Raw genomic sequence first — 57,671 nt, 5'->3', positions numbered from 1 at the left:
GACCGATACGCGGGCGGTGCTGTTCGGGCACGAGGGGGCGGCGCACGTGTTCGGTCCGCAGAAGGGTGCCTCGGCCGCGGACATCGAGGTGCTCGACGAGGCGCTGGAGCGGTGGGCCGGGTTGCTCGCCGACGCGGGGTTGGTGGCCGACCCGTCGATGCCGGGGACCGGCGCTGCCGGCGGAACCGGGTTCGGGCTGTGCGCGCTGGGGGCGCGGGTGTCCGGTGGGGCGGAGCGGGTGTCGGAGCTGACGGGTCTCGCGGCCGCGGTGCCGACGGCTGACCTGGTGGTGACGGGGGAGGGGAAGTTCGATCGGACGTCGTTGACGGGGAAGCTCGTCGGGCATGTTGTGCAGCTGTGTTCGGACGCGTCCGTTCCGGTCGCGGTGGTGGCGGGAGCGGTGGACTCGGACGTCGAGGTGCGGACGGTGTCGTTGACCGAGCTCGCGGGGAGCGGGGAGGCGGCGATGGGGGATCCGCGGCGGTGGTTGGTGGAGGCGGGGAAGCGGTTGGCGGCAAAGGGATGCGAGCCGGCTCCCTGTGTGGCCAACTAGCAAATTTGCGATCCAATCGTTCGCCGGGTGAGTGCAACCGCACCACTGGGGAGTCGTACAGCTGAGAGCGGTCCGAAGCCGGTACGCGATGCGCTTGTGCATGTACTATTTCGATGACGGTAATCATGCAACAAAAGGTGAAGCTTTGAGTATTCGATCGACCGGGTTCAGGCGCAACCCGTCCACTCAGTCAGCTAGTTGGATACTAGACTTGAATGATGCCGGTAAACTCGATTTGAACCCACCATATCAGCGTAAAAGTGTCTGGAATACGCCGTATCGTCAATTTTTTATCGATTCAGTTGTCAGGAATTTTCCAACTCAAGCCATTTTTCTCGACCTCACCGTTGACCCAGAGAGGCCGTCACAGTATCACGTGTTGGACGGCAAACAAAGATTAACTACTTTGATCGAGTTCGTAGAAGATAAGTTCGTCGCTCCCGATGGTCTCGAGGATCTGGGTCTTGCCGGCAAGTATTACTCGGAATTTGATCGCGAGAGCAAGCTTGCTATTTTGAACTACTTGTTTACGGTAGAAATCGTTTCCGAAACATCCAACTCGGAGCTGAATGAGGCATTCGACCGCCTGAACCGAAATGTTAAGCAGCTCAACAAGCAAGAACTCCGGCACGCGCAGTATTCCGGAAAGTTCATTACTAAGATGGAGGCGTTGTCCACGTCCGAGTCTTGGAGAAAGCTTGGAATCTCGACCGAAAGCCGTGTGCGCCGTATGCAGGATGTCGAGTACATTTCGGAATTCTATATCGCCGGAATTCATGGAGTGCAAGACGGCAAAGAATACTTGGATCGGTACTACGCTCTTTACGACGAAGAAATTGTTGCAGAGACGGCTGCGGACCAACTTTTTGAGCAAGCGCTTTCTTACATTATGGACGTAGACTCGCGCTACCCGTTGAAGCCCTCGAGGTTCTCGAATATCGCTGACTTTTACTCTCTGTGGTCGGCTGTGACGCAGATTTGCAGACTGCAAAGATCGACACTTTTAGATCCCGAGGAAGCTGCAAATAATTTGGAGAATTTCGCCTCCGAGATTGAGAACGAGTCAACAGCAGAGGCTGTGCGCTACTTGGCCGTAGCGATACAAGGGTCGAACAAGAAACCAAACCGACAGCTTCGCGCAGATATTATTGCGGAACTGATTAGCAGGGGTTGAAGTCTTGGAATCCCGGACAGGGCGGAGTGCCGTGAGCGTTCCGTCGGGCGTACTTCAGTATTTTGGTCAAATCAGCCCGCATCTCGAAGTGCTAAAGAATTTTATGGAAAACAAGATAAGGTCGGAGTTGACTGAATTATCTCCTCTAGTTGTTCGAGGTCGACTGAAAGCTCCGGTGAGTGTGTATGAAAAGCTACAAACAGGTAAGTACGCATCTGTTTCTGACTTAGGTGATCTTGTCGGGTTTGTTGTGGTTCTGCGCACGCGAAGCGCAATCGCGCTTGCGGCGAAAGCGTTGCACCAGTCGAGTCTTATTGCTTCCGACCTTGAGCGACCCGTGGACATTGACCCGAACGATTTCAGCTACCGCGAGCCGAAGCTGAGCGTGATACCACCGCGGAGGTTTCTGGAAAGTCACCCCGAGCTCGTGAACATTCGCACTGAGGTTCAATTTACAACCGCCTTGCAGTATGCGTTGGACAACGCCACGCATGATTTCGACTATAAAGCATCCGAATACAAATGGTCGAGATTTCGTTCGGTTTCCCAACTGAGGGCAATGCTGGAACTTGCTGACACGATGATAGACGACATGGAGAAAGGTAATCAGCCAACTTCAAATATTGTCAGCTTGAGTTCGGGTTTGCACGAAGAGGAGGTGATGTGGAGAATTTTGCAGGCAAAGTACGGAGACGTGGCGCTCGCTTCAGACCATCGCCGGTTAGTTGACACAATTCTGCGTTGGCAATCTGCTGCAGAACTCAGCATTTCCGACTTTGAGCGCTTGTTAGAGGCCGCCCCGTCTTCCGGGCAGCAGTCAGTTTCTGTTTCGACTGCGGAGAAAGTCTTGAGCGTTCTGATGGCGTCGCATTCTAACGAACTACTGCGAAACTACACCGGCAAGTTCGTCGTAAGTGCGGAAGCAGTACAAATCTTACCGAGCTTGGGGCTGGTGCCCGGAGACCGCCGTGTTGTTGTCATGTCAACAGCATGAGCAACAAACGAAGCGTCGAGCCGACAGTATGTCTCCCGCCACATCGGCCGCGTCCGACCACCGCCGCCACAACACAGGCCGAGGCGACTAAAGTTGTCCCCGAGCCCACAAGGACGACGACGTCTAGCAGACGGAAAACGAGGCAACACCTGACATGAGTGACCAACAGCCGACCATCATCTACACCCTCACCGATGAAGCACCGATGCTCGCCACCCACGCGTTCCTGCCGGTCATCCGCACCTTCGCCAGCGCAGCCGGGGTCAACGTCGAGTCGACCGACATCTCGGTGGCCAGCCGTATCCTGGCGGAGTTCCCCGACTACCTCTCCGAGGATCAGCGGGTGCCGGACAACTTGGCCGAGCTGGGTCGGCTGACGCAACTGCCCGAGACCAACATCATCAAGCTCCCCAACATCAGCGCCTCGGTCCCGCAGCTCGAAGCGGCCATCAAGGAACTGCAGGACAAGGGCTACGCGATCCCCGATCTTCCGGGCAACCCGAAGACGGACGACGAGCGCGAGATCCGCGACCGGTACACCAAGTGCCTTGGTTCCGCCGTGAACCCCGTTCTGCGCGAGGGCAACTCGGACCGTCGGGCCCCGAAGGCCGTCAAGGAGTTCGCCCGCAAGCACCCGCACAGCATGACCGAGTGGTCGCCGGCGTCGCGGACGCACGTGGCCCATATGCGCGAGGGCGATTTCTACCACGGTGAGAAGTCGATGACCGTCTCCGGCGACCGCGAGGTCAAGATGGAGCTCGAGACGAAGAGCGGCAAGACCGTCGTCCTCAAGCCCAAGGTCTCGCTCACCGACGGCGACGTCATCGACAGCATGTTCATGAGCGCCAAGGCCCTCGACGCGTTCTACGAAGAGCAGATGCAGGACGCGTACGAGACCGGCGTCATGTTCTCCCTGCACGTCAAGGCCACGATGATGCGCGTCTCGCACCCCATCGTCTTCGGTCACGCCGTCCGCGTCTTCTACAAGGACGCCTTCGCCAAGCACGGCGACCTGTTCGAAGAGCTCGGCGTCAACGTCAACAACGGCCTGTCCGATCTGTACAGCAAGATCGACACCCTGCCGGCGTCGAAGCGCGACGAGATCGTCGAAGACCTGCACAAATGCCATGAGCACCGCCCCGAGCTGGCCATGGTCGACTCGGCCCGCGGCATCTCGAACTTCCACTCGCCGTCAGACGTCATCGTCGACGCCTCCATGCCCGCGATGATCCGCGCCGGTGGCAAGATGTGGGGAGCCGACGGTCGTCCCAAGGACACCAAGGCCGTGAACCCGGAGTCGACTTTCTCCCGCATCTACCAGGAGATGGTCAACTTCTGCAAGACCAACGGTCAGTTCGACCCGACCACCATGGGCACCGTCCCCAACGTCGGTCTGATGGCGCAGAAGGCCGAGGAGTACGGCTCGCACGACAAGACCTTCGAGATCGAAGAAGACGCCGTCGCGAACATCGTCGACCTCGCCACCGGTGAGGTCATGCTGACGCAGAACGTGGAGAAGGGCGACATCTGGCGCCTGTGCATCGTCAAGGACGCGCCGATCCAGGACTGGGTGAAGCTCGCCGTGACGCGCGCCCGCGACTCGGGGATGCCCGTCCTCTTCTGGCTCGACCCGTACCGCCCCCACGAGAACGAGCTCATCAAGAAGGTGCGCACGTACCTGAAGGACCACGACACCGAGGGTCTGGACATCCAGATCATGTCGCAGGTCCGCGCAATGCGGTACACGCTCGAGCGCGTTGCTCGCGGCTTGGACACCATCTCCGCGACCGGCAACATCCTGCGTGACTACCTCACCGACCTGTTCCCGATCCTCGAACTCGGCACCAGCGCCAAGATGCTGTCCATCGTTCCGCTGATGGCCGGCGGCGGTCTGTACGAGACGGGTGCCGGCGGCTCCGCCCCGAAGCACGTCAAGCAGCTCATCGAGGAGAACCACCTGCGTTGGGATTCGCTCGGCGAGTTCCTCGCGTTGGCTGTCAGCCTCGACGACTTGGGCAAGAAGACCGGCGGCAAGGCCACCATCCTGGGCACCACCCTCGACGCTGCCACCGGCAAGTTGCTCGAGAACAGCAAGGGCCCGTCGCGGGCGGCCGGCGAACTCGACAACCGCGGAAGTCAGTTCTATCTCGCGCTGTACTGGGCGCAGGAACTGGCCGCGCAGACCGAGGACGAAGAGCTCGCGAAGCACTTCGCGCCGTTGGCAAAGACGTTGGCCGAGAACGAAGAAGCCATCGTCAAGGAGATGAACGACGCGCAGGGTGAGCCCGCCGACATCGGCGGGTACTACTACCCGGATCCCGAGAAGGCGACGAGCGTGATGCGTCCGAGCAAGACCTTCAACGACGCGTTGACGAGCGCGACGTAGTAGGAGTTTCACCGAGAGCGGCCCACCCGAGCGAGCGTGCTCGGGTGGGCCGTTTTCGTGACCGAGCCTTTTGATTCAATCGCGGAGAGCGACTCGGGCATTAACCGCAAATTGGCGTATGGAGCGCAGCGCGACGTGAGAAAGGATTTGAACATGGATCCGAAGAAGAGCTTCTTCGTCCTCTGGAATGGTACTGACCAGGGACTCAACCCAGACAAGCGCAGCGAGATGATCGATCGAACTTCCCAGGGAATTCCGTTCCACGGTCAATGGAGTTTCGGACTCGGACATGGAAATCCGCTGACCGGTGATCGTGTGTACATGCTGCGAACCGGAAAGAACCGCGGGGTGGTGGCCAGCGGCGAACTCGGCGCCGACGGCGCGCATCCCGGTGAGCACTGGGATGGGGGTGGAGGAACTTCTACGTACGTCGACGTCACATGGGAGGTGATGCTGGACGACGACGATCGGCTGTTCATCGAAGACGTCGAGCGCTCTCTGACCGAGTTCAAGTTCCACGTGCAAAATTCCGGGCGTCTGATCCCAGAACCATCGGCATCTGTTCTCTCGAAGTTGTGGTCGGGCCACCTCGATAACCTCCGGCGCACAACCCGGAACCCGTGGCTCGGCGGAGGCGGGAAAGCCGGTGGTGAGCGAGCAGCCCGGCGTATCCCATTGGAAGTGAACCGCACCAAGGAGTACTACGTCGATTCGTTCGCGTCCTATCGGGCACTGCGCGCAGAAAGCGCAATGGTCCATCGCTATGCGGAAGTGCTGAAATCGGACGGTGCGGACGTAAGCGGTCTTCAAATTCCCGTGAAGAACCTACCGCGGACGCTGATGGCTGACTTGTTCGACGCCACCAACGATGTTCTGTACGAAGCCAAGGCGTCGAGCTCACGTGAGGCGGTGCGAATGGCGCTGGGACAGCTGCTCGACTACCGAAGGCACATCGAATCGAGACCGGCGGTTTCGGTGTTGTTGCCCGCGAGGCCGACCGACGATCTGTTCGATCTGTTGAATGAGCATGGAGTCGGGTGTGTGTACGAAGACGCAGGAAAGTTCGTCGTAGAGCTCGTGGCGAGGAGATAACGGCGAACCGTGGGAAACTACGACAAGTGGCCTACTGCTCAACACGAGGAGCGTTGATGAACACCACCGAATCGCGCCGGGCCTGGACCCCCGAGCAACGCCGGAAGGTCCGCGCTGCGGCCGCGGGAGCCTCCATCAAGCTCCGGGAGTACGACAACGATCCCGTCCCGCAGAAGCTGCGCGACATCGCGGACGGGAAAGACGGAGCGCCGCGCTCTGATTGAGGACCTCGATAACCCCTGATCGTCAACTGCAAACGCGGACCATCACGAGCGTCGTTCGCTCACCGATCCGGTGCGAGAACGATGTTAAATGCGACTCTGCACCAGGTGTTGTCGCCCAAGTCGCGGCCGTCCGGAGCGGGGGTACCCACGGGTTGTTCGACGAAGTCCTTGATCAACGAGTCCTTGACCCCGAACACCGAATCGCGGTCGAGGAGCTCGTCACCGCGAACGAAGATGTGAGTGATCAGCGTCCGCATCCCCTCGGCAGCCACCATGAAGTGCAGGTGAGATGCCCGCATCGGCGAACGGCCGGCGGCGTCGAGCATCCGCCCTACGGGGCCGTCGAACGGAATCGGGTAGGGGGTCGGGGTGAGCCCCCAGAACGAAAAGCGGCCGTCGCTGTCCGAATACAGGTGGCCGCGGGCGGCGACTCGTCCGTCGGAGTACTGAACGTCGTAGAAGCCGTCGTCGTCGGCTTCCCACACCTCGATGCGTGCGTTCGCAACGGGTGCGCCCGCGATATCGGTGACCGTCCCCTCCACCCAACACGGCTGGCCGGGCGCTCCCTGCGAGATGTCACCGCCGTGCTCGACGGCAGGTGCATCATCGACGAAGAACGGACCGAACACCGTCGCCTCGGTTTCGTCGGCGACCGCTTCGTTGTTGACCGTCACCGTTTGCATCGAGGCGCCGAAAACGTCGGACAGGAGGATGAACTCCTGCCGCCTGTCGTCGGTTATGTGGCCGACCTCGGTAAGGAACTCGATGGCCCGGTTCCACTCGTCCTGCGTCAGACGCACTTCGCGGATGAACGCGTGGAGATGTTCGGTCAATCCCGTGAGCACGTCCCGGAGCCGAGGATCGGCGGCTCCCGCGAAACTGGCGACGACCTTGTCGGTCAGCGCACGTTCGCGTTCGCTCTGTTCGGCGGAGACGTCGGTGCGGTTGTCGATACCCATGTCAGTGGCCCTCGGTGTCCGGTGTCGTTCCTGCCCAGGCGTGGCGAAGCAGGGTTGTCAGTGATTCGGCGTCGACCGGCCGTGGATTGGAGGCAGGCGCCGCGTCGAGAACCAGTGCCGCCGCCTCGTCGATGTCGGATTCCTTCAAACCGTAGTCGCGCAGCGCGGTGGGCGCGTCGAGTTCGGTTCGTAGTGCCGACAACCCCTCCACTGCGGAAGGACTACCGAAAGCTGCCGCAATGCGTTTCTCGGCGGACGGCGCGTAGGGAGCGTTGTACCCGAGGACGTGTGGAAGCACGACCGCGTGGGTCTGCGCGTGAGGCAGGTTGTATGCGCCGCCGAGCACATGACAGATCTTGTGGTGCAAGGCCGACCCTGCGGACGCAAAGGCCACGGCGGACAGATAAGCGCCGTACAGCGTCTGCTCGTGGCCGGTCTGACTCGACGAGTCCTGCTTGATGTCCCGAAGTCCCGTGGACAACGCGGTGATGGCCTCGACGGCCAGCGTGGAGTTGATGGGATCTGCGCGCGGTGCCCACATCGAATCGACCGAATGCGCCAGCGCATTGAGACCCGATGCCACGCTCAGCTCGACAGGAAGAGTGACCAGCGTGAGCACGTCGTAGATGACGGTAATGGGCAGGACCCGCGAATCGACGCCGGTCGTTTTGCGCGAGGCCTCGGTCAGTCCCCAGACATTGGTCGCTTCCGATCCCGCGTATGTGGTGGGAATCGCGACGATGGGTATGCCGCTGGTGAGGGCGACTGCCTTCGCCAGACCGGTCGTCGAGCCACCACCCACACTGACCAGTAGGTCCACGCCATGTTCCCGCGCTGCGGCGCGCGCCTTCTCGGCTGTCTCGATCGGAACATGGGGCGCCACATCGGAATACATCAACCGGGGGTCGATGTCACGGCATATCGTCGTCGCCAGTTCGGCTTCGGCGGGGCCGGCTATGACCATGACGGACCGTGCGCCGAGCCGGGCGACTTCGGCAGCGAGGTTCGACGCGGCTCGACCGGCGCCGAACAGGACCCGTTGAGCGAGTGAATCGTGCTCGAATTCGAGCATCCGTGCCTCCGCTGTATCTGTGAACCGAGAGTGGGGGTGAACCGGCTGTGAGCGGGTCACGACCGGGGGCCGCGGAAGTGCTACGGGCGCGGGGTCGGCTGGTACGCGAGGAACAGCCAGACGTCGTTCTCTTTGACCCACACCGCAATCGAGTTGTTCACCAACTCCTTGTCCTTGCCGTTGGCGGTGATGCTGGCGTTCATCTCTCCGACGACCACGGCGGTGTTTCCCACCACGAGAATGCTGTCGGTGGGGTGTTCGATGCGGTGGTAGACGTAGAAACCGGATCGCACCTTGTCCAGGTAGGAAGCGATGGAATCGCGACTGCCGTCGGAGTGGGTGTACACGAGGTCCGGATGGCAGCAGCTCTCGAAGGCATCGAGGTCACCGTCGACGATCGCCGTGTAGCGCTTGTTCTCCAGCTCGGAGATCGTGACCTTGATTGCCTCGGTATCGAGTTCCTGCGCACGCGTCATGGGATTCTCCTGAGAAGTCGAGCGGCCGCAGACGGGCCGGTACGTGACGACGGTAGGCAGCGACGGTGCGAGTGTCAACTGTCACAGAACACCTGTGGCTGGCGGCTTTCCGCCACACGCGTGGTCGCCGACGCTCGTGTGGAGACCGTGGACGCTCTGTTTGCGCTGCTACAGACTGTCGGATCGACGCGGGAGTGGTCCACAACATTGGACGCTTGACAAAGTGACCCACTGCACAGTTGAATCAGGACAGGACATTCCATGCAGCAGTGGTGCACATTCTGGTGTGCTGGTTGTGCGCAGGTCGACGACATCGTCCACTGCGCTCGAATCCTCCGCCGGCTCGACCACCTTCATCGCCCGATCAACGGAGAACTCTCGTGACATCAGACGGTCAATCGGTTCGAGGAGCCGCGTCCTCGACGGGCGCCGGACCTACCTCCGGGAACGAACGAGCACCAGCAGACGTGATGCGTGGAGCTCTGAGCGGACGAGCCAGAGGCGCCATCGCCATCGGGATCGCCACCATCGTGCTCTTCCTGATCAGCGCCGTCCTTGCGCCACAGAGCGTGAGCAGCGGGGCCATATCGGCCATGCTGCCGTTCGCGGCCATCCTCGCGGTCGTTGCGATCGGACAGACCCTGGTGGTGCAGCAGGGCGGTATCGACCTGTCGGTACCGGGAGCGTTCTCGCTGTCCGTCGTCGTGGTCACCAAACTCGCGAGCAGTGGCACGCCCGGTGCCATCGTCATGGCCGTCGCGGCCGCACTGCTCATCTCGGCCGGGGCGGGAGCGGTGTCGGGATTCGTCGTCGCGCGGTTGAACGTCGCACCCATCGTCGCGACCCTGGGCATGAACGCCCTGCTCATCGGGGCCACCTGGGCGGTATCCGAAGGGGCCGCGCGTCGGACTCCGACCGGCCTGTCCGACGTCATCGCTTCCACTGTGCTCGGGATCCCGGTCACCGTGGTCGTCGCAGTCGTCCTCACCGCCGTCGTGGGGGTCGTGATCCGTCTGACGCCGTCGGGACGCATCTTCGAGGCAGTCGGTGCCAACCCGCGGGTCGCCGTCGCAGCCGGTATCGCACCGCTGCGCTACACGATGGCCGCGTACTCCGTTGCCGCACTGCTCTACGCCGTCGCCGGCATCCTGCTGACCGGCATCGTCAACACACCGGGAATCAGCGAGGGCAACACCTACCTCTTGCCGTCGGTTGCGGCCGTGGTTCTCGGAGGTACGTCGTTGCTCGGCGGTAAGGGCAGTGTGCTGGCTTCCCTGATCGCTGCGGTGTTCTTCACCCAAGTCGACCGTCTGGCATCGACGCTCGGGCTCGCCTACGGCTGGCAGATCCTCATCCAGGCCCTGGCGTTGGGCCTCGGTGTGGCCTTCCACAGCGGCTTTCTTTCCGGGAAGGGTTCGAGAATCGGATCGAAACGCCGCGCGGCACCTGCCGGGGACCGTCGAGAGTCGGTCGAGGCCTCATGACATTCCGGTCGTCACGCACACCCGGGCACGACTTCCGTTCCCTCCCCGCGATTCGAGGACTCCACCGATGACACTCAAGACATTCACCCTGCGGATGCTGACCCTGCTCCCCGTGACCGCCCTCCTCGCCGGTTGCTCGGTGGGCGGCTTCGAGACCGTATCGAGCAGTGAGCCCCGCCCGGAATGGTGCGGCCCCACCGAAGCGGTCATCGGATTCGCCGACGGTAGCGGCGGAAACAGCTGGAAGCGAACCAATTTGGCCGAACTGCAAGAGGAGCTGGCGAAGTGTTCGTCGGTGACGGACTTCATCACCACCGACGCCCAGGGTGATACTCAGAAAGCGATCGCCGACATCAAGAGTCTCGGAGCTCAGGGCGTCGACGGGATGCTCGTGTTCCCCGATGCCGGACAGGCGATTCTTCCTGCGCTGCGCTACGAGTACAAGGCGGGCGTCGCCGTCGTGCCGTACCGCATTTCACCGGGTGGGTCCGAAGGGTCGGAGTACACCACGTTCGTGGCCGCGGACTTCGGTGCCATCGGCCGTCTCTACGCCGAGTGGCTCGTGAATTCCCTTCCCAACGGCGAGGGCAACGTGCTGTTCCTCGGCGGACCACCCGCGAACTCCCAGGATCTCGCGGAGTACGCGGGCATGCAGGAGGTCTTCGCCGACAACCCGGGCATCAACCTGATCGGAGACCAACCGTTCACGGTCACCAACTGGACGCCGGCGGAGACCCAACAGGCCACGTCGACCATGCTCTCGCGTTATCCCCAGATCGACGCGGTCATGACCGACTTCGCCGCCACCAGCATCATGACCGCATTCCAACAGGCCGGGCGTCCGCTACCCCTGATCGCGTCGGCCGATTCCAACGGATTGTCCTGCCAGTACGAGCAGATCAAGGACGCCAATCCCGGTTTCGAGTTGTTCACGGTCACCTCGCAGACCTACATGGTCCGCCTCGCCGTCCAGCACGTCGTGGCCGAAGCCACCGGCGGCATCGCGCCCGAGTCCAAGGTCGATGTGCCGGTCGCGTTCGAGGATTCGATCAGCGCCACCCCGAGTGCACCGATCTGCGACCCGGCTCTTCCCGAGGATGCGCTCCTGTCGAGCACCCTCGATCCGCAACGTATCGGAGAGGTTCTGCAATGACACGTCCGATCACACCGCAGCCGATCACACCGCAGCCAGTGCTGTCAGGAGCTTCGATGAACGAAAGAACCACGTCCACCGCCACACTCGCCGAGCCGTACCTCCAGGTTCGCGGCATCGGTATGACCTTCGGCCCCGTCACCGCGCTGTCGGGGGTGGACATCGACATCAGGCCCGGTCAGGTCCACGCACTGCTGGGTGAAAACGGCGCAGGCAAGTCGACGCTGATGTCGATCATCTCGGGGACCCAGAAGCCGACGTCGGGATCGGTCGTCGTCGACGGAGTCGAGCGGACCGCGCTGACGCCGGCCGATGCCTTGGCTCTCGGCATTTCCATCGTCCACCAGACTCCGGCCCTGTTGCCGGACTTGACGGTTGCCGAGAACCTGGTGCTCGCCATTCCTCGGACCATGCGGCCCTCCGTGTTCGAGATGGGACCGTGGGTGACCGAGAAGTTGGCGGTGGTGGGCTGCACGGTGCATCCCGACACCAAGTGCGGCGACCTGCCGATCGCCGAGCGTCAACTCATCGAGATCGCCAAGGCACTCGCCACCGACACCAAGGTGCTCATCCTCGACGAGCCCACCGCACCGCTGGTTCAGGACAAGGTGGACCTGCTCTTCGAACAGGTTCGACGCTTCGCCGCAGCCGGAGTGGCCGTCGTCTACATTACCCACCGGATCCCCGAAGTCAGGGAACTGGCGGACACGATGACCATCCTGCGCGACGGAAAGGTACGCGGCTCCTACGATCCGCAGGAACTGACCGACGACGAGATCATCACCCTCATCGCGGGCCGCGACGTCGACGCCGTGTTCCCGCCCAAGGGAACCGGTCCGAGCGCCGACGGCCTCGTGGTCGAGAAGCTGTCGAGCGCCGACTTCGACGACGTCTCGTTCACGGTCGGTGCAGGCGAGATCGTCGGACTCGCCGGTGTCGCGGGCAACGGCCAGGTCGCTCTCCTCCGGGCACTGGCCGGCCTGGGCGAATCCACCGGAACCATTCGGTTGGGCGGTGATCGACTGACGCTGAAGTCCTCGGCGGACGCCCACAAGGCGGGAATCGCGTTCATGCCTGCAGATCGTGCAGGGGAAGGGGTTCTGCCGGACTTCTCGATCCGAGAGAATTCCGCGCTCGGCGCGTTCGGACGTTTCGTCCGCAACGGGATCATCGACAAGGGAAGCGAGAGAAAACTGACCTCGGCGATGGCCGATGCATTGACGGTGAAGGCGCCGAGCGTCGAGACGTCGGTGGGGAACCTGTCGGGCGGAAATCAGCAGAAGGTGGTCCTGGCCCGTGCGCTGCTGTCGAAGCCCGCGTTGATTCTGGCCGAGGAGCCGACGCAGGGCGTCGACGCCGGTGCCCGCGCCGAGATCTATCGGGAGCTGCGCGAGGCAGCCGACGCGGGCATGGCGATCGTCGTTCTGTCCTCCGACGCCATCGAACTCGAAGGACTGTGCGACAGGGTTCTGGTCCTCTCGCGGGGGTCCGTCGTGGAAACGCTCAGCGGTGATGCGGTGACCGAGCACAACATGATGCAGGCCATGGTGTCCGCGACCGGCCATCGAAACAGCTCGGCGACAACCGATGCCGGCGCAGTGGACAAGGCGCCGAACAAGCTCGTTCGCTCGATGCCCGCGTACATCCTGCTCGGAGCCATCGTGGCGTTGTCCCTGATCGCGACCACGCAGAACGCACGGTTCCTGGGTGAAGCCAACATCGTGTCGGTGTTGCTCACCACCACCGCGCTGGGGTTCATCGCACTCGGCCAGATGCTGGTGGTGATGACCGGCGGCATCGATCTGTCGGTGGGACCGCTCACCGGGTTGGTGCTGGTCATCATGTCGTTCTTCTGGTTCGACGGGGCCTCGGTCGGCAGTTTGGTGGCCGGTGTCGCGATCGCGGTCGCCGCAGCGATCATCGTGGGCGCGATCAACGGTGGATTGATTCGAGGCCTCGGATTCACCGCTGTCGCAGCAACTCTGGTGACGTACATCGGCATTCAGGGTATGTCGCTGCTGCTTCGCCCCGAGATCGATGGATACGTCGACTTCGCGATACTCGACGCGATCAACTACAGCGTCGGTCCTGTCCCGGTGGCGTTCGTGATCGCGGTCCTCGCGGCGGTGGCCCTCGGTGCCGTTCTTCGCTTCGCTCGCCCGGGCATAGCTCTGCGCGCATCGGGATCCAACAGCGTCATCGCCGAGAAGATGGGCGTCCGTACCGGTGTCACCGTCACGGCGGCCTTCATCGGCTGCTCCCTGATGACGATGCTGGGCGGCTTCATGTTGGTCGGGCAGGTCGGAGTCGGTGATCCGAACCAGGGGATCGGGTTCACCCTGTCGGCCATCACCGCGGTCGTCGTTGCCGGAACGCTTCTGCGCGGCGGCAGCGGCTCACCGATCGCGGTTCTGCTCGGTGCGCTGCTCCTCCAGGTCATCTTGGCCTTGGCCAACTTCCTGCGCCTGGACACCGCTTGGCAGTACTGGCTTCAGGGCTCGATCGTCATCGTCGCCGCGATCCTGTACATCGCTCTTCAACAACGGAATTCGCGCCTCGCGCGCTGACCGTCCGTTCCCGTGCACACAGTCTTACCAAGGAGAAACCAGTGAAGGCACTCAGATTCGTGGGAGAGAACCAGGCCGAGGTCGCCGACCTCGCCGTCCCGACCATCGCACCCGACGAGGTGCTGATCGCAGCACGATCGGTCGGGGTGTGCCATTCCGACATCGAGCTGCTCGAGGGTCGCTACATCATTCCGTTCGAGTACCCGATCATCCCCGGACACGAGTGGTCCGGCGAGGTGGCGGCGGTCGGTGCCGATGTCGACGGTTTCGAGGTGGGCGACCGCGTCGTCGGAGAGTGTGTCATCGGCGAGGACCACTTCGGTTTCTCCATCAGCGGGGCAGCGGCAGAGTTCTTCGTCGTCAAACCTGCATGGCTGCACAAACTCCCGGACGAGGTCTCCTTCACCAGCGGTGCGTTGGTCGAGCCGTTCAGCTGCGGCTACTACGGACTGATGCGCGCCGGAAACGTCAACGCGAGCGACGTGCTCGTCGTACTCGGTGCAGGGCCGATCGGGCTCGGTGTGGTGGCCGGCGGGGCCGCGCTGGGAGCGACGACCATCGTGGTCGAACCGTCCGAGGGACGCAGGGAGGCCGCCCTGTCCCTCGGCGCAACGCATGCGGTGACCCCGGACGAGATCGACGAGGTGCTCGGCCGGGAGAGCAACGGCCGCGGTGCGGACGTCGTCGTCGAGGCGACGGGCCGACCCGACGTGATGGCGAGTGCACTCGAACTCGCCGGACATCGAGCACGTGTCGTGTACATCGGCATCGACGTCGGACGTTCGGCCCCGGCCAAGCTAGGACTGATCCAATCGAAGGAACTCGACATTCGTGGCGCGATCGGCTCGCCGGGTGTGTGGCCGGCGACGCTGCGCTTCATCGCGAAGAGCGGCCTCGACCTCGGTCGGCTCGTGACTCGTGAGATCACCGCCGCCGACGCCGTATCCGCTCTCGACGAGGCGCAGAAGCCGGCCGAGAACATCAAGGTGCACATCACCTTCGACGCCACGCTCTGACCCGCACACCACTGCACCAACGACACCGAGGACTCTTCATGTCTCGTCTACACGACAAAGTCGCCATCATCACCGGATCCGGCAAAGGAATGGGCCGTGCCATGGCCACACGGTTCGCGACGGAAGGGGCCGCCGTTGCGGTCACCGACGTATCCGTGGAGGACGGAAAGGAAACCGTTCGCCTGATCGAAGAGGCCGGCGGACGGGCTGTGTTCTGGCGACTGGACGTCAGTGACGAGGCCGAGGTGTCCTCGGTGTTCGATCAGGTGGCGGCATCTTTGGGAAAGATCGACATCCTCGTCAACAACGCCGGAATCTCCGGTGTCGACAAACCGACCGACCAGGTCACCGAAGCGGAGTGGGACGCGGTGTTCGCCGTGGACGTCAAGGGCGTCTTCTTCTGCACCAAACACGTCATCGGGCATCTGCGGGCCAACGGCGGTGGGAGCATCGTCAACATCTCGTCGATCTACGGACTCGTCGGTTCCCACGAGATGGCCCCGTATCACGCGGCCAAGGGCGCGGTGACGATCATGACGAAGAAGGACGCGGTGACGTACGGGCGCGAGCACATTCGCGTCAACTCCGTGCACCCCGGCACGATCTTGACCCCGTTCGTGCGTGAGCTGGCCGAGCGGAGCGAGGACGGGCTGCGAGGCTACCTCGACATCATGGAGCCCAAGCATCCGATCGGACATGTGGGCGAACCGGAGGACGTGGCCAATGCGGTGCTCTTCCTCGCCAGTGACGAGGCCCGCTTCGTGCACGGTGCAGCCCTCGTCGTCGACGGTGGTTACACAGCAGTCTGAGAAGGACTCACTTCTGGCGTCCGACCACGAACCAGATCGCAATGCAGGTCTCGTCGTGCGGGTTGCTCAGACGGTGCGGGATGGACGAGTCGAAATGCAGGCTGTCACCCGGGCCGAGGACCTGACGTGCGAAGGCGACCTGGATCTCCAATCGGCCGGACAGGATGTGGATGTATTCCTTGCCGCCGTGGTTCATCAGGTTGTCCGCGGGGCAGGATTCGGTTCCGGCCGGGTAAGTGACACGCAGGAATTCGACCTCGGGATCGTCGTCCGGTGTCAGGCGTTCCCAACGGACGCCGCCGAGATACAACTCGGGACGTTCGTCGGCGCGCTGCAGACCGGGGAGCGAGCCCACTTCGGGGAGCGGCTGAACGGACGACGTCGTGGCGCCCCCGCCGGCATGCGCCGGCGCGGGGCGGTCCGTCACCGTCGAGCGAGTGGGCGGTTGCGGCGATTCGAGGTCACGAGGTGCGACGTCCTCCGCCATCAGCGAATCGAGCGAGAGTCCGAGCTCGGTGACCATCGCGTACAGCGTGCCGACCGACGGCGCCGTACGTCCGAGCTCGACCTGAGATACGAAGCTGGGCGACAGATGAATGCGCCGCGCCATCTCCCGCAGTGACATGTTCGCCTTCTCGCGCGCACCGCGAAGCCGTAGACCCATCTGCGCGTTCATCTGAACGGATGTGTCCGCCGGTCCGTCGACGGTCTCTTCGCTCATTCGTCTACCGCCTCCCACCTCTGCATGAACGTCTCCCCCTGATGCCGGGTGTAAGTACCCACTGGACGACCGTAGTGCATCGATTGTTGCACCCGACGTCCATTTCGCTGTTCAACGCATTTTCGACGGCTTTACGCCGATACCCCTAGGCAGTGAACATGTGCAGTGTTACTCTACAGTCCGAGAGTAGCGCACATCACAGTCAACGTTGTTCGAGGAGAAATCGTGTCCGACACCATGCATGCCGCCGTTTACTACGGTGCGCACGATATCCGCGTCGAGGAGGTTCCGATCCCCCGACGCGCGTCGGGAGAGGCGCTCGTGCGCGTTCTCCGTTCGGGCATCTGCGGTACCGACGCCTCGGAATGGGTGGCGGGTCCCAAGACCTTTCCGGTGTTGCGTCGGCATCCGAACAGCGGACACCAGGGACCGTTGATCCTCGGTCACGAATTCGTCGGCGAAATAGTGGAGGCCGACCCCGAGTCCGACGCACGGGTGGGCGACCTGGTTGCCACCGGAGCCGGGATCTGGTGCGGCACATGCCGACGCTGCCGCGAGGGCCGTACCAACCAGTGTGCGACCTACAAGACCCTGGGACTCAACGTCGACGGCGGCATGGCCGAGTACGCGAGCGTCCCGTCGAAGACAGTGCGAGCGCTGCCCGAGGGGCTGTCCATCGACCACGCCGGACTCGCGCAGCCGTTGGCCGTCGGGATACACGCTGCTCGGCGCTCGGGTGCCCGAGACGGGGACAACGTCGTCGTCATCGGGGCCGGTGCCATCGGTTCCTTCGTTCTCGCCGGACTGCAGCACCTGGCCGACGTCGATGTCACCGTCGTCGACTTTCCGGGGAAGAGACTGGATCGCGCCTCGCGACTCGGGGCGCATCGCACACTCACTCCGTCCGACGATCTCGGCGCGGACATCATCGAGGCTCTGGGCGGAAAGAAACCCGATGTCGTCATCGAAGCGAGCGGAGCGCCCGGCCAATTGGTCTCGGCGTTGACCATGGTGGCCGATGGTGGCCGCGTGCTCGCAGTAGGAATTCCCAAAGAGAAACCGGAGCTGGATGTGCATTCGCTCGTCTTTCGAGAGATCACTCTCGAAACCACCTTGGCCCACGTGTGCGACACGGATCTACCTGCTGCACTGGACATCCTGAACACCGGACCGCTCGGCCAGGAGCTGGCCGAAACGCCGGTCGGACTGTCCGATCTGCCCGCGCAGCTCGACAGACTCTCGACCGGCAAGGTCGAAGGCAAGGTCCTCATCGATCCGGCGCTCCGATGAGCGCGCCCAGCAGAGCGGCGCTCGTCATCGGTGCCACCGGAATTGCCGGACAGACGATCTCGCGTCAGCTCGTCGACGCCGGATGGACCACGTACGGTCTGGCCCGCGGCACGACCAATCCGGTCGAGGGCGTGGTGCCGGTCTCGGCGAATCTGCTCGATCCGGAGTCGTTGGCTGCGGCACTCGAGGGCGTCGACCCGGAGATCGTGTTCGTCACGGCCTGGATGAAGCAGGACTCGGAGGCCGAGAACATCGAAGTCAACGGGGCCATCGTGCGCAACGTCCTCGGCGCTATGAAAGGCAGGTCCGCGCTGCGTCACGTCGCGCTGATGACCGGCCTGAAGCACTATCTCGGCCCGTTCGACGATTACGCGACCGGCGTCATGGCCGAAACTCCCTTCCACGAGAGCGAACCGAGGCTGCCGAACCCCAACTTCTACTACACCCAAGAGGACGAACTGTTCGCAGCCTCGGGAGCGCAGCACTTCACCTGGAGCGTGCACCGAGCGCACACCGTCTTCGGTTACGCGGTGGGGAACGCGATGAACATGGCGCTCACCCTCGGGGTGTACGCCGAGATCTGCCGCGAGACCGGTACGCCGTTCGTGTTCCCCGGCTCGGACACCCAGTGGAACGGACTGACCGACATCACCGACGCGGACCTGCTCGCCGAGCAGATGATCTGGGCGGCAACACATGTCGAGGGCGAGAACGAAGCCTTCAACATAGCGAACGGTGACGTGTTCCGATGGCGCTGGATGTGGCCGCAGATCGCGGAGGCGTTCGGCGTCGAACCTGTCGGGTTCTCCGACGCACCCAAGCCGCTCGACGAGCGAATGGGTGACGCAGCTGCGGTATGGAAGCAGATCGCTGCCAAGCACGATCTGGCCGAAGCAGATGTCGATCGCCTGGCGTCCTGGTGGCATACGGACGGCGACCTGGGCCGCGACATCGAGTGCCTGACCGACATGACGAAGAGCCGCAAGGCCGGCTTCCTCGGATTCCGATCCACGTTCGACAGTTTCATGGACAAGACCGAGAGCTACCGTACGGCCGGAATACTCCCGAGGAGTCAGCGATGAACGAACCATCACTGTTCGAGAACAAGGGCGCGATCGTCACCGGTGCCGGCAGCGGCATCGGGCGGGCGGTGGCTCATCGTCTGGCGTCCGCGGGTGCACGGGTGCTCGCCGTCGACATGAACATGGCGTCCGCGGAGCGCACGGCAGCGGAGTCGGAGGGCGAGATCCACGCGTTCGCCGCAGACGTGTCCGTCCACGATCAGGTGAAAGCGTATGCGGACGCCGCAACCTCGCTGATCGGTGAACCACGACTGTTCTTCAACAACGCAGGTGTCGAGGGGGTGCACAAGTCCATCGTCGATACCACCGAGAGTGAATGGCGATCGGTGGTCGACGTCAACCTCAACGGGATGTTCTTCGGGCTCAAGAACGTACTTCCGCTGCTGCAACGGTCCGGGGGCGGAGCGGTGGTCAACACCGGGTCGATCCTCAGTCTCAAGGGCGCTCCCGATCGCTCCGACTACGTGGTGACCAAGCATGCCGTGCTCGGCCTGACCCGAAGTGCCGCAGCAGAATCAGCTGCCCACGGCATCCGGGTGAACTGCATCTGCCCCGGACCGGTGGACACTCCACTGATGTCGAGGTCCGAGAGTCTCGTGAACCCGGACGATCCGAACTTCGAGCGTGACCGGTTCATCGAGGGCACGCCGCTGCGTCGGTACGGCTCTCCCGAGGAGATCGCCGAGCTCGTGGTCTTCCTTCTGCGGGAGGACGTCGGTTATCAGACCGGCTCCGCGGTCACCATCGACGGCGGCATCACCGCAGTCTGACCAGGGCCGATCCAGTACCTAGATCAACGATTTCAGGAGAGATTATGCGCGCCGCGGTATTTCACGATCGACATGATGTCCGGGTGGAAGATGTTGCACCCCCCGAGGTGGGACCCAGCGAGGTTCTGCTTCGGCCGTTCTTCTGCGGCATCTGTGGAACGGATCTGCACGAGTATGCGTTCGGTCCGATCGTCATTCCGACCGAACCCCATGCGCTCACGGGTGCGAAGGCGCCACAGGTGTTCGGACACGAGTTCTCCGCTCGTGTCGTGGAGATCGGTTCCGATGTCAGTTCGATCGCCGTGGGCGATCGCGTCTCGGTCATGCCGCTCATCAGCTGCGGCAAGTGCTACTACTGCCACCGCGGGCTCAATCACCTGTGCGTGGTCATGGCCTGCACCGGATTGAGTTGGGGTGGCGGCGGAATATCCGAACTGGTTGCGGTGCAGGAACGACAGGTGTCGGTACTGCCGGACAGCGTCAGTGACGTGCAGGGCGCGCTGATCGAGCCGGCCGCGGTGGCGGCCTACGGTGTCGACTGCACCGGGTTGGGGGCGGGGGACACGATCCTCATCACCGGTGCCGGACCGATCGGGGCCCTGTCCGCTCTGTATGCGCACGCCTCGGGTGCGTCACGGATCATCGTGTCGGAGCCGAACGCCAAGCGTCGCGCGCTGATCCAGGCCTTTGGGATCGCGGAGGTCCTGGATCCGACCGTGCAGGACATCCCCGCCGTGGTCCGCGAACTCACCGGCGGAATCGGTGTCGATGCCGCGGCGGAATGTTCGGGTCACCAGCTCGGGCTCACCGCAGCCCTCGAGAGCGTGCGTTCCGGCGGAACGGTCGCGCAGGTCGGTCTGCACGTCAAGCCCGCGACGATCGATCCCATGGCCATGGCGAACAAGGATCTGACTCTGGTGGGGACGTGGTGCTACCCGGTGCACGACTGGCCGCGCATCATCGCTCTGGTCGCATCGGGACGCTACCCGGTGGAGAAGGTGGTCTCGGAGATCATCGACGTCGAGAACATCGTCGCCGACGGGTTCGACCGACTGCTCGATCCGAACGGCGACGCGCAGAAGCTCTTGGTCCGAGTCGGCGACGCAACGGATCGCTGATCCACATAGCAGTGCATATTTCACGGCCCGCCACACATCAGGAGAAGACATGCACATCGGATTTGCCGGAGTCGGCCGCATGGGTACCCACATGGTTCGACGCTTCCTCGAAGCCGGGCACACGGTCACCGCGTACGACCTGTACCTGACGGCCGACACCGCGCCGGCCGGCCTGGTCGATCTCGGGATGACGATCACCACGACGCCCGCCGATCTGACCGGCGCCGAGATCTCGTTCAGCATGCTGCCCGACGCGGCCGCGACCGATGAGGTGCTGTTCGGCGCCGGCGGTATCGCCACCGCCGGCGCCGCCGAGCACCTTCACGTGGTGATGGGAACGGTCGGCCCGACTGCGGTCCGCGACTTCGCCAAGCGCGCCGGAGGTTCGGGGACTGCCGTGGTCGACGCTCCGGTCTCCGGCAGCGTGAGCCTGGCCGAGACCGGGCAGATCACCACGATGGTCGGGTGCGATGACACCCAATTCGCCTACCTGAAGCCGGTTCTGGAGGCAGTAACGCGCGCCCAGTTCCACACCGGCCCGGCGGGTACTGCTTCGGTGGCCAAGCTCGCGGTCAATTCGGTTCTCGCATCGCTGAACCAGGCCGTGGCCGAAGCGCTGGTCCTGGCTGAGTCGGCGGGTCTGGCGCCGTCCGCCCTGTACGAAGTACTGGGTTCGAGCGCCGTGGCAGCGCCGTATGTCGGCTACAAGCGCGAGCACTTCCTCGATCCGGCCGGTGCGGGAGTGGCGTTCCCCTTGTCGTTACTGCACAAGGACGTGGGCCTGGGACTTGCCCTGGCCCGCGACCACGGTCTCGAGCTCCCGCAGGCCACCACCGTCGGGGATGTTCTCGACCGAGCGTTGGACTCCGGGCTCGGCGCCAAGGACATGGCGGCGGTGCTCGAATTTCTGACTCCTACCGAGCGCTGACCGTCAGACCATGGCCTCGTAGATCGCCCGCACGTACTGCTCCGCCCGGTCCGAGCCGATGATTCCCGGCCCCATCCGGTTCATGACGTAGGCGATGGTCAGCTGAGACTCCGGGTGCATGATCACCAGCGATCCGCCCCATCCGCCCCAGAAGCAGATCTTGCCGTCGGGGATGTACGGTACGGATTCCTGTTGTGGTAGAGCGAAACCGAGGCCGAAGCGGAGCGGGATGCCCAGGGCCAGGTCGATGCCGTTGGACTGCTCGTCGAAGATCGTGTCGACGGTGTCCGGACTCAGTAGCCGTACGCCGTCCACGGTTCCGCCGCGGGAGATGACCGACAGGATTCTGGCGACCGAGCGCGCATTGCCGTGTCCGTTCAGCGCACCCATGTCCGCTGCGCGCCACGCTGCGGTGTTCGCCGATTCGGCTTTCACGAGCGGGCCCAGGAAGGTACGGCGGCGCACCATCGACGGATCGGGCACCGCGTCGGCTGCCGGTGGGGGAGGCGGTACGACATCGGCGATGCGGGACCGGTCGGCCGGCTTCGCGCCGATCTGGAAGTCGGCCCCGAGGGGTCCGGCGATCTCCTCGTCGACGAACTGCCGCAGTGATTTCCCGGTGACGCGACGCACCAGTTCGCCGATCAGATGGCCTTGGCTGGCCGCGTGATAGCCGGACGTGGTGCGCGAATCCCACCACGGTGCCTGTGCGGCGAGACGTGATGTGGAGAGCTCCCAGTCGTAGAGGTCGTCCTCGGCGAACGGTCGGTCCCAGCCCGACATCCCGGAGGTGTGCGACATCAGGTGACGGACGGCAATGTTCTCCTTGCCGGCGGCTGCGAACTCGGGCCAGTAGCGGGCGACGGGGGCGTCGGGCTCGAGCGTTCCTCGGTCGATGAGCATCAGCGCGGCCAGGCACGTCACCATCTTCGTGGTCGACCAGACATTGGTGATCGTGTCCGACGCCCAAGGCAGGCGACGTTCCGTGTCTCGATGGCCGCCCCACAGGTCGACGGCGCGGCGGCCGTCGATGTCGACCACGATCGACGCGCCGAGCTCTGCTCCGCTGTCGAGGTTGGCGGCCAGCGCGTCGTTCACCGCGGTGAACGCTGGGTCGCAGTGGCCGTCAATCGCCATGTGGTGCACCGAGAACACGATGGACGGCGAGTTCCACGTAGCCGTCGGCCACGTCGTCGATACTCAGCTCGCCGCCGTCGTGGAACCAGTTGCTGATGCCATTGAGCATGTCCGTCAGGGCGAACGACGCCAACCGCGCGTCCGGGACGGTGAATTCGCCGCTGCGCATGCCCGCAGTGATGACATCGCGGACCCGTCGTTGGTACTGACGGCGGTAGTCCTCGATCGCCCCGCGGTGCTCGGGGGTCAGGGAGGCCAGCTCGTGCAGGCCGACGATGTACTCGACTCGTCGTCGGTTCAGATGCACCAGATGCGCACGCACCAAGGACGACAGGCGTTCGGTGGGAGTCCCGGCCGCGTCGAGCAGCGGCAGGTTCTCCTCGGCCGGTTCCTGCGTCACTGTCAGACAGATCGCGAACAGAATGTCTTCCTTCGACGGAAAATGGTGATACAGACTCGCGCCCTTGATGCCGACGGCATCGGCGATATCGCGCATGCCCACGTTCGAGTAGCCCTCGCGCGCAAAGATCGTGGCGGCGTTGGCGACGATGTCGTCCCGTCGCTGCCGCGTCCTAATCTGCCGAGGAAGAGGACTGACGAGCCCTGCTGCGTCGGGCTGGGTCATACGGTTTCCTCCACCGCTGCCAGTGCGCGCAGCTCCCGCTTCAGAATTTTGCCCTGCGGGTCGACGGGCAGTTCGGCCACGATGTGTACTGCCTTCGGTGCCTTGTACGACGCCAACTCCGCCCGGCAGAACTCGATGATCGCGGCCGGGTGGGCGGTCGCACCGTCGCGCGGAATGACGAACGCCGTCACGGCCTCGGACCAGTACGGGTCCGCGACTCCGACGACGGCGGCGCGCAACACGTCCGGGTGCGTGTGAATGGTGCGTTCGACTTCCTGCGACGACACGTTCATCCCTCCCGACTTGATCATGTCCTTCATCCGATCGTAGAAGAACAGGTTGCCGTCGGCGTCGATGCGCACCATGTCGCCGGTGTGCACCCAGCCGTCGCGGAACGCCTCGGCCGTGCGCTCGTCGTCCTTGAAGTAGCCGAGCATCACCGATGGGGTGCGGCAGAGCAATTCACCGATCTCGCTCTCGTTGCCCGCGGCATCGACGACCTTGATCTCGAGGTGGGTGACGGGCTTGCCGATCCACGACGCGTCGCCGTCGGGAATGTCGTCGAGTGTCGAGAACCATCCGACGGAGCCGAGCTGCGAGAGTTCCGACTGCCCCCAGTAGGTGCCCCAGATGGCGTCGGGTGCGGCCGCCGCCCAGGCGCTGATGGTGTGCGGTGACACCTGTCCGCCGTAGGTGAGGCAACGTCGAACCTGGTTCACGGACTCGGGTCCGAACCGCGCGTCGCGGGCCAGGGCCAGGTAGAACGTGGGGGTCTGCGCGATGACGGAGATCTTCTCGGCGGCGATGATGCGCAGCGATTGTTCGGGATCGACCGTCGCGGGCAACACCAACGTGGCACCCATCAGCGTGAGGGTCGTCATCGAACCCAGCCCCGCGATGGTGTGGAACGGCATGACGAAGAGCCAGGTGTCCTCCGGTCCCGTCCGCAGGCCCCAACTCCACGCGGGTGCTGTGGAGATCAGAAAGTTGCGGTGCGGGATCATCACGCCCTTGGGGGCGGCTTCGGTTCCGGAGGTGTAGATGACCATCGCGACGTCGTTCTCGTCCATGTCGACGTCCGGCTCGGACGACGGCGTATTCGCGGTCAGCTCGGCGTACTCGCTGCCGAACGTCACCAGCGTGGTCGTGTCCGGCTTCACCGAGGCGATGATGTCGGCGTACGACGGATCGGCCACCACCACTGTGGGTTCGGCGTGTTCGAGCTGGTGCTTCACCTCGGCCGCGCGGTACATCACGTTGATGCCGGTGAACGCTGCGCCGGCTTTGAGCGTGCCGTAGTACGCCACCACCACGTCGACGCTGTTGCGAGCCATCGAGGCGACGCGGTCACCGGACCTCACGCCCAGATCGACCAGCAGATTGGCGAACCGATTTGCCCGAGCGTCGAGTTCGCCGTAGGTGGTCACCTCGCGGGTGCCGTCCGCCGCGTAGCTGATGAACGCGACCTTGTCCGGCTGCGTCCGCGCGTGACGCCGGAGTTGATCGCCGATGGTGGCGCGGCCGATGGGGGAGCGGTGGTGGATGGCGGTACCGGGCACGGTGATCTCCTCAGGGCTGAGCGTTGTTTCTACAGGGCCGGCGAGAGTGCAGCGGAGTCGAACATCGGCTGCGAGAACGTCTCTGCCGCCACGATCTGCTCGACGGGATCGCGAGTGAGTCTGCGCGGGAACGACTTCTCCGGGTAGCCGACGGCGATGTGCGCCGCGGTGATGTATTCGTCCGGGATGCCGAGCAGTTCGCGGATGGCGGGCTCCTCGTGGCACAGCAGGGTCGTCACCGCGGTGGCCACGCCCTGATCGCGCAGACTCAGGCACAGGTTCTGCACGGTGGGATAGATGGACGCGCCGCCGACGACGGAGAGTCGCCCGAGTTCGTGGTCGGTGGGATGGAGTCCGTCCAGGGCGGCGCAGACCACCACGATGGCGGGCACCTCGGCGAGGTGGCGGGCGAAGTAGTCGGCGTCCTGAACGGTCTTGGGCAGTGCACCGACGGCGACGGTTCCGCCGGTGATGCCGGCGAAGTAGGCGTCCCACATCGGCAGGTAGAGATCGGCGAGTGCCTGCTTGCGGGCGGCGTCGCGCACGACGATCCACCGCACGGGCTGACGGTTGCCGCCCTGCGGGCCGAAGCGAGCGACGTCGAACGCGGCCTTGAACACCTCGTCCGGAACGTGATCGCTGAGGTATCGCCTGCAGGTGCCGGTGGTGCGCATCGCCTCGGTGAGTTCCATGGGGGTGTCCCTTTCGCCTGTCCGCTGTTAGGTAGTGGCATGAAGCATCGTGTGGCGTGGGCCACATTGTCAAGGGCCAAATTCGGATGAAAGCGGAGTTCGTGAATCCCTTGCGCCTCGTTGCCTAACCGTGGTTAGTTAAGCTGTCGGAAGCAGCTCGCAACAGGAGGTACCGGTGTCCACAGGCGCAGCAGCGGCAGCGGAGACCGCAGACCGAGTCGATCGGGACCGGCTCTCGCACGCCCTCGAGGCGGCCAACCTGCCCACGCTTGTCGCGGTGCTCTACCAGTTGACCGGTGATCGCAGGTGGCTCTCCGATCCGTATCGCCCCACGCGCAGCCGGGGCATGGACAACAACGACACCGGCGGGTTCGACGACCCCGTCGCCGCCCGCATCCGTGCCGCCGCCCTCGACGCGATCTGCGCTTACCACGATGGCGAGCCCATGGCGGTGCCCGCACCCGACCCGGAGCACCTCGTCGAGATGATCAGCGTCGCCGTCGGCGAACAGGTACCTCCCGAGTTCGGCGTCATGGTCGCCGAGGACATGGGGTTCACCGCCCCAGACACCCCGGTCGCCGCACCGAACGATCTGTCGGTCATCGTGATCGGTGCGGGCGTCTCCGGAATGCTCGCCGCCATCAAGCTGCACGAGGCCGGCATCAGTCACGTCGTGCTCGAGAAGAACTCCGACGTGGGCGGCGGCTGGTTCGAGAACACCTACCCCGGTGCCGGCGTCGACACACCCAGTCACCTGTACTCGTACTCCTTCGCGCCCCGGGCGTGGACCACGCACTTCGGCAAGCGCGACGAGGTGTGGCAATACCTCAGCGAGGTCGCCAGCGAACACGAACTGCGGCAACGCATTCGCTTCGACACCGAGGTGGCGACCGCCGAGTACGACGCCCGGCGACAGGGCTGGACCGTGGGGACCGTCGACGGCGACACCCTGACCGCCGACGTGGTGATCACCGCGACCGGTCAGCTCAATCGGCCGAAGGTGCCTCCCATTCCCGGGCTCGACTCGTTCGACGGGCCGATCTTCCACACCGCGAACTGGCCGGCAAATCTGGACCTGACCGGTAAGCGCGTCGCCATCGTCGGAACCGGGGCCAGCGCCATGCAGGTGCTGCCGGCCGTCGCGCCGACGGTAGGACACGCAACGGTGTTCCAGCGGTCGCCCCAGTGGGTGTCGTCGAGCGATGTGTACTTCTCGGAGATGGGCGACGACGCGAACTACCTGATGGAGGTCGTTCCCCTGTACCGGCTGTGGTACCGGACCCGCCTGGCCTGGAACTTCAACGATCGGGTGCACAGCTCGTTGCAGGTGGATCCCGAGTGGGAGCATCCGCGGCGCTCGATCAATCCGATGAACGACGCGCATCGACGCGTGTTTACCCGCTACATCGAGCGCGAGCTCGAAGGCCGCCCCGACCTGATCGAGAAGTCGCTCCCCGATTACCCGCCGTTCGGCAAGCGAATGCTCCTCGATAACGGGTGGTACGCCGCGCTGCGTCGCGACAACGTCACCCTCGTCGCCGACGCCGTCTCGTCGATCACATCGAACTCGGTTGTCGCGAGCGATGGTCCGGAGACCGAGGTCGACGTGGTGATTCTGGCGACGGGTTTCGAGACGCACAAGCTGTTGACGCCGATCGACGTGCGAGGGCGATCGGGCGACTCGATCCGTGATGTCTGGGGCCCGGAGGATGCGCACGCGTATCTGGGCATCACCGTCCCGGATTTTCCGAACTTCTTCATCACCTGCGGCCCCGGAACCGTGCTGGGACACGGGGGTAGCTACATCACCATCGCCGAATGCCAGGTGCGGTACATCGTCGATGTTCTGATCGACATGGTGAACAAGCGAATCGGGGCCATCGAGTGCAAGCCCGAGGTGGAGGCCGACTACGTCCGCAAGCACGACGAGGCGCACGCGAAGATGATCTGGTCGCACGGCGGTATGGACAACTGGTACCGCAACGACGCCGGACGCGTGGTGTCGACATTGCCGTGGCGCATCGTCGACTATTGGGAGATGACGCGGCGGGCGAACCTCGACGACTTCGTTACCGAGGCTCGTCCGGACTGAGGCTCGCGCGATCGACAACGCGGCAGCGTGTCCGTCGAGTGGGTGGACTGCGAGGTGCGGCGATCCTGGTCCCGTCCCGTAACGCAATCGGTCGGTGCGACCTACAGACCGCCGTACTTCGACGTGATGCGAGTTTCCAACCACTGCAGCGCGATGGTGGGCGGCAGAGCCATCACCAGAATCAGCACGACGGTGCCCATGATGTTCTCCATCCGCACCAGGCTGACGTTGCGCAAGAGTTCGTATCCGATGCCGCTCGACGACGAGAACATCTCGGCGAGGAGCAACCCCAGGAATGCCAAGCCGAAGGTCATGCGCATGCCGGTGGCGAGCGCGGGCAGCACGGCGGGAATGACGATCTGTCGGATCAGGCGGGGCCAGCTCACCTGAAGTGACGCTGCCATCTTGAGGTGGATTCGGTGGACGGACGCCGTGCTCTCGACGGCGACGAGGAACATCGGAATGAATGCGGCGTAGAAGGAGAACCCGAAGCGGCTGAGCGCGCCGATGCCGAGGAACGAGAGGAAGATCGGGTACAGCACGATCTTCGGAATGCTGTTGATCGAGTAGAACAGCGGGGCGATGGTCCTGGTCCAGAAGGGACTCAGACCCAGGGCAAGTCCGAGGAGCGATCCGACAACGGTACTGGCCAGAAACGCCAGTACCAGAATGCGTAGCGAGTCGCCGACGTTGGCCCGGAAGTCCGCGTTGCCCAGGTCCGCGAAGAGCGACGTCATGGCCGCCGCGGGCGTCGGGAAGATCAGACTGTCGACGACGACTGCCGCCACCCACCAGATCGTCACGGCGATGACCGCCACGAGCAGGGGAGGCAGGAGGCGTCGGGCATTGTCGCGCCGTGCGGTCGGAACCACCCTCGGTGTCGAGGTCGGAGTCGTTCCCACTGTGGCCAAGGAGCTGCTCATCAGCGGCGCCTCCAATCGAATCGGTTGAGCACGAACGAGATCAGGGACGTGGCAATCAGCGCTATGGCGGCCACGATGAGAATTCCCGCATACATGTCGGCGATGTCGAACCCGTCGTACGCGATCGAGATGAAGTGCCCGAGGCCCTGGGTCGACAGGATGAACTCACTGGCCAGCACCGAGATGACGGCGTAGGACAGGCCCAGTTTGAGGCCGGTGACGATGTTGGGCAGCGCATAGGGGAGTAGGACCGAACGGAAGTACTGCCACCGCGTGAGCATCAGTGTGGTGCCGAGTTTCGTGACGATCGGCGATACCGCGTTGAATCCGGTGCGGGCGTTCAACGCCACCACGCCGAACGCGAAGATGGTGGACAGGATGGCGATCGGGGTGACGCCGGCACCGAAGAGCACCACCATGATGGGGTAGAGCGCGAACGTGGGGACGGCGTAGTAGACGTTGAGATACGGCTGAAACGCCCGGTCCCACAACTCGTACCGCCACAGGATGTACGCGGCGGCGACGCCGAGCACAGAGCTGAGCACGAACGCCAGGGCGATGATGCTCAGCGTTCGGCCGAGGGCGTCGATCAGGAATTCAGGGTCCGTCAGCAAGCCCAGGGCGGTGACGAACATGTCGGAGACAGGCACGATGTCCAACGGTGAGGCGAAGAACCGAGCCGAGATGTCGATGGCGACCAACGCGGCGACGACGATGGCGATGGTCCAGCCCCAAGCCGGTAGGCCGAGTTTGGTAGAGGGTGCCGGTCGGATGTATCCGGGGACGACGGAGGGGCGCGCGGTGTCGCGCGTCGGCGAACTCATGGCTCGATGCTCATCGTCTTCTTGGCCTCGTCCCGCAACCGCGACCAGATGCGCTCGTGCAGCGAGACAGCCGCGGGGCTGGCCAGGACGTCTTCGGAGCGCGGGCGCGGAAGGTCGATGTCCACCTCGTCGATGAACCGTCCGGGTCGCGCGCTCATCACCAGCACACGGTCGGACAGCAGTACCGCCTCCTGGATGCTGTGGGTGATGAACAGAACTCCGCACGTGAGCTTTTCGACGATTTTGAGAAGCTCGTACGACATGACCAGTCGTGTCTGCTCGTCGAGCGCGCCGAACGGCTCGTCCGCGAGAATGAGATCGGGTTCCATGGACAGGCAACGCGCGATGGCCACGCGCTGACGCATACCGCCGGACAACTGAGTGGGGTAGTGGTCCCCGAACTTCGAGAGGCCGACGGTCTCGAGCAACTCGTCGGCGCGGGTCCGCCGCTCCTTCTTGCCGACTCCGCGCACCTCGAGGGCGAACGCGACGTTGTCACGCACGGTCCGCCACGGCAGCGTCGCCGACTCCTGGAAGATCACTGCAGTCTTGGACCGCGGGCCGGTCAACGGTTGGCCGTCGATCTGCACGGTCCCGCCGTCGTGGTCCTGCAGGCCCGCGAAGACCTCCAGCAGAGTCGACTTGCCGCAGCCGCTGGGTCCCACGACGGAGACGAATTCACCGCGGCCGATGGACAAGTCGATCTCGTGCAGGGCCGTCACGTCGCCGAAGTGTCTCGACACCGAGGACGCGACGGCGATGGCCGAGGTGGTGTCGCGATGAGGTCGAATCGATGTTTGCGTCACGTCGCTACCTTCTGGTGGTGGGAGAGTGTTGTCAGGAGTCGCAGTCGTCGGGCATGTCGTTGGTGACACCCTCGGCGAGGAAGTCCGGGTCGAAGAGTGTGCAGAAGTCGGGTTCACGATCGCTGCCCGACGCCTCCACTCCGTCCTGGGCGGACTGGACGGACGCGCTGTCGAAGCCGCCGCCCCACGTATCGACGGACGATGCGCGTTCGACCACTGCGGTGGCCGATTCGACGTCGAAACCGGTGTAGTCGGCGTAGATCTGCGCAGCGGCAACAGGATCGGCCTCGATCGATGCGACCGCCTCGGCGTAGCCGGCGTTGATCGCGCGGACGACGCCCGGGTTGCTCTCGGCATAGTCCTTGGTCGTGGTGATCGTCGACTGCAGGAACCGTGACATGTAGTCGGGGCTGCTGACGATGAGCTTGAAGTCCTCCGGTCGCTGCTCGGCGACGATGGAGGGTACGAGCGCGATGTCGACGTTCCCGGCCTCGAGAAGAGCGAAGCCCTCGCCGATTCCGCCGGTCGCGACCCGCTCGATGCGGCCGGGGTCGACGCCCGCGAGCGAGGGCAGCAGACGAGTCAGAGCATCGGAGGCCGAGTTGGGACGGGTGTAGGCCCACCGGCGCACGTCCTCGACGGAGTTGATGTCCGGGTTCGACGCCAGCGCATAGAAGTTCATCGGGTACGGCCCCTGAGTGCCGCCTCCGACGATGCGTAGCTCGGACCCCGCGGCGTCCGCCTGGACGATCGACGGATAGCTGATCTCACCGATCGGGATGTTGCCGTCGAGGAGCGTGCGCATGGTCGCGCTGCCACCCTTGCCCGGCACGATGTTGTCCACGATCACGCCGTGCTTCTCGAACAGGCCCTGCTGCTGCGCGACAAGCCAAGGGATGCTGTAGATTTCGGCCGCTGCCGAGACTGTGACGTCGATCGTGACCGGGTTGGCCGGGTCTGCGTCGGGTCCGGGATCGGAACCGCAGGCCACCAGGGCGGTGGAAAGTGTCAGGGCTGCCATGATGGACGTTGCTCGGCGTAAGTGCATCTGCGTCCTCGCTTGCTGATCGGCGTGACGTTGCCGTGGTGGGAGTGGCGGCTGTCGCACGAGCACCGTGGTGAGACGTACGCAACAACTACGATCAACCTAAACATAAGATGTTTAGAGCGTCAAGACCGCTCGGTTTCGCCCCATGGGCTAGTTTTTAGCGTCAACGATGGTCTAAATATCTGATGTATGCACTGGATGTCTCCGGTGCCACGGGGTGACCGACTGGTACCTCTCGCCCAGGGTGAACAGTGAGCCTTCACGGTGCGGCGCAGCGGTCAGTTGCGCCCCCACCGGCATGCCCGAGGACGGGTGGAACCCGACCGGCAGGGCCAGCGTCGGGCCGGCGTGCAGAGACCACGGATAGGTGAACTGGCCCATCCGGCGCGAAAGTGCGACGACGCAGTCATCGCCGTCCCGTGGGGGAACGTCGACGGGCATCGTGGGGGTCAACACGACGTCGACCGTCTCGAACGTCGCGTCCATGGCATCGCGGAAGCGGTCTCGGGCAGCGGCCGCTCGGGCGATATCCGCCTCGGAGATGCTCAGACCCAACGCTATTCGCTCACGGGTAGCGGGGTGGAATCGCGACGGATCCGATTCGAGTCGGTGCCGATGGCGACGAGCGAGGTCGCTGTAGACGATCGTGTAGACGACGTCCTGGGCATCGGCTGCGTGCGCGAGTTCGATGGGGACGATCTCGTACCCCAGCTCGGCGAACGCGCGCGCGGCGACTGCGACCGTCTGGGCCACGCCGGGATCCACGTCGGCGGTGAGGAAGACGGTGGGTACCCCTATCCGTGTGACGTCCTGCGGAGCCGACGGCGTCGGGGAAAGGGCGTCGAACAGATCCCGCACGCCGGCCACGTCCCGCGCCATCGGTCCCACGGTGTCGAACTGCTCGCTCACCGGGAAGACGCCGTCGTTACTGATGGCTCCCCAGGTCGGCCGCAGACCGCTCACTCCGCAGGCGGCGGCCGGTAGACGAACCGATCCGCCGGTGTCGGTGCCCAGTGACGCGTCGACCAACCCGGCGGCAACGGCGATACCCGACCCGCCGCTGGATCCGCCGGGTACGCGGGTCGGGTTCCACGGGTTGTACGACGCCCCTGCGGCCGAGTTCTGTGATGTGACTCCGACGGCGAATTCGGCCATGTTCAGTTTCGCGATCACCGTGGCACCCGCATGTCGTAGGCGCGTGATCACCTCGGCGTCGGCATCGGCAATGTGGTCGGTCAGAAAATGCGACGCGCACGTAGTGGCAACGCCGGCGACGTCGATGTTGTCCTTGACACCGATGCGCAGACCGGACAGGGGCCCCGGGGTGTCGTTCCGGTCGTCGATCCACCGGATGACACCGCCGAAGGCCCCGTCCTCGATCAGGCTGCGCTCCGGGCGCGCAGCTGCGCCGTTGCGTCCTCGTCGATGGTCCACGACTCGGTGTTCACGACGACGCCGTAGTCGCGTCGGGCATCGTCCTCGGTGAGGTACTCGTCCCACACGTCGCTCAGAACCTGGAACGGATCGCGCTCGAACGGATTTCCGAAACCGCCGCCCGAGGGCAACTTGATCTCCAGGGTCTCACCCGATCGGATGGTTTCCTGGGTGACCTTGGAGTACAGCACTTCTTCGCGATCTGTTCCGGCGTTCCTGGTGAAGGAACCGGACACACCGTCGTGTCCGCCAAGGGCGCCGGCCGGCGGATCCGATCGGTTGTCGGCCTCGGAACCGAGAAAAGTATCGGTCTCCATCAACCACTTGCGCACACTGCCGATGCCGCCGCGCCACTTTCCGGGGGCAGGAGCTTCGTCGCGCAGTTCGTACCGCAGTGCCCGCATGGCGTGGTTGAGCTCGAGCTCCTCGATGGGGTTGTTCCGGGTGTTCGCCATCAGGGCGTCGACGGCGTCCATGCCGTCTTTGCCGTTGCGGCCGCCGTACGAGCCCTCGTTGATTTCGATGTACACCCAATAGGATTCACCGTCGGGCGCGATGCCCGAGTAGGCGATGGCGCACAGGGCAGCAGACGATCCTGCGATCGCGTGGTCGGGAAGTACCGGGGCCAGGGCGAGGTTGATGGAGTCGAACACCCGGTTGACCTGGGAGAAACGCGCGAAGCACGAGGCGGGGAAATCCGGGTTGAAGATGGTCCCCTCGGGGGCGTAGGCCTTGACGGGCCGGAAGCATCCGTCGTTCTGGGGGACGAATTCCTCGGTCAGCTCCTCGTCGAGCAGGATCGTACGAATGGCCGAGACGGCCACCGGCAGAACCGAACCCTCGAACGGAACGTTGAACGCCGTGGGTACCTGACTGTTCGATCCGGTGAGGTCGATGAGAATGTCCTCGCCCTCGACCTGCACTCGCACGGCCACCTTCAGCGGTTCGCCGCGGTTCTTGCCGTCGTCGTCGAGGTATCCGATGGGCGCGGTGTAGCTACCGTCGGGAATCTCGCGAATCTTGTTGCGCAGCATCGATTCGGAGTAGTCCATCCAGCGCTCGCCCGCACTCATGACGGTGTCGAGACCGTATTTCTCGAGGAGCTCGGTGAATCGTTTCTCCCCGATCCGCGAGCACGCGATCAGCGCTTCGAGGTCGCCGCGGTTCTGTTCGGGTGTGCGGACGTTGTCCAGGATGTGCTGGATCAGGTAGTCGTTGCGGACACCGGCCTCGTAGATCTTCATCGAGTCCATCAGCTTGCCCTCGGCCCAGACGTCCACGACGTCCATGCACAGGCCGGGAAAGTTGCCGCCGACGTCGGACACGTGCCCGGTGCACCCGGCGAAACCGATGTGTTCGCCCTGCCAGAAGATCGGAATGATGACACCGTAATCGGGGGAGTGAGCCGCACCGTGGTAGGGGTGGTTGTGCAGCACCACGTCTCCGGGCTCGTACGTTCCGGCGAGGCGGCGGTTGACGCCCTTGATGTACGCCGGAATCGAACCGCAGTGCATCGGAGTGGAATCCGATTCGCAGAGTTCGCGCCCGTTGATGTCGAAGATGCCGGCACCGAGGTCCTCCGACTCCCGGATGAGCGACGAATAGGCCATGCGGTAGAGCACCTGGGCCATCTCCTTGGCCATCGACTGCAGGGCTCCGCCGATGACGCGCAGGGTGATGGGGTCGACCTCGACGTCGTTCCAAGTTCGAGTGGACTCGCCCGCCAGTGACACTCCGGTGGTGGGCATCAGCGCTTTGCTCATGCGGGGTTCCTCTCGATGATGATGTGGCCGACGGCGTCGACGGTGGCGTGCTGGTTCATGCCGATGATCGTGGTGGAATCGAACTGCTCGACGATCGCCGGTCCGTCGATCTCGTTGTTCGCCAACAGCAACGAGCGTTCGTACACCGGAGTGTCGACCCACTGCGGCTTCGAGGTTTCGTCCGGCCAGAACAGTGCTTTCGTCGTCGCTTTGATCGCGGTCGAGGAATCGGCCGTGCCCGTGGCGATGTCGGCGATCTGCACGTGCGGAACCGCGCCCACTCCGGTGACCCGGACGTTGATGAGTTGCACGGGCTTGTCGTCGAACCGCTGCGAGTAGGTGCGGCCGTGCACGTCGTGGAATGCCTCGGCGACGGTCTTGACCCAGACGTCGTCGATGTCGCCGTCCGGGGCGGCGACGCGCAGTTCGTAGCCCTGGCCGACGTAGCGGCAGTCGACGCTGCGTTCGAGTGAGATGTTCTCCGCGGAAACACCGTCCTTCTCGAGTTGAGCGACGGCCAGTGCGGACAGTCGCTCGACCTGCTGCTGCAGAAGTTCGATGTCGGGATCTGCGGACGAGGTCCACACCGTCGTCGGCTCCTCGTAGCGAATGTCGGTGGTGAGCAGTCCGACGGCGGAGGTGATGCCGGGGTGGCCGGGCACGATCACGCGCGGGATACCGAGCTGATCGGCGATCTGCCACGCGAAGAGCGGACCGGCACCACCCTCGGCGATCAGCGAGAAGTCGCGGGGGTCGTAGCCCTTGCGCACCGAGTGCAGGCTGATGGCCTCGGTCATGGAGTGGGCGAGGATCTTGAAGATGCCCATCGCGGCCTCGTCTAGCGGGGTGTCGAGCTTGTCGGCGATGTGCGTCTGAATTGCCTCGCGCGCCAGCTCGGGCTTCACTTCCATGGTTCCGGACAGGAAGCTCTTCTCCCGGAGCCATCCCATCATCACCATGGCGTCGGTCGACGTCGGTTCGGTACCGCCGTGTCCGTAACACGCCGGTCCGGGGACCGCGCCCGCACTGCGAGGACCGACGCGGAACATCCCACCGTCGTCGACCACGGCAATGGATCCACCGCCGGCGCCGATGGTGTCGACCTCGGCCATCGGCACCATCGCGTGGTAGTCGCCGATCCGGGTGTCGAGTAGGTGCTTCATCCGCAGCGCGCCGTCCGGTGCGACCCCGACGTCGGCTGAGGTGCCGCCCACATCGAGCGTGATCACGCTGGGGTATCCGGACGCTTTGCCGATGGCGCAGCCGCCGAGCAAACCGGCCACGACACCGCTGGTCAGGAGCGAGACCGGAATCTCGCTGGCGCTGCGGGAGGTGACGAGCCCGCCGGCGGACGTCATGAGGTGCACGTCCTCGCCGACCTGCGCGGTCTTCGCCTTGCCGGCCAGGTTCTCGATGTACTTCGAGGTCTTCGGTCCGATGAACGCATTGAGCGCGGCCGTCGAGAAGCGTTCGTATTCGCGGTACTGGGGAGCGACCTCACTGGAGAGGGAGATGAAGACGCCCGGAAACTCCTCTTCGATGATGGCCCTGACGCGCTGCTCGTGCGTGGGGTTGCGATAGGCGTGCAGAAACGCGACGGCGATGGCCTGTACGCCTCGCTCGCGCAGTAGTCGAACCTGTGCGCGAACGGCATCTTCGTCCAGCGGGGTCAGGACGGTGCCCGATGCGTCGATGCGCTCCGGGACCACGCGCCGGTTGCGTCGCGGCACGAGTTGCCACTTCTGCCACGGAAGGTCCTGGTAATTGGAGTAATTGAGCGGACGCTTCTTTCGCGCGATGTGCAGGAGGTCGCGGAAACCTTCGGTAGTGATCATGCCGACGTCGCAGCCGTTGTGCTCGAGAACTATGTTGGTCGCCACGGTGGTTCCGTGGAAGAACATGTCGATCTCCGACGGGTCGATTCCCGCCCGCTCGGCGAGAACGGTGATTCCGTCCATCGTGCCGATCGAGGGATCGTGGTTGGTCGACGGGGTCTTGTGGACCACGACCGTGCCGTCGTCGTCCCACAGAACGAGGTCGGTGAACGTGCCTCCGACGTCGACTCCAATTCGTTTCATGTTGCTTCCGTTCTGTCGGCACCCGAGAGGGGCGGGTAGGTCGACCGAGGCGTGCTCCGCCGGTCCTTCGAGGTCGTGGAGTCACCGCGTAGGTGATGTGAGTCATAGTGCTGATGATCAACCGAAAAAGCAATACCTCTGACGTATCGACCGCCTCGAATCGACTTCGGCGGCTTCTGCCTACATCACGGACGAAGAATTACCCTAAAGAGCGGATGTATACGGGAACGCGATCTCGCCTGTGTCGGGTGACCGGCCAGGCTAAGCTCGAGCCGATCGCTACCCGACATACGTGAGTGGCAGGCTGCAGAGACAGTCGATCGACACCAGGGGGAAGACGTGGCGCAACCGGCACCGCTCAAGGCCGCAGCCAAGAGCGTCCCTGCGTACGCGGCTCTCGCGGGACACCTGCGCACCCGTATTCTGTCCGGCGAACTGCAGCCCGGTGAACGTCTGCCCGGCGAAGCCGAGCTCACCGCCGAATTCGGTGTGGGCCGCAGCACTATCCGCGAAGCACTTCGGTCCCTGGCCAGCCAAAACCTGATCGAGACGACGCGTGGTGTGACCGGCGGCAGCTTCGTCGCCGTACCGAGCGTCGGGCACATCAGCGAGCACTTGGAAACCGGTGTGGCGCTGATGGCTGCGGCCGAGGCCGTCACCGTCGACCAGCTCATGGAAGTGCGCAACCTGATGGAGGTGCCGGCGGCCGGCATAGCCGCGTTCCGCCGCACCGACGAGCACCTCGCGCAGCTCAACGCGTCGATCTTCGACCCGAACGAAGTGCAGGGGCCCGAGACGTTCACGAAGAATCAGGAGTTTCACCTCATTCTGCTGCGCGCGGCGCACAACCCACTGCTCGAGCTCATCACCGCGCCCGTCTTCCGGGTGCTGTCCGGGCGGTTCGGTCGTGACCACGCACCCGAAGGTTTCTGGAAGTGCGTCGACAGCGATCACCGCGGCCTGCTCGATGTGGTGGCCGCTGGCGATTCGATGGCCGCGATGGACCTGATGCGCAAACATCTCGACCACCTGGGCGACTCGTATCGGCAGATGGATCGGCTCCGTAACCCGTAAACATCTGTTCTTTACCGTATGCGTGTCCATGTTTTCCATGATCGATTGGTTTCGTCGAACCCTTGACGCCATAAACATCTGATGTTTATGGTCAGGGGAAGGCATTCGCCGAACCGACACGAGGAGACACGGTGGCAATCCATCCGGCCGTTCTGGGACGCTTCTTCGACGACTACGCCGTGGGGGACGTCTACCAACATCCCTTCGGTCGGACGATCTCGGAGACCGACAACACGTGGATCACGTTGCTGTCCATCAACACCAACCAGAATCATTTCAACGCGCATCTGGCGTCCCAGAACCCGATCACCGAGGGTCGAGTCATCGTCAACTCCGGCTTCACGGTGTCTGTGGTGCTGGGCCTTTCGGTGATCGACATGAGCCAGAACGCGATTTCGAACCTGGCGTTCACCGACATCAAGATGTCGCACCCCGTCTATGCCGGCGACACCCTCTACGCCGAGAGCATCTGCACCGGCCTGCGCAAGTCCGAGTCCCGGCCCTACGCCGGAATTGTCTCGATGATCACCCGCGGTCTCAATCAGGATGGGGTGGAGGTCATTTCGTGGAATCGGTCGGTGATGGTCGCCACCCGCGACAGTGGCATCGGGCAGAACTACTTCCCCGAAGCGAAGAACGGCCCCCTCGAACTCCCCGCAGACCTCGAAACCCAGACGAAGGATTCCGACGCATGAGGCCCCTCGAAGACATCACCATCATCTCCCTCGAGCAGTACGGCGCCGGACCGTTCGGCAGTCTGCATCTCGCCGATCTCGGCGCCGACGTCATCAAGATCGAGGATCCCAGCGTCGGCGGCGACGTGGGTCGCTACGTGCCCCCGTACAACGAGGGGGAGGACTCTCTGTTCTTCGAGAGCTTCAATCGAAACAAACGTTCTCTCTCCCTTGATCTCTCGACTCCGGGTGGGCGTGCGGTGTTCGAGGATCTGGTGCGCACCAGCGACGCCGTCTACTCCAACCTGCGTGGGGACGTACCGGCGAAGATCGGCATCACGTACGACCAACTCAAGCACCTCAATCCCGCCATCGTGTGTTGCAGCCTCACCGGCTTCGGAATGACGGGACCGCGCGCGAAGGAGCCCGGCTACGACTACATCCTGCAAGGTCTCGCAGGCTGGATGAGCGTCACCGGTGACCCCGACGGTCCGCCGACCAAGTCCGGTCTCTCGCTCGTCGACTACTCGGGTGGCTTCGTCGCTGCGATCTCACTGCTCTCGGGACTGCACGCGGCCCGACGCGACGGGATCGGCGGAGATTGCGACGTCTCGCTCTACGACACCGCGATGTCGCTGCTCACCTACCCCGCGACGTGGCACCTCAACGCCGGATTCGAGCCCATCCGCACGAAGAACTCGGCCCACCCCTCGCTCGTACCGTTCCAGGCCTTCGAGGCGACGGACGGATGGCTCATCGTCGGATGCGCGAAGGAAAAGTTCTGGGACCGACTCGTCGTCGCCATCGACCGACCGGACCTGGGCGTCGACCCGCGGTTCACGAACTTCTCCTTGCGCGGCAAGAACCAGGATGTTCTGCTGCCCATCCTGGAAAAGGTGTTCGCCACCAACACCGTCGAACACTGGCTGTCCAAGCTCGGCCCCGCGGGTGTGCCGACCGGGCCGATCAACGACGTCGAACACGCGCTGACCGAACCGCATACGATCGCACGCAATCTCGTGGTCGAGACCGAGCACCCGGTGTACGACACGGTGCGCCAGGTCGCCTCCCCGGTGAACTTCGGATCCGAGGCCAAGCAGTACCGGCGTGCACCGCAGCGGAACGAACACTTTCACGACATCGTGCGCGATCAACTGGGATACGACGACGAACGCGTCGCGCAGCTCCAGGCCGACGGTGCTTTCGGAACGGAGAAGGACGAGGTTCGGGCGTGAGCTCGACGGTGCTGGCGGAGTGGGCTTCGGCCGTCACCGTCCACGACCTGTCCGAGGACGTTCGGCATGCGACGGCGCGTCACCTCCTCGACGGGATCGGTAATGCCGTTGCGGCGCAGCGCCTCGGACACGGCCGGGCCGGGTGGACGGTCGCCGACGCGCTCGGCGGCCCGCCGGAAGCGCGTCCGCTCACCGGTACGCGGGCGTTATCGACTCCGGCGGCGGCATTCGCGACCGGCGTGATGGTGCACGCGCTGGACTTCGACGACACGCACGCGGGTGCACTGGTCCACGCCACCGCGGTGTCGTTGCCCGCGGCATTCGCCGTGGGCCAACAGGTGTCGGCGTCCGGGGCGGACGTCTTGACCGCCGCCGCTCTCGGACTCGAAACCGCCTGCCGTCTCGGGGAAATCAGTCCCCACGGATTCCATGCCCGGGGTGTGCACGCGACGGCGGCGGTAGGCCCGCTCACCGCGGCCCTCGTCGCCGGTCACCTCTCCAAGTTCGACGCCGAGACGATGGTCGATGCGTTGGGCATCGCCGGTTCGTCGAGTTCGGGACTGCTCGAGTTCCTCGATACCGACGCGGACACCAAGTCGCTGCATCCGGGGTCGGCCGGTATGAACGGCGTCCTGGCGGCCCGACTTGCCGCTGCGGGAGCCACCGGTCCGTCGTCGGTCCTGGAAGGTCGACGTGGGATCTACGCCGCACTGACCGACCGGCCCACGAACTTCGAGGCTCTGACGGAGGGACTCGGGACGCGGTGGGAAGCCACCCGCATCGGGATCAAGCCGTACCCCAGCTGCCAGCTCATGCACGTCACACTCGACGCGGTGTCGAAGGCACTCGCAGACGACGTGGTTCGGGTCGGCGATGTCGAGGACATCGAGGTCTTCGTCCATCCCGATTCGAGTCCGTTCGTGTGCGGACCGAACACCGGGGTGGCGTCACCGCGCAGCACCTACGACGGCAAGTTCGATCTGCCCTGGAGCGTCGCCGCGCTACTGCACGACGGTGAGATCACCGTCTCGACGTACACCCCCGAATCCATCGCACGTGAGTATGTACTGGCCACCGCCCGGAAGGTACGGGTGACGAACCTACCGTCCGAGGTTCCCGCGGCGGCCGCGTCGGGCAGGGCGATTCTGACCTTGACCGACGGTCGAGTGCTCGACGCATCCGTCGACGGAAGTCGAGGATCCGCCGGGTTCCCGTTGAGCGACGCCCGTCTTCTGGAGAAGTTCGTCTCCAACTGTGGCAACGACTCACGCGCTACCGAGCTCTCCGAGCGCATCCTCGGGCTCGCCGAGGAGATCGACCTGACCGCCATTCTCGATCTTGCCGCCGCGATCGCGCCGGCACCCTGACCACCATCGATCGACAGGACATCATCATGGACTTCACGTACGACGAGCAGCAGACGGCATTCCGGAAAGCATTGCGTACCTTCGTCGACAAGGAGATCATCCCGGTTGCGAACGAGTGGGAGAAGACGGGCCGATACCCCACCGAGATCGTCGAGCAGATGAAGCAGATGGGCCTGTTCGGAATCACGACGCCCGAGGAGTACGGCGGTCTCGCACTGGACAAGGTCTCGTTCACCTTGGTCTACGAAGAGCTCGCCCGTGGATGGATGGGCGTCGCCGGCATCCTCGGAAGCCATAATCTCTCGTGCTGGATGATCGGCAAGCACGGCACCGAGGAGCAGAAGAAGACCCTTCTCCCCAAGCTCGCGTCCGGAGAATGGCGCACCGGCGTCGGTCTGACCGAGCCCGGTGCCGGAACCGACCTCCAGGGCATCAAGACCACCGCCAAGCGCGACGGCGACCACTACGTCGTCAACGGGGCGAAGACGTGGATCACCAATGCTCGCCACGCGAATGTACTACCGGTGCTGGTGAAGACCGACACCACGACGACGCCGGCGCACAAAGGGATGTCGTTGCTGCTGATCGACACCACCGCGGACGGTTTCGAGGTCCAGCGCGACATGGGCAAGCTCGGGTACAAGGGCACCGAGTCGTGTGAAATCACGTTCACCGATGTCCGCGTACCGGTCGACGCGGTTCTCGGTGGCGTCGAGGGGCGGGGTCTGCAGCAGGCCCTGTCGGGCCTCGAGATCGGCCGCCTCAACATCGCGGGTCGCAGCGTCGGTATCGCACAGGCCGCCTACGACGCCGCGCTCGAGTATGCCAAGCGGCGCACCGCATTCGGTCAGCCCATTGCCGTGTTCCAAGCCATTCAGCTCAAGATCGCCGACATCGCCACCCAGCTGCAGGCGGCGCGGCTGATGACGTACTGGGCTGCATCACAGGCAGATTCGGGCAAGCGCGTCGACATGGAAGCCGGCATGGCGAAGTACTTCGCGTCCGAGGCTGCCATCACCGCCAGTCTCGAGGCCATGCGCATTCACGGTGGCTACGGCTATTCGACCGAGTTCGTCGTGGAGCGTCTCTACCGCGACGCTCCACTCATGGCGATCGGCGAGGGCACCAACGACATCATGCGCACCGTCATCGCGAAGTCCCTGGTCTCCGGTGCGGGAGTCATCGGATGAGGTCGGCGCTCACGTACCTCTACGTCCCCGGGGACGTCCCGGAGCGTTTCGACAAAGCGCTGGCATCGGGCACCGACGCAGTTGTGCTGGACCTCGAAGACGCGGTCACTGCGGCCAACAAGGATCACGCACGCGCATTGGTGGCGGAGTGGGTCGCCAACTGCACACCGGGTGACGTGGAGGTCTGGGTTCGCGTCAACCCGGGGAAGTTGCAGAAGCAGGACATTCGGGCAGTGCTACACCCGAACCTGACGGGGATCTGGATGCCGAAGGTGTCGTCCGCTCGCGAGATCGAGCACGCTGACGCGCTTCTGTCCGGGAGTGACGTTGCGGTGTCGCCGCTCATCGAGACGGCCGGTGGAGTGTTCGCCGCCCTCGAGATCGCCCGTGCACCGCGGGTGAAATTCCTGCAGATCGGTGAAGTTGACCTGGCCGCGGATCTGGGTGTGGACGGTTCTGCGGAATCGCTCTCGTTCGTCCGAGCACAGGTGGTGGCGGCGAGTGTGGCGGCGGAGATCGACGCACCGCTGGCCGCGGTGTCGCGTAACTTCCGCGATCTGGACGCGTTTCGGACCGACACGCGACAGCTCGCCGGGCTCGGCTTCGTCGGTCGGGCATGCATACATCCGGCGCAACTCGAGCCGGCACGTGCGGTATTCGTTCCGTCGGAAGCGCAGGTGCGTGAGGCCGAGGAGCTGCTGACGGTTCTGGAGAGATCCATCTCTGGTGTGGCCGTCGACAGCAATGGCTTCTTGATCGACGAGGCCGTCGCCCGAACGGCACGACGGATCGTCGCGCGAAGCGGTGGACGACGTCCGGTGTCGTCCGGTCGGTGACGCCGACCTGCCCGCTACGGACCTGATGAGGCGCAATCGGAGAGCAGAATCCGCGGCAACCGGCCAGACGGCCGTCGTGTACGGCTTGATGACCGGCACCGACGCTCAGGTCGTCTCGACGTTCCCGGTCCAACCGCTGACAGCGGAGTGGGCGCGGGGTCGGATCAGCGAGCCGACCCGGTATCGGTACAACTACGCCCCGCTCGAGGCGACGCCGGGGAGCGCGTTCGACGGCTCGACCGAGGTGCTGAAGTTTCGGCTCTGACCCCACCGACCGTCGTGCACTCTGTACGAGCAACGGCTGTTCTCGATGCGCGAAACCCGGTCAGACCAGCTCGATCACGTCCAACCCGCCCTCCGCGTGCGAGCTCCGCAACCGCTTCTTGTCGTATTTGCCCACGCTCGTCTTGGGAACCTCGTCGATGAACGACCACCGCTCGGGCAGCTGCCAGTGCGCGACCCGGCCGTCGAGGAACTCACGCAGGTCTTCGGCGGTCACGCTCTGCCCGTCCTTGACCACCACGGCGACCAGTGGCCTCTCGTCCCACTTGGGATCGGGTACCCCGATCACCGCGGCCTCGCGCACGGCCGGATGTGCCATGACGTGATTCTCGAGCTCGACGGACGAGATCCATTCACCACCCGACTTGATGATGTCCTTCGAGCGGTCCGTCAACGTCAGGTAACCGCCCTCGGAGATGGTGCCGACATCACCGGTCCGCAGCCACCCGTCGTCGAACTTGTCCGACGCGTCGTTCCGGTAGTAGCTGCCGGTGATCCAGGGACCGCGCACCTCGAGTTCGCCGACGTGCTGTCCGTCCCATGGCAACACGGTGCCGGCGTCGTCGACCAGTCGCGCACGCACCCCGGCCACGAAACGTCCCTGCGTGCATCGGAGATCGAACTCCTCTTCCGGCGACAGGCCCGCGTCGGGCCGACCCGACGTGCCCAGCGGCGACGTCTCGGTCATGCCCCACGCCTGCGAGATGTGCACGCCGTACTTCTCGTGGAAGGCGCGCATCAGGCTCGGCGGGCACGCGCTGCCGCCGACGATCACGTCGCGCAGACTCGACAGGTCGACGGGGTTGTCCTCGAGGTACACCAGCAGCGCCTGCCAGATGGTGGGAACAGCGGCCGCGGCGGTGGGGCGCAGGGTCGACATCATCTCGGCGAGCGGGGCGGGCTGCAGAAATCTGTCGGGCATGATCAGCGACGCCCCGACCATCATGGCGGCGTAGGGGAGTCCCCACGACATCGCGTGGAACATCGGCACGATGGCCAGCACCTTGTCCGACTGCGCGAGGGCCATGGCATCGGTCATGCACGCCTGCATCGAGTGCAGCCAGATCGATCGGTGCGAGTAGACGACCCCCTTGGGGTCGCCGGTGGTGCCGGAGGTGTAACACATTGCGGCAGCGGACCGTTCGTCGAGCTCGGGCCAGTCGAACGTCTCGGGGTTCCCTGCCAGCACGTCCTCGTAACCGTGCACCTGCATGCCGTCGGGAACGTCGACCTGCGCTGGATCGACCCCGGTCACCACGAGATGCTGCACCGTGGGCATGGTGGGTAGCAACGGCGTGAGCAGGGGGAGAAGGGACGCGTCGGCGATGATGACGCGGTCCTCGGCGTGCTCGACGATGTAGGTGAGCTGCTCGGGGAACAGTCGGATGTTGAGCGTGTGCAGGACGGCGCCCATCGCCGGCACCGCCAGGTACGCCTCCATGTGCTCGGAGTTGTTCCACATGAAGGTGGCGACGCGCTGATCGTCGTCGATACCGAGGGCGCGCAGGCCGTGCGCGAGTTGCGCGGCGCGTCGACCCAGGTGCGCGAACGTGACTGTGGTGGGGCCGGTTTCGCTCCAGGTGGTGATCTCGGCGGAGGCGTGAATGGTGGTGCCGAAGCGGACGAGTTGACCGATGGACATCGGGGTGTCCTGCATGGTGCTCTTCATGACTCTCCTGCTCGTCGAGGTCGCGGGCGCCACGTTCTGACTGTGCCCCGTGTCACAGTCGAACCCTACGGACTCGGGCGCGCCGAGTCAGCGGATTCGCGGCACGTGCCCGATCGCCCGGTGCCGATCGTGGTGCATCATCGACAGGTGACTTCCTTCCCGATCATCGACCTCACTCCCGACGAATTGCTGACCACCACGCGTACGGTCCGCAAACGTCTCGACCTGACGCGGCCGGTGCCGCTCGATCTGATCAAGGAGTGCCTGCAGATCGCGCTCCAGGCGCCGTCGGGATCGAACCAGCAGGGGTGGCAGTGGGTCGTGGTCACCGATGCCGATCTGCGTGCCCGCATCGGCGCCATCTACGGCGAACTGTTCGCCGAGTACCAGGCCTCGAAGCACTCCGCGGCGGCGTTGTTCGCCGACGACCCCGAGCGCGCACCGATCCAGAAGCGCGTCGGGGACAGCGCCGGATGGCTCGGCGAGCACATGGGAGAGGTGCCGGTCCTGCTCATCCCGTGCATCAAGGCGGGCAAGGAACTGCCGCGGGGGAATCAGGCCGGTCTCTGGGGATCGTTGCTCCCCGCCGTGTGGAGCTACGCACTGGCCGCCCGGTCGCGTGGACTCGGAACGGCCTGGACCACGGTGCATCTCGCGCGGGAAGCCGAGATCTCCGAGCTGCTCGGTATCCCCGAGGGATTCCACCAGGGCGCGCTGATCCCCACGGCGTACTACACGGGCGAGACGTTCAAGGTCGCCCCACGCGATCCGATCGACACGGTGTTGCACGTCGACACGTGGTGAGGCGTCGGGCTCCCGAATTACATTCACGCTGAGCCCAATCCTGGTAGATCGGGCCCGATGCGCCGATCGTGATGAGTCGCACCCGCACTCATTCGATCGGAAGGCCGCACCATGGTCGTCACGCAGTACGCCGCTCCCGCGGGACCCGTGGGAACGCGCGGCCGCGATACCCCGAACGACGGCCCCACCGCGTCCCCGACCTCGTCGGTATGGCGTCGGTACCGCTGGACCGTCCTTCGTGTCCTCTCACCCGTCGCGATCCTCGTCCTTTGGCAGATCGGCAGCGCCGCCGGCGTCATCTCCGAACGCGTTCTCCCCGCGCCGTCACTGATCGTCGACGCGGGTCTGCAACTGCTGAACAACGGGGAACTCGCTCACGCGCTGGCCATCTCGGGCACCCGCGTGGTGCAGGGTCTGGTTCTGGGCGGCGCGATCGGCGTGCTCCTCGGCGCCCTCGTCGGGCTGTCGAAGCTCGCCGAGGCCACCGTCGATCCACCGCTGCAGATGCTGCGCGCCCTGCCGCACCTCGGCCTCATCCCGTTGTTCATCCTGTGGTTCGGGATCGGGGAGACGCCGAAGATCTTGCTGGTCGCGCTCGGCGTCGCGTTCCCGCTGTATCTGAACACGTTCTCCGCCATCCGCCAGATCGACCGCAACTTCCTCGACACGGCCGTCGTCCTGGGCTTCTCGTGGCGTCAGAGGTTCGGCACGATCATCCTGCCCAGCATCGCGCCACAACTTTTGGTGGGCCTACGGCAGTCGCTGGCCATCGCGTGGCTGTCGCTCATCGTGGCCGAGCAGATCAACGCCGATTCCGGCCTCGGCTTCATCATCAACAACGCCCGTGACTTCCTGCGCGTCGACACCATCATCTTCGGCCTCGTCGTCTACGCACTGATGGGCATCACCACCGACGGCATTGTGCGCATCCTCGAAAAGCGCGCCCTTCGTTACCGATTGGACGGCTGAGCCATGACCTCGACCACCACGTCCGTCGCCACCCTGGCCGGCGTCGACAAGTTCTACGGTTCCAGCCAGGTCCTTCGCTCCATCGATCTGTCCATCGAACGCGGCGAGATCGTCTCGTTGGTCGGCCGATCCGGCTCCGGCAAGTCGACGATCCTGCGGGTGCTCGCCGGCCTGTCGACGGACCACACCGGACGACGCGATGTCACGGGGCACCCGGCGGTCGCGTTCCAGGAACCCCGGCTGTTCCCGTGGCGCACGGTGCGACAGAACGTGTCCTACGGCCTCAACACCGCGGGAGTGACGGGCACCGACGCGTTGGTTGCCGCCGACGCGACGCTCGCCGAAGTGGGACTCGCGGAGAAGAAGGACGCGTGGCCGCTCACGTTGTCCGGCGGGCAGGCGCAGCGCGCCGCCCTGGCGCGGGCGCTCGTGGGGGAGCCCGAACTCCTGCTTCTCGACGAACCCTTCGGCGCACTCGACGCGTTGACTCGGCTGTCCATGCAATCGCTCCTGCTCGACCTCTGGGCCCGGCACTCGTTCGGCATCCTGCTGGTCACGCACGACGTCGACGAGGCCATCGCACTCGGGGACCGCGTGTTGGTCCTCGAGGACGGCGCCGTCGTCGACACGGTCGCCATCGATCTGCCCCGCCCGCGCGACCGGGGAACTTCGGGGTTCTCCCGCATTCGCACGCACCTGCTCGGCGCCCTCGGCGTCCACTGACCGTCCACACCATCAGACGAAGGGTTCTTCAGCCATGTCACCGCTCGCCCGCCCCCGATCGCTCCGCACCGTCGGAGTGCTCGCCGCCCTGTCCCTGACGCTCGTCGGGCTCACCGGCTGCGTCTCTCGGGAGAGCGCTGCCACCGCCACCGATGCCCCGGCGTTGGTCTCGAACGACGAACTCTCCACCGTCACCCTCGATGTCGGTGACCAGAAGGGTGGCACCGAGGCCCTCCTCCGCGCGTCGGGTGAGCTCGACTCCACCCCCTACGACGTCGCCTTCTCCACCTTCACCTCCGGCCCGCCCCAGGTGGAAGCGGCCACGGCGGGCCAGATCGACTTCGCCGTCACCGGCAACACGCCGCCGGTCTTCGGTGTCGCGGCCAACGCGCGCATCAAGGTGGTTTCCGCCTATACCAACGACGCGAGCGGTGACCAGATCCTGGTTCCCGCCGACTCCACGCTCACGTCCTTCGCCGATCTGCGCGGCAAGAAGATCGCCGTGGGCAAGGGAAGCTCCGCGCACGGCCACGTGCTGTTGCAGCTCGAGAAGGCCGGGTTGACCGAGGACGACGTGCAGTTGATCTTCCTTCAGCCGGCCGACGCGCTGACCGCGTTCACCTCCGGCGAGGTCGAGGCGTGGGCGATCTGGGATCCGTTCACCGCCATCTCGCAGGTGGAGAACGGGTCGAAGACCCTGACCACCGCCGAGGGCGTCGCCAACGGCTACGGCCTCGGCATCGCGTCGCAGCAGGCCCTCGACGACCCCGCGACCAACACGGCGCTGCAGGACTTCGTGGTCCGCCTGGCCCGCGCGTCCGCCTGGGCCGATGCCAATCCGGCGGAGTGGGCCGCGGCCTACTCGGAGGCCGTCGGCATCGATCCCCGCGCGGGTGAGCTCGCGCAGGGACGCAGCCAGCGACCCGCGATCGCACTGGACGACAGCGTGATCGAGTCCGAGCAGCAACTGTTCGACGCGTTCGTCGACAGCGGAAGCATCCCCGGCGGCAACTCGTTCGCCGACTTCGTCGACACCCGCTACAACGACGCCATCGCCGCCGTCATCGCCAGCTGACCCACCGAGGAGACCGACCCGTGACCGCACGTATCTTCTGGTTCCTGCCCACCGCCGGTGACGGCCGCTCGATCGTCGGGGCGTCCCACGCGTCGGGTCATCGCGTCGAGCCCGCCGGGTTCCGACGCCCGTCGCTGCGCTATCTCACAGAAGTGGCGCAGGCGGCCGATCGCCTCGACTTCGAGGGAGTGCTCACCCCGACGGGAACGTGGTGCGAGGACGCCTGGCTCACCACCGCCGCGTTGTTGCAGAGCACCCGACGGCTCAAGTTCCTGGTCGCGTTCCGGCCCGGGCTGATCCCGCCGACATTGGCGGCGCAGCAGGCGGCGACGTTGCAGCGGTTCGCGGAGGGCCGCGTGCTGTTCAACATCGTGACGGGCGGGGACGACGTCGAGCAGCGCCGTTTCGGCGATTGGACCGATCACGATCGGCGGTACGCCCGCACCGACGAATTCCTCGGACTCGTGCACCGCATCTGGACCGAGGGGTCGGTGGATCACGAGGGCGAGTTCTACAAGGTTGCCGACGCGCGGGTGTCCGAGGCGCCGGATCCGTTGCCCGAGTTCTGGTTCGGCGGTTCCTCCGAGCCCGCTCTGGCCGTGGCGGCGAAGCGCGTGCAGACCTACCTGACGTGGGGCGAGCCGCCCGCCGCCGCCCGCGCCAAGATCGAACGGGTGCAGGCGCTCGCCGACGCCGAGGGGCGAAAGCTGACGTACGGCATCCGGTTGCACAGCATCAGCCGTGACACGTCCGAGGAGGCGTGGGCCGTCGCGCAGCGGTTGCTCGACGAGCTCCCCGAGGAGCAGGTGGCCGAGGCGCACCGGTTGCATGCGTCGTCGGAGTCCGAGGGTCAGCGCCGCATGGCCGCCCTGCACGGGGGCAGCAAGGATTCCCTGGAGATCTACCCGAACCTGTGGGCAGGGGTGGGCCTCATCCGCGGCGGTGCCGGAACGGCGTTGGTGGGCTCGCACGAGGAGGTCGCGAACCTGATCGGCGAGTACCACGACGCAGGGTTCGACGAGTTCATCCTGTCCGGCTACCCGCACCTCGAGGAGGCGTACCACTTCGCGGAGGGTGTGCGGCCCATCCTCGATGCGCGGGGGATCACCGTTCCCGCGCGCTGATCAGTCTCGACCGGGAAGGCTGTCCGCGAAGGAGTACGAACACCCCAGTGTCTCCAGAGCATCGAATTTTCCGTGGTCGCGGAACCATACGGTGCACGCGGTCGCGACCAGCCGGAGATCGGTGCTGAACAGGTACCCGTCCGTGCAGTCGTCGAAGTGCTCGTCGTGGTGCCACAGGTCGAGGGTCAGCCCGTCGGACGAGTGATCGGTCAGCCGCAGTTGCTCGAGAACGGTGCGGGATCTCCGCACCATCACCACGTCGTCCTCGAGGATGTGGAGCTGGGCGTTGATCACCTCTGTTTCCTCGTCGTCGGGGTCGTAGTCGTCGGGGTCGTAATCGCTGGGTCCCAGGTCGATGACGAGACCGACCGGATTGCCGACGAGGCATTCGACCAGCCAGTTGGTGCACCCCTCCCACCGATCGACATCCATCGTGGTGCCCCGAGGGCCGATGAACCGTTCGAGTATCGCGGCGCCGGGGATCTCCGCTGTCCACGCCGCGACCTTCACGCCGAGATCGCGCAGGTTCGTGATCCCGTCCGCGTCGGACCACACCACGTCCATGACGATGTCGGACACCCCGGCATCGCCGTCGTGGGTGGTGTAGCCGATGGACCATCCGTGGAGATCGATGGCGATGTCCGGAACCACGACGATGCGAGAGCCGTCGTTGTCGGCGGCAAGTTGCCACTCCGGAACCGACTCGATCGGCGACGACGGCAGGGTTCCGACCTCCTGTCGGTACACGTCGGAGACGACGACGCGGAGGCGAGAGATCTGCCAGTTCTCACTCAGCATGTGCAGCGATTTCGCCGTGAGTGCCGCCGCGAAATCGACTCCGGGACCTGGCTGTTCGACGATGATGTGGTGCCGGCCGGGTGGGGCCTGGGGCAATCGAACCGGTCCGCTGTAGCGGAAGTATTCGTGGACGTCGTCGGCGATCGACGTCGGGCACCGCGGAGACATCGCGTCGAGCTCGATCGCCACGGTCACCGTGTTCTCCTCGTCGGGTACCAGGTGCACCAGGTTCGTGCCGTCGGGTTCGTGCTGGAACCAGCGCTCGATCGCCCAGACATCGGAGCGGCAGGTCTCCACCCCGGCGACGGCCCACCGATCCTCGACACTTCGGACGGCGCCGAGCGCTGCTTGGCCGGAATCCCACCATCCGGCGTCGGGTAGGTCGAACACGACGCGCACGTTGCCGAGCGCCGATTCCTCGAGGCAGACATCCTCCGCGTGGACGGCGGCGAGCAGCCACGCGCACTCGTCCTCGCTGAGGTCCTCGAGCATCGTGGCGATCTCGACCGCGACGGTGAAGCCGGGGTCACCCGGTGGTCTGCCGTGGAGGCCGTAGGGAGAAGGGGTGAAAGGGAACTGGGTCATGTGTGCTCGCTCCTGCAACTGCGCCCGTGACGGGTGCTCGTACGAACGCCGACTCTCGTCGCCGTTCCACCCATGTTGTACCGCGAGTGTCCGACACGTTTCGCACCGATCGGTTTCTCCGCGAGGTGTCGGTGCCGTATGCGACTGTGGGGTTCGGTTGTAGATCGTTCGAAACGAGGGAGTGCCGGTGACCGACGTCGACGAGGTCGTGGACAGACCGCTGTTGGAGATGGTGTTCGACGCCATCGACTCCGATGACACCCTCACCGACGACGCGAAATACCTCGTCCTGGCCGCGCTCGAGGGCGAGAGCGAGCTGAACGCGCAACTCGAAGGTGCTGCGGTCCTGCAGACCAAGCGTGCTGCCCACGGCGCCGTCCAGGAGACCCCGGTCGGTGCGTTCCTCACCTCCATCACGGTGGCCGGGTTCCGTGGCATCGGTCCGACGGCGACGCTCGACCTGCATCCCGCGCCCGGCATCACCATCGTCAGCGGCCGCAACGGATCCGGGAAGTCGAGTTTCGCCGAGGCGCTCGAATTCGCGATCACGGGCAAGAGCTATCGGTGGGAGAAGAAGGCGTCGCTGTGGAAGGACACCTGGCGCAACCTGCACGAGGCGTCGCGGTGCGAGGTGCGGGTCGGGCTCACCATCGAGGGGTCCGAGCCCACCGTCGTCGGTGTGGATTGGGGCTCCGACGCGGCGCTGGAACAGCACACCACCTGGACGCAGGTGGGAAAGACGAAGCGGTCCAGCGGAACCGAGGCGCTGGGGTGGAAGTCCGCGGTCGAACTGCACCGCCCGCTGCTCTCGTACGACGAGATCGGCGGTCTCGTCGAGGACAGCCCGTCGACGCTGTACGACGCACTGGCCAAGCTCCTCGGCCTCGACGAGATCACCGAGGCCGAGAAGCGTCTCTTCGCGGCACTCAAGGCCGCGAAAGGTCCGCGGCAGCAGGCGAAAGACGAACTGACGCAGGCCAAGCGCGTGGTGGGGGACTCCACCGACGAGCGTGCTGTCGCGGCGGCCGCGTTGCTGAAGAAGCGAGCGGTGGACGTCGACGCGGTGCTGGCCATGGCCACCGGGGCGGGTACCTCGCAGTCGTCCGTGGTGTCCGCACTGCGTGCGATGGTCGAGCTCGCGCTCCCGCTTCCCGAGCAGATCGATGCGCTGGTGGACAATCTGCGCGCCGCCGTGGCGGGAACCATGGAGCTGGCGAACGACGCGCTGGAGGTCGCCGAGCGCCGCTCGGCGCTCCTCGGTTCGGCGCTTCACCTGCACGAGCAGACCGGCACCGTCGAGTGCCCGGTGTGCGAGACGGGGACTCTCGATCAGTCGTGGGCCGACCGCGTGCGCCGGCGCATCGCCGAGGACGACGAGACTTTGACGCAGTATCGGCGGAGTCGTCAGGCGCTGAACGACGCGGAGGGTGCCGCGACGTCGTTGATCGCCAAGCTCGCCGACGTCTCGGCGGTGGACGGTGTCGAGTTGACTCACCTGGAGCCCTATCGCGTTGCTCTGGCCCGTGCGTGCGCGACGCCCGACGCCGTGTCCGAGCTCGGTGAGCATCTGCGACAGACACTTCCGGCGGTGATGGAATCCGGCGCGGGGCTCCGCGAGGAGGCCGAGGCCGTGATCGTGGCGCGGGAGGACACCTGGGCACCCATCGCGGCTCGCCTCGCCTCGTGGGCGCAGTCGGAGAAGAAGGCGGCCGAGGCCGACGGCGCGGTGGCGAGTCTGGAGTCCGCGAAGAAGTGGATGACGGCGCACGCGATCGACCTGCGCAACAAGCGGCTCGAACCCATTGCCGAGCAGGCCCGTCAGATCTGGGCCGAGCTTCGGCAGGAGAGCAACGTCGACATCGGCGCGATCAGCCTGGAGGGCACCAACACTCGCCGCAAGGCGGTGCTGAAGGGGACGGTCGACGGCGCCCCGTCCGACGCGTTGTCGGTGATGAGCCAGGGCGAGCTCCACGCGCTCGCTCTCGCGCTCTTCATCCCTCGCGCGACGACGCCCAACAGTCCGTTCCGGTTCATCGTTCTCGACGATCCGATCCAGGCCATGGACCCGGCGAAGGTCGACGGGTTCATCAAGGTGCTGTCCACCCTGGCCGCGACGCGTCAGGTCGTGGTGTTCTCCCACGACGATCGGCTCGCCTCGGCCATCCGGCAGCTCGCCGTCGACGCCCGACTGGTCGAGGTGAACTGTGAGACCGGTTCGCGCATCACGGTGAAGGAGACGCTGAACCAGGCGACTCGCTACGTCGACGATGTCTGGGCGTTGGTCAAGGACGAGGACGTTCCCCACGACGTCAAGCGGCGCGCGGCTCCGGGACTGTTCCGGCTCGCGCTCGAATCGGCGGCGCAGCAGGTGTTCTTCGCGGCGCAACACCGGGCCGGGGCGAGCCGTGAGGTGACCGAGGAGCGGTGGTCGAAGGCGCACACGACGCGCAAGCGATTGGCCTTGGCGGTGCACGGCGACGCGGAGCGAGACGTGAACGGGTGGCTGAACTATCGGCAGGAGCGGGGTCCGACTCTGAAGCTCGCGAATGCGGGGACCCACGGCGAGGTCGTCGTCGTCGACGAGGACGCGGTGCGAGACCTCCGCCGGATGGTCCGAGGGATCCTCGAATGACGAACACTCCCGCGATCGGCCTGCGTCACGCCGAGCGCCTGCTCGACGGAAGTGTCGGAGCGGCGGGCAGTTCGGCGCGTCTTGCGGCGTTCCTGGCGCGGCAGGCGCTGGAGGATCTGGTCGACCACCGTTGCCGGGTGTTGCAGGTGGACGTACCTCGGGCGAAGATGCGCTCCAAGCTGGTCATCCTGCGGTCGCTGGATTCGACGGAGAACGCGGACGCGGCAACCGTCGCGTGGAACCGGCTCAGCAACGTGTGTCACCACCACCCGTACGAGCTGTCGCCGACGGTGGCCGAGGTGCGCCATCTGTGCGGGGTGGTCGCGGTGCTGTTGGCGGCGGGTTAGACGTTCGGGACCTACGATCGCGGCATGGCGGCACTGACGATCAGAGTGACCCTCGACGACATCGATCCGGTTGTGTGGCGAGCAGTCAGGATCTCCCCGGATTCGACCCTCCCGGAGCTTCACGACCTGATTCAGGACGCGATGGGCTGGGAAGACCGCCACCTGCATGTCTTCTTCACCGGTGACGATGCCTACGCGCGAGACCAGCAACGGTTCGAGATGCGCATCTCGCTGGACGAGGAAGACGACGGCACCGGGGTGTGCGAGGACGGCGTACGAGTCGGCGACGTACTGACTGCGGTCGGAGACGAGCTCGGATACGAGTACGACTTCGGCGACGGCTGGGGCACAGATTGGTGGTCGAACAGGTGTCGGCATCGGCCGAGCCGGTGTCGCCCGCGTGCCTCGCGGGGGAGCGCGCCTGCCCACCCGAAGACTGCGGTGGTCCGCACGGATACGAGGACACGCTGCGAGCGGTCGCCGATCCATCGGACCCCGAACACGAGCATCTTCGCGGTTGGCTGGGCGACTTCGACCGCGACCACTTCGATCTGGCGCTGGCGAGCGCGCGGATCGACACTCGTCGAGACGTCGCCGAGCTCGCAAACCGGGTACATCATCGGCTGCCCGCGCTCGACGCACTGCTCGTTCGCGCGCCATTGGCTTACCATTCCCGCCTGATCGAGGCGCTTCGGTCCGTCGATTTCGATTTCGATGTCGACGAGATCGATCCGACGGTCGCGTCCGTCGCGATGGAGAAGCTGGCGTGGATGATCACTCGCGTCGGATCGGACGGTGTGGCGTTGACACCGGCCGGATACCTGCCGCCGAAATTCGTCGTCGCCATGCGCGACGAGTTGGACTGGGGCACCGAGTGGATCGGACACTCGACCCGCGAGATCGACAACCTTCCTGCCCAGTATCTGCGTACCGCCGCGGTGCAGCTCGGTGTGGTTCGCGTGCTCAAGGGCAGACTCCTTCTCACCCGCGACGGTGCGAAGTGTGCCGACGACCCGGTCCGTCTGTGGAGGCAGGCAGCGAAACGGCTACCGGTGGGCCGCGAGGAGTACGAAAAACAAGCGGGGGTCATCCTGCTGGCCACGATCGCAGCGGGTTCGTCGACCGCCGAACGCAACTCGACGATATTCGAGAGCATGGACATCTTGGGATGGCGGGTGAACCGAAGCCGACGCGATCAGATGCAATACCTGGCTCGACCCACCCTCGATGTTCTGCGCCTGATCGGCGCGATCCCGACTGCGTTCGATCCCGCCGGCGTGTATCCCGTGTGGGGACGGGCATTCGCCGTGCACTGTTTGTCCCGGTGAACGCCTCAGGCGAGAACGGCCGCCAACGCCACGAGGCTCACCATCGCATTGTTCGTCATGTGCAGGATCAACGGCGCCCACAACGTCCGGTACCAGATGCGAAGAAAGGTCAGCGCCGATCCCAGGAAAAGGATGTAGACGATCGCCGCGGGTGCGACGTGCGCGAGGGCGAACAGCACGCTGACCACGACGGCCGCCACGATCATCGGCATCTTCGCCATCAGCCAGTCCAGCAGCACTCGCCGGAACACGATTTCCTCGATCAGCGGAACGACGCCAGCGATGAGAACGAACATGGCGATCAGTCCGGCCGGCCCCAGCTCCAGGGTCTGCTCGGTGATCATCTGTTCGGTGTTGTCGGGCGTGATGCCCAGCAGTCCGGCGGCGATGGTCGCGGCGATCGCTGCCGCCAGGATCAAGACCGGCATCTGCCACAACAGATGCCAGAGATTGCGGTGTGAGCGTCGAAAACCCAAGTCGGACAGGGTCCAGCGACTACGACGCATGAGCACCACGTACAACCCCGCGCCCCCCAACGTGCCCGCGAGCAGGGCAGCGAGCAAGGCGCCGAGTCCCGGACCGCCGAAGGTGAAGCCCAGAAATGCCCCACCCGCCGCGCCCACCAGCATCAGCACGAGACCCGCCAGCAGCGTCCAGATGACGTCTCGACCGGTGGGCACCGGGAGCAGCGGGCCCGTGGGCTCCGGTTCCGCGCGGATCGGCCGCATGCCCTCGTACGAGATGTCGGTCATGGCTCCACAACTACCACGACGTGGAGATACCGGGTGTTCCGTGAATGGCATTCGAGTGCAACTTCACCCTTAACGACACGCCTTCCGATCGGTACCCTCCTGCGCATGGAATTCATCTACACGGTGCATGCGCCGGATACGTTGACCGGTATTGCCACCAAAAAGGCGAAGGACGGCGACTCCTACGAGATCCACGCCAACGGCACCCTCACCGTGACCACCGGCGGTAAGCGGTTCACGTACTCCCCGACAACGTGGATCAAGATCGAAGAGGCCGACGGCGCGACCTCGGGCAGACAGGACGCGTTCCTCTAGAAAGCTCGACACTTTTGCTCCACTCGTGGCCGGCTCGGGCGGGATCCCGCGTCGTACGCGCAGGAGTGGAGCAATAACGCTCGGCGCGGGTCCGGTGCGGCAGGATGAAACCGATGACGGCCAGGGCGATCACCGAGCAGACCCTGGGCGCCTGGGTGATCAAGTGCAATCCGCAGGTCACCGACGTCGCACCGATGGTCGCGGCCGGGCGGGCCACCCCGCGGTGGTGCGTCGCCGACAATTATCGAACTCGGCTGATGGCCGCCGGTCAGCCGGTGCTGTTCTGGGTCAGCGCCCACCCGAAGCGCGGGCTGTGGGGTGCGGGAACGCTGACCGGTCCACCCGAGCCGGGAACGAAGTGGATGGTGCCCACCGATATCGCCCTGTTCGACGAGCCCATCGGCGCGGCGTCGTTGTCGGCGATGCCGGGACTGGGGGCGCTGGAAGTCTTCCGCTCACCGCAGCAGTCGAACCCGTCGTGGGTGGATACCGAGGCCTGGGCGATTCTGCGGCCACTTCTTCCCCCAGGCGCTCAGTCCTTGTAGTAGACCACCTGGTGCCCGGTCGCCAACAGACTCCCGTCCCGTCCCCACAGCTCGGCCGACTGATCGAAATATCCCTGATGAAAGCGTCGGGCATGGGCGGTGGCGAGGACATACTCGTCCGCCTGCGCGGCCAGTTCGTCAGCGGTCGCGAAGTAGTGGATGGTGAGGGAGATGGTGCCGGCTGCGACGTACTTGCCGAGCCGCTGGAACACGCGGGGGTAGAAGATGTCACTCATCGAGGTGAGCGCGGCGAAGTCCAGTGGCCGCGGGGGAGCGTCTCGAACCCAGAGCGTCGCAACCGAATCCGCGGACTCCTGGTCGTCGAGCGCGCCGGCGACGAAGCGCATCTCGTAGTTCGTGGCCCACGCGATGAACTCGGGGAAGTCGATCGCGTTGACGTCCGCGGGCTCGGGAACGGTGGGAGCCGTCGACTCCAGCGAGTCCCAGGTCTGACGGCGGGTCCCGAACACTGCGGTTGCCGTGGTCGCGACCGTTCCG

Annotated in this window: 53 protein-coding genes and 1 pseudogene (2 of these 54 running past the window's edge); 35 read left to right on the top strand and 19 right to left on the bottom strand. The window is 64.9% G+C overall.

From position 1 onward, the window contains the following. The 6 genes from ACY466_RS16210 to ACY466_RS16185 form a co-directional block, all read left to right on the top strand. Window positions 1-553, top strand: partial view of a glycerate kinase gene (locus ACY466_RS16210; protein WP_463246576.1) — the end only. It extends 554 nt beyond the left edge of the window; the window shows 553 of its 1,107 coding nt (coding positions 555-1,107); its start codon lies beyond the left edge, outside the window; its stop codon occupies window positions 551-553. A 100-nt stretch (window positions 554-653) separates the two neighbouring features. Next, the gene (locus ACY466_RS16205) at window positions 654-1,727 is read left to right on the top strand and encodes a DUF262 domain-containing protein (RefSeq protein ID WP_463246575.1); all 1,074 of its coding nucleotides are present in this window, start codon (window positions 654-656) and stop codon (window positions 1,725-1,727) included. Between the two features lie 31 nt (window positions 1,728-1,758). Continuing rightward, the gene (locus ACY466_RS16200; RefSeq protein ID WP_463246574.1) at window positions 1,759-2,721 is read left to right on the top strand and encodes a nucleotidyltransferase family protein; all 963 of its coding nucleotides are present in this window, start codon (window positions 1,759-1,761) and stop codon (window positions 2,719-2,721) included. Between the two features lie 154 nt (window positions 2,722-2,875). Beyond that, window positions 2,876-5,107, top strand: coding sequence for an NADP-dependent isocitrate dehydrogenase (locus ACY466_RS16195; protein ID WP_463246572.1), 2,232 nt, complete (start codon window positions 2,876-2,878; stop codon window positions 5,105-5,107). Between the two features lie 153 nt (window positions 5,108-5,260). Further along, window positions 5,261-6,199, top strand: coding sequence for a hypothetical protein (locus ACY466_RS16190; protein ID WP_463246571.1), 939 nt, complete (start codon window positions 5,261-5,263; stop codon window positions 6,197-6,199). A 56-nt stretch (window positions 6,200-6,255) separates the two neighbouring features. Next, on the top strand, window positions 6,256-6,423 hold the full coding sequence (locus ACY466_RS16185) for a hypothetical protein (RefSeq protein WP_463246570.1): 168 nt from the start codon (window positions 6,256-6,258) through the stop codon (window positions 6,421-6,423). A gap of 59 nt (window positions 6,424-6,482) precedes the next feature. Here the strand turns inward: ACY466_RS16185 and ACY466_RS16180 are convergent, their stop codons facing one another. From ACY466_RS16180 to ACY466_RS16170, 3 genes are all read right to left on the bottom strand, one after another. Then, window positions 6,483-7,382, bottom strand: coding sequence for a dioxygenase family protein (locus ACY466_RS16180; protein WP_463246568.1), 900 nt, complete (start codon window positions 7,380-7,382; stop codon window positions 6,483-6,485). A 1-nt stretch (window position 7,383) separates the two neighbouring features. Then, window positions 7,384-8,454, bottom strand: a complete 1,071-nt coding sequence (locus tag ACY466_RS16175) for a maleylacetate reductase (RefSeq protein ID WP_463246567.1) — start codon at window positions 8,452-8,454, stop codon at window positions 7,384-7,386. Window positions 8,455-8,534: 80 nt separating this feature from the next. Further along, window positions 8,535-8,930, bottom strand: a complete 396-nt coding sequence (locus tag ACY466_RS16170) for a nuclear transport factor 2 family protein (RefSeq protein WP_463246565.1) — start codon at window positions 8,928-8,930, stop codon at window positions 8,535-8,537. A gap of 470 nt (window positions 8,931-9,400) precedes the next feature. Between ACY466_RS16170 and ACY466_RS16165 the strand changes: the two genes are divergently transcribed. The 5 genes from ACY466_RS16165 to ACY466_RS16145 all read left to right on the top strand — a co-directional run bounded on the left by ACY466_RS16165 (window position 9,401) and on the right by ACY466_RS16145 (window position 15,959). Further along, complete coding sequence (locus tag ACY466_RS16165; protein ID WP_463252329.1) at window positions 9,401-10,414, top strand: ABC transporter permease; 1,014 nt, start codon at window positions 9,401-9,403, stop codon at window positions 10,412-10,414. 67 nt (window positions 10,415-10,481) lie between these two features. Then, window positions 10,482-11,567, top strand: a complete 1,086-nt coding sequence (locus tag ACY466_RS16160; RefSeq protein ID WP_463246563.1) for a substrate-binding domain-containing protein — start codon at window positions 10,482-10,484, stop codon at window positions 11,565-11,567. Between the two features lie 56 nt (window positions 11,568-11,623). After that, window positions 11,624-14,134: an ATP-binding cassette domain-containing protein gene (locus tag ACY466_RS16155; RefSeq protein WP_463246561.1), complete on the top strand. Its 2,511-nt coding sequence runs from the start codon at window positions 11,624-11,626 to the stop codon at window positions 14,132-14,134. Window positions 14,135-14,175: 41 nt separating this feature from the next. After that, entirely contained in the window at window positions 14,176-15,150 is a 975-nt protein-coding gene (locus ACY466_RS16150) for a zinc-dependent alcohol dehydrogenase (RefSeq protein WP_463246559.1), read from the top strand. Between the two features lie 38 nt (window positions 15,151-15,188). Further along, window positions 15,189-15,959 carry an SDR family NAD(P)-dependent oxidoreductase gene (locus tag ACY466_RS16145; protein WP_463246557.1) on the top strand — a complete coding sequence of 257 codons (771 nt, stop codon included), beginning with the start codon at window positions 15,189-15,191 and terminating at the stop codon, window positions 15,957-15,959. Between the two features lie 7 nt (window positions 15,960-15,966). Here ACY466_RS16145 and ACY466_RS16140 read toward each other — a convergent pair whose 3' ends face one another. Beyond that, complete coding sequence (locus ACY466_RS16140; RefSeq protein ID WP_463246556.1) at window positions 15,967-16,680, bottom strand: helix-turn-helix domain-containing protein; 714 nt, start codon at window positions 16,678-16,680, stop codon at window positions 15,967-15,969. 225 nt (window positions 16,681-16,905) lie between these two features. On the opposite strand from ACY466_RS16140, the gene ACY466_RS16135 reads away from it, so the two are divergent. The 5 genes from ACY466_RS16135 to ACY466_RS16115 all read left to right on the top strand — a co-directional run bounded on the left by ACY466_RS16135 (window position 16,906) and on the right by ACY466_RS16115 (window position 21,868). Beyond that, entirely contained in the window at window positions 16,906-17,970 is a 1,065-nt protein-coding gene (locus tag ACY466_RS16135) for a zinc-dependent alcohol dehydrogenase (RefSeq protein ID WP_463246554.1), read from the top strand. Continuing rightward, the gene (locus ACY466_RS16130; protein WP_463246552.1) at window positions 17,967-19,052 is read left to right on the top strand and encodes an SDR family oxidoreductase; all 1,086 of its coding nucleotides are present in this window, start codon (window positions 17,967-17,969) and stop codon (window positions 19,050-19,052) included. Before ACY466_RS16135 ends, ACY466_RS16130 begins: the two co-directional genes overlap by 4 nt. Further along, on the top strand, window positions 19,049-19,822 hold the full coding sequence (locus tag ACY466_RS16125; protein WP_463246550.1) for an SDR family NAD(P)-dependent oxidoreductase: 774 nt from the start codon (window positions 19,049-19,051) through the stop codon (window positions 19,820-19,822). The genes ACY466_RS16130 and ACY466_RS16125 overlap by 4 nt, the downstream gene beginning before the upstream one ends. Before the next feature lie 83 nt (window positions 19,823-19,905). Continuing rightward, on the top strand, window positions 19,906-20,940 hold the full coding sequence (locus tag ACY466_RS16120) for a 2,3-butanediol dehydrogenase (protein ID WP_463246548.1): 1,035 nt from the start codon (window positions 19,906-19,908) through the stop codon (window positions 20,938-20,940). Between the two features lie 49 nt (window positions 20,941-20,989). Then, window positions 20,990-21,868: an NAD(P)-dependent oxidoreductase gene (locus tag ACY466_RS16115; protein ID WP_463246546.1), complete on the top strand. Its 879-nt coding sequence runs from the start codon at window positions 20,990-20,992 to the stop codon at window positions 21,866-21,868. Between the two features lie 3 nt (window positions 21,869-21,871). Here the strand turns inward: ACY466_RS16115 and ACY466_RS16110 are convergent, their stop codons facing one another. From ACY466_RS16110 to ACY466_RS16095, 4 genes are read right to left on the bottom strand one after another with little or no spacing between them, the layout of a single operon-like run. Further along, window positions 21,872-23,005 (bottom strand): serine hydrolase domain-containing protein, encoded by a 1,134-nt coding sequence (locus ACY466_RS16110; protein ID WP_463246544.1) that lies wholly within the window; start codon window positions 23,003-23,005, stop codon window positions 21,872-21,874. Beyond that, window positions 22,995-23,630, bottom strand: coding sequence for a TetR/AcrR family transcriptional regulator (locus tag ACY466_RS16105; RefSeq protein WP_463246542.1), 636 nt, complete (start codon window positions 23,628-23,630; stop codon window positions 22,995-22,997). Before ACY466_RS16105 ends, ACY466_RS16110 begins: the two co-directional genes overlap by 11 nt. Next, on the bottom strand, window positions 23,627-25,189 hold the full coding sequence (locus ACY466_RS16100) for a class I adenylate-forming enzyme family protein (protein ID WP_463246540.1): 1,563 nt from the start codon (window positions 25,187-25,189) through the stop codon (window positions 23,627-23,629). The genes ACY466_RS16105 and ACY466_RS16100 overlap by 4 nt, the downstream gene beginning before the upstream one ends. Window positions 25,190-25,218: 29 nt before the next feature. Continuing rightward, window positions 25,219-25,881: a nitroreductase family protein gene (locus ACY466_RS16095; RefSeq protein ID WP_463246539.1), complete on the bottom strand. Its 663-nt coding sequence runs from the start codon at window positions 25,879-25,881 to the stop codon at window positions 25,219-25,221. Window positions 25,882-26,056: 175 nt separating this feature from the next. On the opposite strand from ACY466_RS16095, the gene ACY466_RS16090 reads away from it, so the two are divergent. Beyond that, window positions 26,057-27,973: a flavin-containing monooxygenase gene (locus tag ACY466_RS16090; RefSeq protein ID WP_463246537.1), complete on the top strand. Its 1,917-nt coding sequence runs from the start codon at window positions 26,057-26,059 to the stop codon at window positions 27,971-27,973. A gap of 101 nt (window positions 27,974-28,074) precedes the next feature. Here ACY466_RS16090 and ACY466_RS16085 read toward each other — a convergent pair whose 3' ends face one another. The 7 genes from ACY466_RS16085 to ACY466_RS16055 form a co-directional block, all read right to left on the bottom strand. Beyond that, entirely contained in the window at window positions 28,075-28,896 is an 822-nt protein-coding gene (locus ACY466_RS16085; protein ID WP_463246536.1) for an ABC transporter permease, read from the bottom strand. Continuing rightward, a complete protein-coding gene (locus tag ACY466_RS16080; protein WP_463246534.1) occupies window positions 28,896-29,720 on the bottom strand; it encodes an ABC transporter permease in 825 nt (274 codons plus the stop codon). Before ACY466_RS16080 ends, ACY466_RS16085 begins: the two co-directional genes overlap by 1 nt. Beyond that, complete coding sequence (locus ACY466_RS16075; protein WP_463246533.1) at window positions 29,717-30,526, bottom strand: ABC transporter ATP-binding protein; 810 nt, start codon at window positions 30,524-30,526, stop codon at window positions 29,717-29,719. Before ACY466_RS16075 ends, ACY466_RS16080 begins: the two co-directional genes overlap by 4 nt. Before the next feature lie 31 nt (window positions 30,527-30,557). Further along, window positions 30,558-31,547 carry an ABC transporter substrate-binding protein gene (locus tag ACY466_RS16070; RefSeq protein WP_463246532.1) on the bottom strand — a complete coding sequence of 330 codons (990 nt, stop codon included), beginning with the start codon at window positions 31,545-31,547 and terminating at the stop codon, window positions 30,558-30,560. Window positions 31,548-31,748: 201 nt separating this feature from the next. Further along, a complete protein-coding gene (locus tag ACY466_RS16065; RefSeq protein WP_463246530.1) occupies window positions 31,749-33,008 on the bottom strand; it encodes an amidase in 1,260 nt (419 codons plus the stop codon). Continuing rightward, window positions 32,954-34,771 (bottom strand): hydantoinase B/oxoprolinase family protein, encoded by a 1,818-nt coding sequence (locus ACY466_RS16060; protein ID WP_463246529.1) that lies wholly within the window; start codon window positions 34,769-34,771, stop codon window positions 32,954-32,956. Before ACY466_RS16060 ends, ACY466_RS16065 begins: the two co-directional genes overlap by 55 nt. Continuing rightward, entirely contained in the window at window positions 34,768-36,849 is a 2,082-nt protein-coding gene (locus tag ACY466_RS16055) for a hydantoinase/oxoprolinase family protein (protein WP_463246527.1), read from the bottom strand. The genes ACY466_RS16060 and ACY466_RS16055 overlap by 4 nt, the downstream gene beginning before the upstream one ends. A gap of 339 nt (window positions 36,850-37,188) precedes the next feature. On the opposite strand from ACY466_RS16055, the gene ACY466_RS16050 reads away from it, so the two are divergent. From ACY466_RS16050 to ACY466_RS16020, 7 genes are all read left to right on the top strand, one after another. Further along, on the top strand, window positions 37,189-37,923 hold the full coding sequence (locus tag ACY466_RS16050) for a FadR/GntR family transcriptional regulator (RefSeq protein WP_463246525.1): 735 nt from the start codon (window positions 37,189-37,191) through the stop codon (window positions 37,921-37,923). A 131-nt stretch (window positions 37,924-38,054) separates the two neighbouring features. Then, complete coding sequence (locus tag ACY466_RS16045; protein WP_463246524.1) at window positions 38,055-38,618, top strand: MaoC family dehydratase; 564 nt, start codon at window positions 38,055-38,057, stop codon at window positions 38,616-38,618. Next, a complete protein-coding gene (locus ACY466_RS16040) occupies window positions 38,615-39,832 on the top strand; it encodes a CaiB/BaiF CoA transferase family protein (RefSeq protein WP_463246522.1) in 1,218 nt (405 codons plus the stop codon). The genes ACY466_RS16045 and ACY466_RS16040 overlap by 4 nt, the downstream gene beginning before the upstream one ends. Next, window positions 39,829-41,199: an MmgE/PrpD family protein gene (locus ACY466_RS16035; RefSeq protein ID WP_463246520.1), complete on the top strand. Its 1,371-nt coding sequence runs from the start codon at window positions 39,829-39,831 to the stop codon at window positions 41,197-41,199. The genes ACY466_RS16040 and ACY466_RS16035 overlap by 4 nt, the downstream gene beginning before the upstream one ends. Before the next feature lie 26 nt (window positions 41,200-41,225). Then, window positions 41,226-42,389: an acyl-CoA dehydrogenase family protein gene (locus ACY466_RS16030; RefSeq protein ID WP_463246519.1), complete on the top strand. Its 1,164-nt coding sequence runs from the start codon at window positions 41,226-41,228 to the stop codon at window positions 42,387-42,389. Next, window positions 42,386-43,225, top strand: a complete 840-nt coding sequence (locus tag ACY466_RS16025) for an HpcH/HpaI aldolase/citrate lyase family protein (RefSeq protein ID WP_463246517.1) — start codon at window positions 42,386-42,388, stop codon at window positions 43,223-43,225. The genes ACY466_RS16030 and ACY466_RS16025 overlap by 4 nt, the downstream gene beginning before the upstream one ends. Window positions 43,226-43,250: 25 nt before the next feature. Then, the gene (locus ACY466_RS16020; protein ID WP_463246514.1) at window positions 43,251-43,490 is read left to right on the top strand and encodes a hypothetical protein; all 240 of its coding nucleotides are present in this window, start codon (window positions 43,251-43,253) and stop codon (window positions 43,488-43,490) included. Between the two features lie 60 nt (window positions 43,491-43,550). Here the strand turns inward: ACY466_RS16020 and ACY466_RS16015 are convergent, their stop codons facing one another. After that, the gene (locus ACY466_RS16015) at window positions 43,551-45,176 is read right to left on the bottom strand and encodes a long-chain fatty acid--CoA ligase (RefSeq protein ID WP_463246512.1); all 1,626 of its coding nucleotides are present in this window, start codon (window positions 45,174-45,176) and stop codon (window positions 43,551-43,553) included. Between the two features lie 147 nt (window positions 45,177-45,323). On the opposite strand from ACY466_RS16015, the gene ACY466_RS16010 reads away from it, so the two are divergent. From ACY466_RS16010 to ACY466_RS15990, 5 genes are all read left to right on the top strand, one after another. After that, window positions 45,324-45,980, top strand: coding sequence for a nitroreductase family protein (locus ACY466_RS16010; RefSeq protein WP_463246510.1), 657 nt, complete (start codon window positions 45,324-45,326; stop codon window positions 45,978-45,980). Window positions 45,981-46,091: 111 nt separating this feature from the next. Next, entirely contained in the window at window positions 46,092-46,949 is an 858-nt protein-coding gene (locus tag ACY466_RS16005; RefSeq protein ID WP_463246508.1) for an ABC transporter permease, read from the top strand. A gap of 3 nt (window positions 46,950-46,952) precedes the next feature. After that, window positions 46,953-47,672 (top strand): ABC transporter ATP-binding protein, encoded by a 720-nt coding sequence (locus ACY466_RS16000; RefSeq protein WP_463246506.1) that lies wholly within the window; start codon window positions 46,953-46,955, stop codon window positions 47,670-47,672. Between the two features lie 34 nt (window positions 47,673-47,706). Next, complete coding sequence (locus ACY466_RS15995) at window positions 47,707-48,747, top strand: ABC transporter substrate-binding protein (RefSeq protein WP_463246505.1); 1,041 nt, start codon at window positions 47,707-47,709, stop codon at window positions 48,745-48,747. Between the two features lie 20 nt (window positions 48,748-48,767). Next, complete coding sequence (locus ACY466_RS15990; protein ID WP_463246503.1) at window positions 48,768-49,871, top strand: LLM class flavin-dependent oxidoreductase; 1,104 nt, start codon at window positions 48,768-48,770, stop codon at window positions 49,869-49,871. Here ACY466_RS15990 and ACY466_RS15985 read toward each other — a convergent pair whose 3' ends face one another. Then, window positions 49,872-51,254, bottom strand: coding sequence for a hypothetical protein (locus ACY466_RS15985; RefSeq protein ID WP_463246502.1), 1,383 nt, complete (start codon window positions 51,252-51,254; stop codon window positions 49,872-49,874). 187 nt (window positions 51,255-51,441) lie between these two features. Between ACY466_RS15985 and ACY466_RS15980 the strand changes: the two genes are divergently transcribed. The 4 genes and pseudogenes from ACY466_RS15980 (at window position 51,442) to ACY466_RS15965 (ending at window position 55,561) form a co-directional block, all read left to right on the top strand. Beyond that, a complete protein-coding gene (locus ACY466_RS15980) occupies window positions 51,442-53,886 on the top strand; it encodes an AAA family ATPase (RefSeq protein ID WP_463246500.1) in 2,445 nt (814 codons plus the stop codon). Beyond that, complete coding sequence (locus tag ACY466_RS15975; protein WP_463246499.1) at window positions 53,883-54,233, top strand: hypothetical protein; 351 nt, start codon at window positions 53,883-53,885, stop codon at window positions 54,231-54,233. Before ACY466_RS15980 ends, ACY466_RS15975 begins: the two co-directional genes overlap by 4 nt. Before the next feature lie 24 nt (window positions 54,234-54,257). Further along, window positions 54,258-54,727 (top strand): annotated as a pseudogene (locus tag ACY466_RS15970) (plasmid pRiA4b ORF-3 family protein); the annotation flags it as partial. A gap of 165 nt (window positions 54,728-54,892) precedes the next feature. Beyond that, complete coding sequence (locus ACY466_RS15965) at window positions 54,893-55,561, top strand: hypothetical protein (protein ID WP_463252404.1); 669 nt, start codon at window positions 54,893-54,895, stop codon at window positions 55,559-55,561. Between the two features lie 5 nt (window positions 55,562-55,566). Here the strand turns inward: ACY466_RS15965 and ACY466_RS15960 are convergent, their stop codons facing one another. Further along, window positions 55,567-56,313: a lysostaphin resistance A-like protein gene (locus ACY466_RS15960; RefSeq protein ID WP_463246497.1), complete on the bottom strand. Its 747-nt coding sequence runs from the start codon at window positions 56,311-56,313 to the stop codon at window positions 55,567-55,569. Window positions 56,314-56,418: 105 nt separating this feature from the next. On the opposite strand from ACY466_RS15960, the gene ACY466_RS15955 reads away from it, so the two are divergent. Together ACY466_RS15955 and ACY466_RS15950 are read left to right on the top strand one after the other, a co-directional pair. Further along, complete coding sequence (locus tag ACY466_RS15955; protein WP_463246496.1) at window positions 56,419-56,628, top strand: hypothetical protein; 210 nt, start codon at window positions 56,419-56,421, stop codon at window positions 56,626-56,628. Window positions 56,629-56,741: 113 nt separating this feature from the next. Continuing rightward, window positions 56,742-57,173: a hypothetical protein gene (locus tag ACY466_RS15950; protein ID WP_463246494.1), complete on the top strand. Its 432-nt coding sequence runs from the start codon at window positions 56,742-56,744 to the stop codon at window positions 57,171-57,173. On the opposite strand, the gene ACY466_RS15945 is transcribed toward ACY466_RS15950, so the two are convergent. Next, window positions 57,161-57,671: the 3' portion of an acyl-CoA thioesterase gene (locus tag ACY466_RS15945; RefSeq protein ID WP_463252328.1), read on the bottom strand. The gene runs 296 nt beyond the window's last position; 511 of the gene's 807 nt are visible here — the last part of the coding sequence; its start codon lies off the right edge, out of view — the gene reads right to left on this strand; the stop codon is at window positions 57,161-57,163. The genes ACY466_RS15950 and ACY466_RS15945 overlap by 13 nt on opposite strands.

The sequence above is a fragment of the Rhodococcus sp. K11/5 genome (genome assembly GCF_055193735.1).
The sequence above is the reverse complement of the archived record's forward strand: the minus strand, read 5'-3'. Positions and strand labels throughout refer to the sequence as shown.

What these genes read in the sequence shown, in the direction of transcription:
- ACY466_RS16125 (WP_463246550.1), top strand. Translation starts at nt 19,049, where the DNA reads ATGAACGAACCATCACTGTTCGAGAACAAGGGCGCGATCGTCACCGGT.
- ACY466_RS16115 (WP_463246546.1), top strand. Translation starts at nt 20,990, where the DNA reads ATGCACATCGGATTTGCCGGAGTCGGCCGCATGGGTACCCACATGGTT.
- ACY466_RS16190 (WP_463246571.1), top strand. Translation starts at nt 5,261, where the DNA reads ATGGATCCGAAGAAGAGCTTCTTCGTCCTCTGGAATGGTACTGACCAG.
- ACY466_RS16130 (WP_463246552.1), top strand. Translation starts at nt 17,967, where the DNA reads ATGAGCGCGCCCAGCAGAGCGGCGCTCGTCATCGGTGCCACCGGAATT.
- ACY466_RS15960 (WP_463246497.1), bottom strand. Translation starts at nt 56,313, where the DNA reads ATGACCGACATCTCGTACGAGGGCATGCGGCCGATCCGCGCGGAACCG.
- ACY466_RS16040 (WP_463246522.1), top strand. Translation starts at nt 38,615, where the DNA reads ATGAGGCCCCTCGAAGACATCACCATCATCTCCCTCGAGCAGTACGGC.
- ACY466_RS16175 (WP_463246567.1), bottom strand. Translation starts at nt 8,454, where the DNA reads ATGCTCGAATTCGAGCACGATTCACTCGCTCAACGGGTCCTGTTCGGC.
- ACY466_RS16095 (WP_463246539.1), bottom strand. Translation starts at nt 25,881, where the DNA reads ATGGAACTCACCGAGGCGATGCGCACCACCGGCACCTGCAGGCGATAC.
- ACY466_RS16205 (WP_463246575.1), top strand. Translation starts at nt 654, where the DNA reads ATGTACTATTTCGATGACGGTAATCATGCAACAAAAGGTGAAGCTTTG.
- ACY466_RS16030 (WP_463246519.1), top strand. Translation starts at nt 41,226, where the DNA reads ATGGACTTCACGTACGACGAGCAGCAGACGGCATTCCGGAAAGCATTG.
- ACY466_RS16170 (WP_463246565.1), bottom strand. Translation starts at nt 8,930, where the DNA reads ATGACGCGTGCGCAGGAACTCGATACCGAGGCAATCAAGGTCACGATC.
- ACY466_RS16155 (WP_463246561.1), top strand. Translation starts at nt 11,624, where the DNA reads ATGAACGAAAGAACCACGTCCACCGCCACACTCGCCGAGCCGTACCTC.
- ACY466_RS16145 (WP_463246557.1), top strand. Translation starts at nt 15,189, where the DNA reads ATGTCTCGTCTACACGACAAAGTCGCCATCATCACCGGATCCGGCAAA.
- ACY466_RS16185 (WP_463246570.1), top strand. Translation starts at nt 6,256, where the DNA reads ATGAACACCACCGAATCGCGCCGGGCCTGGACCCCCGAGCAACGCCGG.
- ACY466_RS16160 (WP_463246563.1), top strand. Translation starts at nt 10,482, where the DNA reads ATGACACTCAAGACATTCACCCTGCGGATGCTGACCCTGCTCCCCGTG.
- ACY466_RS16105 (WP_463246542.1), bottom strand. Translation starts at nt 23,630, where the DNA reads ATGACCCAGCCCGACGCAGCAGGGCTCGTCAGTCCTCTTCCTCGGCAG.
- ACY466_RS16020 (WP_463246514.1), top strand. Translation starts at nt 43,251, where the DNA reads ATGAGGCGCAATCGGAGAGCAGAATCCGCGGCAACCGGCCAGACGGCC.
- ACY466_RS16005 (WP_463246508.1), top strand. Translation starts at nt 46,092, where the DNA reads ATGGTCGTCACGCAGTACGCCGCTCCCGCGGGACCCGTGGGAACGCGC.
- ACY466_RS16080 (WP_463246534.1), bottom strand. Translation starts at nt 29,720, where the DNA reads ATGAGTTCGCCGACGCGCGACACCGCGCGCCCCTCCGTCGTCCCCGGA.
- ACY466_RS16060 (WP_463246529.1), bottom strand. Translation starts at nt 34,771, where the DNA reads ATGAGCAAAGCGCTGATGCCCACCACCGGAGTGTCACTGGCGGGCGAG.
- ACY466_RS16000 (WP_463246506.1), top strand. Translation starts at nt 46,953, where the DNA reads ATGACCTCGACCACCACGTCCGTCGCCACCCTGGCCGGCGTCGACAAG.
- ACY466_RS16110 (WP_463246544.1), bottom strand. Translation starts at nt 23,005, where the DNA reads ATGGCGATTGACGGCCACTGCGACCCAGCGTTCACCGCGGTGAACGAC.
- ACY466_RS15985 (WP_463246502.1), bottom strand. Translation starts at nt 51,254, where the DNA reads ATGACCCAGTTCCCTTTCACCCCTTCTCCCTACGGCCTCCACGGCAGA.
- ACY466_RS15950 (WP_463246494.1), top strand. Translation starts at nt 56,742, where the DNA reads ATGACGGCCAGGGCGATCACCGAGCAGACCCTGGGCGCCTGGGTGATC.
- ACY466_RS16025 (WP_463246517.1), top strand. Translation starts at nt 42,386, where the DNA reads ATGAGGTCGGCGCTCACGTACCTCTACGTCCCCGGGGACGTCCCGGAG.
- ACY466_RS15955 (WP_463246496.1), top strand. Translation starts at nt 56,419, where the DNA reads ATGGAATTCATCTACACGGTGCATGCGCCGGATACGTTGACCGGTATT.
- ACY466_RS16015 (WP_463246512.1), bottom strand. Translation starts at nt 45,176, where the DNA reads ATGAAGAGCACCATGCAGGACACCCCGATGTCCATCGGTCAACTCGTC.
- ACY466_RS16195 (WP_463246572.1), top strand. Translation starts at nt 2,876, where the DNA reads ATGAGTGACCAACAGCCGACCATCATCTACACCCTCACCGATGAAGCA.
- ACY466_RS16165 (WP_463252329.1), top strand. Translation starts at nt 9,401, where the DNA reads ATGCGTGGAGCTCTGAGCGGACGAGCCAGAGGCGCCATCGCCATCGGG.
- ACY466_RS15995 (WP_463246505.1), top strand. Translation starts at nt 47,707, where the DNA reads ATGTCACCGCTCGCCCGCCCCCGATCGCTCCGCACCGTCGGAGTGCTC.
- ACY466_RS16180 (WP_463246568.1), bottom strand. Translation starts at nt 7,382, where the DNA reads ATGGGTATCGACAACCGCACCGACGTCTCCGCCGAACAGAGCGAACGC.
- ACY466_RS15975 (WP_463246499.1), top strand. Translation starts at nt 53,883, where the DNA reads ATGACGAACACTCCCGCGATCGGCCTGCGTCACGCCGAGCGCCTGCTC.
- ACY466_RS16070 (WP_463246532.1), bottom strand. Translation starts at nt 31,547, where the DNA reads ATGGCAGCCCTGACACTTTCCACCGCCCTGGTGGCCTGCGGTTCCGAT.
- ACY466_RS16085 (WP_463246536.1), bottom strand. Translation starts at nt 28,896, where the DNA reads ATGAGCAGCTCCTTGGCCACAGTGGGAACGACTCCGACCTCGACACCG.
- ACY466_RS16055 (WP_463246527.1), bottom strand. Translation starts at nt 36,849, where the DNA reads ATGAAACGAATTGGAGTCGACGTCGGAGGCACGTTCACCGACCTCGTT.
- ACY466_RS16140 (WP_463246556.1), bottom strand. Translation starts at nt 16,680, where the DNA reads ATGAGCGAAGAGACCGTCGACGGACCGGCGGACACATCCGTTCAGATG.